A 54583-nucleotide genomic window follows, 5' to 3' on the forward strand; every position below is an offset into this window, starting at 1 on the left:
GCGGTCGGGTGGGGGTGAGGGCCGGTGCGGATGCGCCAAAGGCGCATTTCCAAACGGACTCTGAAGGTTACTGATCCACGATCCGCAGCAGTTTGCGTTCGACGGGCGCCAACACGCCCTGCAATTCCTGGCCACGCTTGAGGATCGCGCCGCTCTCGCCGACCAGCGTCCACATACCCTGCCGGTGTCGCAAGGCCGGCCATTTTTCGATGCGATATTCGGGGCGTTCGGCGGACCGGCGGAACGCGGAGAAGATCGCCGCCTCGCGCCCCAGATCGATGGCGTAATCGCGCCAATGCCCCGCCGAAACCATGCGGCCGTACAAATCCATGATCCGCTGCAATTCCAGACGATCGAAGCCGATCTGCCCGATTTTGCCTCCCGACGATGGAAACGGCGTCACATTGGACATCAGGCCCGGCCGCGCTCCTCGATCCGTGGCGCGCTCGCATCGGCGGTGACGGCGGGCTGGCGCTCGTCCAGCAGTTGCGCCAGCCGCTTGCGCAACTGTTCGACCTCACCCTGAAGCGTTTGCAGCTTCTGCGTTTCGGGATCGTAGCAGTCCGAGCAGGGCGTCCCATAAGGCAAAAATTCGCGTTGATAAGCGGTGACGTCCACCAGCATCTGCCGCGCCGGGATGCCGACCATCGTCGCCCCCTCCGGCACATCCTTGGTCACGACGGCGTTGGCGCCCACCCGCGCCCGCGCGCCGACCTGGATAGGTCCCAGCACCTGCGCGCCCGAACCCACGATCACTCCGTCGGCCAGCGTCGGGTGCCGCTTGCCGGCAATACCGTTGGCGGGATCCGTACCGCCGAGCGTCACATTCTGATAGAGCGTCACATCGTCGCCGATCTCCGCCGTCTCACCAACGACGGTAAAACCGTGATCGATAAAGAAGCGCTTGCCGATCCGCGCGCCGGGGTGAATATCGTTGCCAGTCAGGAAACGCGACAGGTGATTGACCGCGCGGGCCAGGAAGAACAGCCGGGCGCGATAGAGCCGATGCGCAAGTCGATGAAAGACGAGCGACCAGACACCGGGATACAGCAATATCTCGGCGCGGGAGCGAGGCGCGGGATCCCGTGACTTGACGGAGTCCAGATAGGCAATGACATCACGCAGCATAAGCGCCCCTGAAAGAGCTGACCCTCAAAGCGCATAGATAATCCCGTTGCGCCTGATTTTCCAGTCGCGCGGACATTTCAGCTTCATATCGCAAAACAGAAAATTGCAGCGGCATTCGCGCTATACCTATCGCGGCGATAGACAAACAGGATATGACCCGCGGATGATTGATTTTTTTATCGCCCATTTCAACGATATCCTGCCATTCATCCTGATCGGCTTTGGGGCGCAGATCATCGACGGCGCGCTGGGCATGGCCTATGGCGTCATTTCCAGCACGCTGCTGCTGGCGCTCGGCGTGCCGCCCAGCCGGGCGTCAGCCAGCGTCCACGCGGCGGAAACCTTCACCACGGGCGTATCGGCGATCAGCCATATCCTCCATCGCAACGTCGACTGGAAACTTTTCGCCCGCCTCATCATTCCCGGCGTGGTCGGCGGCGTAACCGGCGCCTATTTGCTGACCCACATCGACGGCAGCTTCATCAAGCCGTTCATCCAGGCCTATCTGACGGCAATCGGCCTCTATCTCATCTGGCGCGGCTTTCACTTTCCGCCTCACAAACGAGACCCCAAATGGGTGACGCCGCTCGGACTGTTCGGTGGCTTCCTCGACGCGACCGGCGGGGGTGGCTGGGGTCCCGTGGTCACGTCCAACCTGCTGATTCAAGGGTCCAGTCCGCGCCACACGATCGGCACGGTCAACACCGTCGAATTCATTCTGACGACCTCGATCAGCCTGACCTTCCTGTTCCATCTGGGCTGGGAGACATTCACCACCTATACCGTCGGATTGCTGATCGGCGGTGTGGTTGCCGCGCCGTTCGGGGCGATGCTCGCCCGCCATGTCGCCCCTAAGGTGCTTTTGGTGTCGGTCGGGGTCATCCTGACGCTGACCTCCTTGTTCGGCATTTCCAAATGGTTTGGATTATAGGCTAAACCGCTTATATATGGCTTTCTAATCGAGGAAGCCGATCAATGTCTAGTTACCTGCCCACGCTTAAACAGATGCAATATCTGGTGGCGCTGAAGGAACAGGGCCATTTCGGTAAGGCGGCCGACAGTTGCTACGTCACGCAATCCACCCTGTCGGCCGGCATACGCGAGTTGGAGTCGCTCATCGGCGTTACGCTGGTCGAACGCACCCGGCGCGTTGTCCGCTTCACGGCGCTGGGCGACCGGATCGTGGAAAAGGCGCATCGCGTGCTGCGTGAGGCAGAGGAGCTTGCCGCCATCGCGCAGGCATCGGGCAAGCCGTTGACCGGCGAGTTGCGCATGGGCGTTATCCCCACCATCGCGCCCTTTCTTTTGCCCCGCCTCCTGCCCCGCCTGCGCGCCGATCGGCCCGAACTGAAACTCTATTTGCGGGAAGAGACGACCCAGGCGTCCATCGATTCGCTGCGCCATGGCAATGTTGACTGCGTATTGATGGCGCTGCCCTATCCGACCGGGGAACTGGACAGCGAAATCCTGTTCCGCGACCGGCTGCATGTCGCTTTCCCGCGCGACGATCCGCGCGACCCGCCGGAATGTATCGGGCCGGACATGATCGATGAAAGCAAATTGCTCCTGCTGGAGGATGGTCATTGCCTTAAGGATCACGCGCTCGCCGCCTGTAACCGACCGGAATTGCGCGCCAGCACGACGATGATGGGCACCTCGCTCCACACGCTCGTTCAGATGGTCGATAATGGCCTTGGCCTGACCATGTTGCCGGAAATGGCGATTGCGGGCGGCATCCTCGACCATACCCAGATCACCGCTCGGCCGCTGCGCTCGGACCACGCTTTTCGCGAAATCGCGCTGGTGTGGCGCAAAAACAGCCCACGCGAGAAGGAATTTCATCTGCTCGCCGGCATTTTGCGGGACGCTGCCAAAGGGACGCAGGCCAGGGCCGCTGCGGCCTGACGGTCAGCTGCGCCAGCTCTCCGCCTTCGCCTCATCCTCGGCGCGCGCCTCGACCCAGCGGGGCGACCCGGCCGCAAAATGTTCCTTCTTCCAGAAGGGCGCCTGCGATTTCAGCCAGTCGATCAGGAACGCGCAGCTTTCCAGCGCCGCAGTCCGGTGCCGCGAGGCCGTGCCGACGAATACGATCCGCGCACCCGGCTCCAGCCGCCCATGACGGTGGATTACCCGTACGCCGATCAGGGGCCAGCGACCCATCGCCTCCGCGACGATCCGTTCGACCTGTGCCTGCGTCATGGCGGGATAATGTTCCAGTTCCAGCGCGATCAGCCCGCCCTCGCCCCGCACGATGCCGGTGAAGCTCGCGACGCCACCACCGCCCATCGCCTCCAGCGCCGCCAGTTCCGCGCCGACGTCAAAATTCCCGGCCTGGATCGAAACCGCGCTCATCCGCCGGTGACTGGCGGGAACAGCGCCAGTTCGCGTGCGTCGCCGATGACGCTGTGGAGCGCCACGAATCGCTGGTCGAGCGCCGCGCGCACCTTGTCGGGATCGCCCAGCGCCTGCGCATAGCCCCCGCCACGTGCTGCGAGCGACGCGATGAGATCTGCCACCGTCGCACCTTCGGCCGGTCGCTCGACCGTCTCGCCGTCCGCGCCGATCGCCTCGCGAACCCAGGCGAAATAGAGGATGGAAAGCTTGGCCATGGCTCAGTCCATATGCCTGATGCCGACGCGCAGATAGTCCCATCCGGTCACCAGCGTCAGCATCGCCGCTGCCCATAATGTCCCGATGCCGACAGTCTGCACGAAGGGGAAGCCGGGCACCGCTCCCGCCAGAATGAGCGCGCCCAGCGCAATGATCTGAAACGTCGTCTTCCACTTCGCCAGGCGGGAGACCGGCACGGACACCTGCAATCCGGCCAGAAACTCTCGAAGGCCCGACACGGCGATCTCGCGCAGAAGTATGATCATGGCGGCGACGACATGGATGCCGGCGATATCGCGCGTGGCCGCCAGCATCAGGATGACCGCCCCCACCATGATCTTGTCGGCGATCGGATCGAGGAAAATGCCCAGCTTCGACACCGCGCCCTGGGCCCGCGCAAGATAACCGTCGAAATAATCGGTGATGCCCATCAGGCAATAGAGCGCGAAGGCGAGCGCATAGCCCGTCGTCCAGCGCGCGCCGACTTCGGCGGGCCACAATAAGGCTACGAGCAACGGCACCGTGACGATGCGCGAAAGCGTCAGCAGGTTGGGCAGCGTCAGCATAGCGGCGGACTGCCACAGTCCGTGGACACACACAAGATGCGCGCACTCGGCGGGCAAGCGAGCGTTGGACAGATGCGACAACTGCCGCTAGACCGCGCACCGGCTCCACAGGCAAGAAGACCCATTCGCCCATGCAGGCCTCACTCAGGCTCCTGAATAAACGGCGATTTCTGCCGCTTTTCGTCACCCAGCTCCTTGGCGCGTTCAACGACAATCTGTTCAAGAACGCGATGGTGCTGTTCGTCGTATATCAGGTGTATAATGACGAAAAATCCGAAACATGGTTCAGCGCGCTTGCCACGGGCATCTTCATCATCCCGTTTTTCCTGCTGTCCGCCCTGTCCGGGCAAATGGCGGACCAGCGGGACAAGGCGGTCATCATCCGCTGGGTGAAGGCCGCGGAAATCCTGATCATGACCGTGGGTGCCATCGGCCTGGCCCTTATCTGGAGCGGGGTCGCGATCCACAGCTTCGCTATCCCCCTGCTGTTGGTCGCGCTATTCGCGATGGGGGTGCATTCGACCTTCTTCGGCCCGATCAAATATGCGATCCTGCCCCAGCATCTGCATGACGAGGAAGTGCTGGGTGGCACCGGACTGGTAGAAGCGGGCACTTATATCGCCATCCTTGCGGGCACGATCATCGCTGGCGTCATTCCGGTGCAGATCGCAGCATTCGGCATCATCGTCACGGCCTGCATTGGTTTCATCGCGGGACGCGAAGTGCCGCCCGCGCCTTCGCTGCTCGAACGAACACCGATCGATTTCCACATCATCCGTTCGTCGATCACCCTCGTGCGCGGCACGATGCACATAAGACGCTTGTTTCTCGCGATCATGGCGATCAGCTTCTTCTGGGCGGTCGGCACGATCCTGTTCATCCATTTTCCGCCACTGGTGAAAAATGTGCTGGGCGCGGACAAGTCGGTCGCCAGCCTGTTCCTTGCCATTTTCTCGATCGGCATCGCCATCGGCTCGATTGCCGTCAATCGGCTGCTGTGCGGCCATGTGTCGGCGCGCTACGCTCCGGCGTCGGTCATCGGAATGGGCTTGTGCGTCGTCGCTTTCCACATCGTCTGCGCCATCTGGCCACTCGCACCCAATAGCCGGTTGATGAGCCTGGCGGGGTTTCTCGCCCATCCGCTGGCGATCCCCCTTTCCGCATCCCTGCTGGGCGTCGCGACCTTTGGCGGCATGTTCGTGGTGCCGCTTTACGCCTTCCTCACCACTACCGTCGAAAAATGCGAAGCGGCGCGCACGGTCGCGGCCAACAATATCGTCAATTCCGGCGCGATGGTGATCGGATCGCTGGCAGCGCTCGCGCTGACCGCCGTCGGCCTTTCGGTCGTCAATCAGCTGCTACTGGTTGCCCTGTTATGCCTGCCCTGCGCCTGGCTTGCCTGGCGCCTGCATAAGGCGTGCGACGGGCCGATCGTCAGCCGATAAAGCTGTAGAAGGCCGTGAAAAAAGCCACGAAGCTCAGCATGAACAGTTTCCAGTCGCTGTCATCCGATGCAACGCGCGCCTTTCGGCTGGTCGGAACATCCGATGCCACGGCCAGCACATGACGCGGCAACCGCTGACGAAATGGATGACGGGCTGATTCTGTCGTAAGGACTAGGGGACGAGTGCGCATAGCAGTTTGGTTAACAAATAATTTACCATATTGGCCATGCCCAATCATGGTTAATTTGCAGCCGTCCCGGCGTGGGACAGGCTTGACTGTGTAGTTTGTGTAATACAGCATGGCTGGAACGATGACCGACCCGCAATTCTCCACCGACGCGCCATCCAGTCCCCCGCTCCCTTTCGGCTCTGGCCCGCCCAGCGCCTTTGCGCCGCCGACCCGCTGGAAAAGGGCGTTGCACCTGATCGGATGGAGCGTCGCGGTCGCATTGGCGCTGTTGATGGTGGCCATCGCCTGGCTCGCCGTCACCGCGCCGCTCTCGCGCTCGCTCAAACCGATCGCGCCGCCCAGCATCAGCCTGATGTCCGATGACGGTCATCTGATCGCCCGTCGCGGCGCGATCATCGACAAGCCGGTCGCCATCGCGGACCTGCCGGCGCATGTGCCGCAGGCGTTCATGGCGATCGAGGATCGCCGCTTCTACAGCCATTGGGGCGTCGATCCGCGCGGTATCGCCCGCGCGTTATGGCACAATATCCGCTCCGATGGCGCGTCGCAGGGCGGCAGCACCATCACCCAGCAGCTCGCCAAAGGCGTGTTCCTGTCGTCCGACCGGACGATGGGCCGCAAGGCGCGCGAGGCGCTGATCGCCTTCTGGCTGGAAGCGTGGCTGACCAAGAACCAGATCCTCGAACGTTATCTTTCGAACGTCTATTTCGGCGACAATGTTTATGGGCTGCGCGCGGCGGCCCTGCATTATTTTAACCGCCCGCCCGAACGGTTGACCATCCCGCAGGCGGCGATGCTCGCGGGCCTGCTGAAAGCGCCCTCGCGACTCGCGCCGACCAGCAACCCTTCGGGCGCACGCGCGCGCGCGGCGCTGGTGACGCAGGCGATGGTCGCCGCAGGCTATATCACGCAGGCCCAGCGTAATGCGCTCGTGCCAGCCCGCCTCAACGTCCACGAAACGCCCGACCCGACCAGCGGCACCTATTTCGCCGACTGGGTTCTGCCTCAGGCGCGCGACCGCGCCGGCGCGGTCTATGGCGCGCAGGAGGTCGCAACCACGCTCGACCGCCGCATCCAGCGCCTCGCCGAAAGCGCGATCCGCCGCGCGCCACTGGGCAAGGCGCAGGCCGCCCTCGTCGCGATGAAGCCGGACGGCAGCGTGGTCGCCATGGTCGGCGGCAAGGACTATAGGAAGAGCAGCTTCAATCGCGCGGTGCAGGCCCGGCGTCAGCCCGGCTCCACCTTCAAACTGTTCGTCTATCTCGCCGCCTTCCGCGCCGGCATGACGCCTGACGACATGATCGACGATGTGCCGATCACCACCGGCAGCTATCGCCCTACGAACCATGGCGGCAAATACCGCGGCCGCATCACATTGCGACAGGCATTCGCCGCCTCCAGCAATGTCGCGGCCGTGCGGCTGACGCAGAAGCTCGGTGTTGACGCCGTCATCAAGGTCGCGCGCGACCTGGGCGTCACAGCGCCGCTGACGGAGGATCTGAGCCTCGCGCTCGGCACATCGGAAATCCCGCTGATCGAACTGGCCGAAGCCTATGCGTCGGTCGCGGCGGGCGCCTATCCCGTCGTCGCGCACGGCCTGCCGCCGGAAGAACAGGGCTGGGTCGCCCGCCTGCTCGATCGTCAGCGCCATTTCAACGGAGATCAGCTCGACATGATCCGCGATCTCCTATCGTCCGCCGCCAATCGCGGCACCGGCAGCGCGGCGGCGCTGCGCACCAGCACGTTTGGCAAGACCGGCACGACGCAGGATAGCCGCGACGCCATTTTCGTGGGCTATGCGGGCGGCCTCGTTACCGCGGTATGGATTGGCAATGACGACAACACGCCACTGCCCGGCGGCGCGGCGGGCGGCGGCGTGCCTGCGCGCATCTGGCGCAATTTCATGGCCGGCGCGATCAACGAGCCGGTCGAGCAGGCGCCGGCGGAAACGCAGGACCCCGATCTGGTCAACGCCATCGCCAATGTCGCCGTGGATAGCGGCCTCGGCAATATGTCGGTCGGCGTCGATCAGGGCGGGATGACGGTCAATATCGGCCCGGCGCAGATTCGCCTGCCGACCGATCAGCCGCCCGAAGCGCCCGGCGCACCTCCGCCCCGTATCGCTCCGACCCAGCCCGGCACCGAGCGCGACGAACCTTAGCTATCGACCGTCGCTTGCATCGCCTCGCTATAGCGCGCGCCTTCGATCTCGATCGCCGCAGCCGCGACGCCGATCGCGGTCAGGTCGGCATCGCTCAGCGCGACGTCGGCCGCGCCCAGATTCTCGTCGAGCCGGTGCAGCCTGGTCGTGCCGGGTATCGGCACGATCCAGGGCCGCTGGTGCAGCAGCCAGGCGATGGCGATTTGCGCGATCGTCGCGCCCTTATCCACCGCAGTCCGGGCCAGCAGGTCCACCAGCGCCTGATTGTTGGCCATGGCCTGCGGCGTGAAGCGCGGCAGGCCAGCACGCATGTCGCCTTCCGCGAAAGTCGTTCTATCGCTCATCGCTCCGGTCAGGAAGCCACGCCCCAGCGGGCTGAACGGCACGAAGCCGATGCCGAGTTCGTCGCAAATGTCGAGAATGCCGTTGGTTTCGGGATCGCGCGTCCACAGCGAATATTCGCTCTGGATCGCTGCCACCGGCTGCACCGCATGCGCGCGCCGGACCGTGGCTGCGCCGCACTCCGACAGGCCGAAATGCCGCACCTTCCCCTCCGCGATCAGATCGCGCACCGCGCCTGCCACGTCCTCGATCGGCACGTCGGGATCGACGCGGTGCTGGTACAGCAGATCGATCGTCTCGATATTCAACCGCCGGAGCGAGGCTTCGGCAACCTCGCGGATATGCGCCGGGCGGCTGTCGAGACCCAATGGCTCGCCCTCCTCGATCCGAAAGCCGAATTTCGTTGCGATCGCCACCTTGTCGCGCACCGGCTGCAACGCTTCGCCGACCAGTTCCTCATTGATGAACGGCCCATAGATTTCGGCCGTATCGAAAAAGGTGACGCCCCGGTCCACCGCACCGCGAATCAGGTCGATCCCCGCTGCCTTGTCGGGCGCCACGCCATAGGCTGTGCTCAAACCCATGCAGCCAAGGCCAATGGCCGATACCTCCAGCCCGCCATCGCCCAAAAACCGTTTCTGCATGATCGATCTCCCGAATGAGGAACGGCAGACAGATAGGTGTTCGCTCCGCCCGAAACAGGCCATGATCCGTCTTTACCGGGTCAAAGCGCCTGTCCCGCCGCCCATCCGCTCGCCCAGGCCCATTGAAAATTATAGCCGCCAAGCCAGCCGGTGACATCCACGGCCTCACCAATGGCATAAAGACCGGGCATCCGCGTCGCCTCCATGGTGCGGGAAGAGAGATTGGCCGTCGCGATCCCGCCGACCGTGACCTCCGCCTTGGCATAGCCCTCCGTCCCGTTCGGCGTGAAAGCCCAGTCGCGCAGCCGTGCACCGGCCTGCCGCAACGCCTTGTCCGACAGGTTCGCCAGTTCGCCTTCCAGGCCCAGCCGCTCCAGCAGGGCATCGGCCAGCCGCTCGGGCAGCGCCTGCGCGAGCGTGCGGCGCAGACTTGCCCTAGGGCGCTCGCGCTTCTCGTCCACCAGCCATTCACCGCCCCGGTCCCGCAGGAAATCGACGCCGATTGCGGTCCGATGCTGCCAATAGGACGAAATCTGCAACATGGCCGGACCGGAAAGCCCCCGGTGGGTGAACAGCGCTGCCTCGCGAAACCGCGCTTTGCCCCAGCGCACTTCGACCTCGGCCGATACACCGGATAGAGAAGCGAACAGCGCGTCCTCCGGCCCCAAGGTCAACGGCACCAGCGCCGGGCGCGGCTGCACCACCGACAGGCCAAATTGCCGCGCGACGTCATAGGCAAAACCGCTCGCGCCCAGCTTGGGAATGGACGGCCCGCCGGTCGCCAGCACCAGCGCGGGCGCATGATGTTCGCGCCCGCCGATCGTCACGCGAAACAGGCCATCGCCATGCGCCACATCCCGCACCGGCTGCCCCAGCGCGAAGGTCACGCCAGCACTTGCGCATTCCGCCTCCAGCATCGCCACGATCTGCGCCGCCGAACCATCGCAGAATAGCTGGCCCAGCGTCTTTTCATGCCAGGCGATGCCATGGCTCTCGATCAAAGCCAGGAAATCCTGCGGCGAATAGCGTCCAAGCGCCGATTTCGCGAAATGCGGGTTGGTCGACAAAAATCGGTCGGCAGCGGTGTGGATGTTGGTGAAATTGCAGCGTCCACCGCCGGAAATCAGGATTTTTTTCCCAGATGCGTCGGCATGATCGACCAGCAGCACGCGCCGCCCCCGCGCCCCGGCGGTCGCGGCGCACATCATGCCCGCCGCGCCAGCGCCCAATATGATCGCGTCGAAGCCTGCTTCGGTCATCAGGGCAAGCGCTTGAGGCGCACCAGCGCCTCATCCAGCGCCGACAGGAATCGCGAGCGATCCACTTTAGAAAAGGGCGGTGGCCCGCCGATCGCGTCGCCGCCCGCGCGCAGATCGGCCATGATCGCGCGCGTTGCGATCGCGCCGCCGATCGAACTGGTGGTAAAGGGTTTGCCGTTCGATCCGATCACCACGGCGCCGGCTTTCAGGCATCGGTCGGCCAGCAAGATGTCGGCGGTAATGCAGATGCTGCGTGCATCGGCCCGCTCGGCGATCCAGTCATCCGCCGCGTCGAACCCGTCGCTCACGACCACCCGGTCTATCAACGCATGAGGCGGCACCCGAATCGGGCTGTTGCTGACGATCGTCACCGGCACGCCATGGCGAAAGGCGACCTTGTAGATTTCCTCCTTCACCGGACAGGCGTCGGCGTCGACAAGAATGCGCATAGTCAAAAGGCTCCAACCGGCTCAGGCGCGGCGATAGGCGCGCTGGCATCACCGCACAATGCCACCCCGTCGACCTTTTCCCGATTTCGCGGATCATTGCCTTCTCGCAGCGGCCTTCCTGTCCTACATGGGACGATATGAGCGCCCCCCTCTACAATGTTGATATTCTCCGGCTGGCCGCCAGCATCCCCCATCATCGCCGGCTGCCCGATGCCCAGGCGAGCGTCGAGAAAAGATCGCCCGTCTGCGGATCGCGCGTCATGGCAGATGTGCGGATGGATGGCGGCAAGCTGGCAGATATCGGTCTGGAAGTGCGGGCCTGTGCGCTCGGGCAAGCCTCCGCCGCGCTGATGGCGTCCCACGCCATCGGCCTCAGCGCCGCGGAACTGGCGCTGGCCCGCGACCGGCTTGCCGCCTATCTCAGCGGTGAGGCCGACGATCTCGATTTCTGGCCGGGCCTGGCGGTGCTCGCCCCGGCGCGCGACTATCCGGCGCGCCATGCCTCGATACGCCTGGGTTTCGAAGCGATCGCCGAAGCCGCACGCATGGCCGACGCCTGATGCAGGGCCATCCCCCGATCGCCAGCGCCACCGACATGCTGCTGTCCGAAGGCGTCATCCTGCTCGGTGCGGCCGTGCTGTTCGTCATCATTTTCCGCCGATTCGGTCTTGGCGCGGTGCTGGGCTATCTTGTCGCGGGCGCGCTCGTCGGGCCGCAGGGCCTTGGTCTTGTCGGCGGTGGGCAATCGAAGCTGGCCATTGCCGAAATCGGCATCGTCCTGCTGCTGTTCCTTGTCGGCCTCGAACTCAACCCCGCCCGCCTGTGGCGCCTGAAGCGCGATATCTTCGCGCTGGGCCTCGCTCAGGTGATCCTGTGCGGCCTGGCGCTGACGGGCGTCATCTTCCTGTTCACCGGCTTTACCTGGGGCGCGGCGCTCGCGCTCGGCCTGCCGCTCGCCCTGTCCTCGACTGCGCAGGTGCTGCCGAGCCTCAAGAGCAGCGGGCGCATCAACTCCCCCTTTGGCGAGAAGATCTTTTCGATCCTGCTGTTTCAGGATCTCTCGATCGTTCCGCTCATCACCATCATCGCCGCCCTGTCGCGCAACCCCGCCGATACCGCCGGTCCACCGGGCTTGATGCTGGCGGGCTATACCGTGGCCGCGATCGCCGGGCTGGTGCTGGCCGGGCGCTTCATCCTGCGACCGTTGCTCCAGATGGTCGGCCGCCTTGGCGAGCGCGAACTGTTCGTCACCGTCGGACTGTTCACGGTTCTCGCTGCCGCAGCGCTGATGCACAGCCTCCATTTATCGACCGCGCTCGGGGCGTTCGTGGCGGGCGTGATGCTGGCCGATTCACCCTATCGGCATGAGATTGAAGCCGATGTCGAGCCGTTCCGTTCAATCCTGCTCGGCCTTTTCTTCCTCGCGGTCGGCATGGTGCTCGATTTGCATGCGGTGATGGCGAACCCCCTCTTCGTGGTAGGCATGGCGCTGATGCTGGTCGCGACCAAGGCGGCGCTCATCACCGGCCTCGCCCGCCTGTTCGGCATGGACATGAAGCAGGCGATCGGCGCGGGCCTGTTGCTCAGCCAGGGCGGCGAATTCGGCTTCGTGCTCTTTGCGCAGGCGCAGAACGCCTATCTGATCGCCCCGGAAGCGGCGAGCCTGTTCAGCGCGATCGTCACGCTATCGATGGCAACGACGCCCTTCCTGATGCTGTTCGCACGGCGACTGGAATTCGCGACGCCCAAATCGGGCCGCGACCTGCCCGGCCCTGACGAAGCGCCACCCGCCACTGCGATCATCGTCGGCTATGGCCGCTTTGGCCAGACCGTCGCGCAAATGCTGATGGGCCACGGCTTCGGCGTCATTCTGATCGACAAGAAGCCCGCGCAGATCGAATCATCGAGCCGCTTCGACACGAAAGTCTATTATGGCGACGGCACCCGAATCGACCTGCTCCATCGCGCTGGCGCAGACGAAGCCAGCCTGATCGCGTTCTGCATCGACGATCCCAACCTCGATTCGCACACGCTCCAGCCGATCGCCGAAGCGTTCCCGCAAGCCGCGCTGCTGGTCCGCGTGTTCGATCGCAAGCAGTTGCTCGCGCTGGAGCATATCGACATTGCTGGCACGGTTCGCGAAGTGTTCGAATCGGCTATCTGCATGGGCGTGCAGGCAATGAGCGCGCTCGGCGTTCCGCAGGCCGAAATCGAAGAGGTCGAACGGCAATATCGCGAAAATGATCAGCAGCGGCTCGACCTCCAGATCGAACATGGCAGCTTGCTCGCGGCCAAGGACCTGTTGTTCCTGCCGGGCCGGGGCATGCGGCTGCTGACGAGGGGGGATGGAGAAAAGCCATGATGATGGTCTTTGCCGCATTGTCGGCGGCGCTGGCGATCGGCGCGGGCGCGTTCGGCGCGCATGGCGCTTCCAGCGCGCAGGCGGCGGAATGGCTACGCACGGGCGGCACTTATCAGCTTATCCACACCGTCGCCGCGATCGCGATCCTCGGCATGGGCGCGTCGGCCCGCGCGCCTGCGGCGCTGTTGCTGATCGGCGCGGCGATTTTCGCGGGCACGCTCTATGCGATGGCGTTCGGCGCGCCGCGCTGGCTGGGTGCGGTGACGCCTGTTGGCGGGCTGTTGCTGATCGGCGGCTGGCTGTGGACGGCCTGGATCGCGTGGCGGAGCTGAAACCATCGCCGCTCCCGCCCTTGCCCCGGACGCCCGCCGGGCATAAGTTGACGATCATGGCCAATCACCATCACCATCAGGAGCCGACCGGCATCAAGCTGGCCGACGCGGCCCGCGCCACATTGGAGGCCCGCGCCGAACAATGGACGCCGATGCGCGCCGCCATCTTCGACGCGCTCTCCGCCGAGGAAAAGCCGGCGTCGGCCTATGATATCGCCGACACAGTGTCGCGCCATCGCGGGAAGCGCGTCGCGCCCAACAGTGTGTATCGCATTCTCGACCTGTTCGTGACGAACAATATCGCGATGCGCGTGGAAAGCGCCAACGCCTATATCGCTAACGCTCATCCAGGCTGCCAGCATGACTGCATCTTCCTCGTCTGCCGTCATTGCAAAGCCGCGACGCATGTCGATGACGACAAGGTGACGGGCGATGTCCGCGCCGTCGCCACCCATCAGGGCTTCATCGCGGAACGGCCGGTAATCGAGATAATGGGCATTTGCGCGAAGTGCGCGGCCTGAAGCGGATCAATCCGGCGTTGCGCCCGCCACCGGAACGGCCTAGCGGCTTGCGGAGTCTATGCCTTCGATGAACGATCACCCTTCCACTCCGCTGCTCGACCGGGTCATATGGCCAGCCGATCTGCGCGCCCTGCCCCCTGCCGACCTGCGCCAACTGGCCGACGAACTGCGGCAGGAGGTGATATCGGCTGTCGGCGTCACCGGCGGCCATCTTGGTTCGGGACTCGGCGTGGTCGAACTGACCACCGCGATCCATTATGTTTTCGACACTCCCAACGACAAGCTGGTCTGGGATGTCGGCCATCAATGTTATCCGCACAAAATTCTGACCGGACGACGCGACCGCATCCGCACCCTGCGCATGGGCGGCGGACTCAGCGGCTTCACCAAGCGGGCGGAAAGCGAATATGACCCGTTCGGCGCGGCGCACAGCTCTACCTCGATCAGCGCGGCGCTGGGCTTTGCCGTCGCCAACAAGATGCAGGATCGCCCCGGCAAGGGCATCGCCGTGATCGGTGACGGGGCGATGTCGGCGGGCATGGCCTATGAAGCGATGAACAATGCGCGCGATGCGGGCAACCGGCTCGTCGTCATCCTCAACGATAATGACATGTCGATCGCCCCGCCTGTCGGCGGTCTGTCGGCCTATCTCGCGCGGCTCGTGTCGAGCCGCGAGTTTCTGGGGCTTCGCGATCTCGCCAAGCGACTGGCCCGCAAGCTGCCGCGACCGCTCCACAACGCAGCCCGCAAGACCGACGAGTTCGCGCGCGGCATGGCGATGGGTGGCACCTTGTTCGAGGAGCTGGGCTTCTACTATGTCGGCCCGGTCGACGGCCATAATCTCGACCAGTTGATCCCGGTGCTCGAAAATGTCCGTGACGCCGCGGAGGGACCGTGTCTCGTCCATGTCGTGACGCAAAAGGGCAAGGGCTATGCCCCGGCGGAAGCGGCGGCGGACAAATATCACGGCGTCCAGAAATTTGACGTCATCACCGGAGCGCAGGCTAAAGCTCCACCCGGCCCCCCCAGCTACACGAATGTCTTTGCGCAGGCGCTGATCGCCGAAGCGCAGCGCGATCCAACCGTCTGCGCAATCACGGCAGCGATGCCATCGGGCACGGGTCTCGACAAGTTCGGGCAAGCCTTTCCCGATCGGATCTTCGACGTCGGCATCGCCGAACAACATGCCGTCACCTTCGCCGCCGGTCTGGCGGCGGAAGGGATGCGGCCATTTTGCGCGATCTATTCGACCTTCCTGCAACGCGCCTATGATCAGGTCGTGCATGATGTGGCGATCCAGAATCTGCCGGTCCGCTTCGCGCTCGACCGGGCCGGGCTGGTCGGGGCGGACGGATCGACCCACGCGGGCAGCTTCGACATCGCCTATCTCGCCACCTTGCCCAATTTTGTGGTGATGGCGGCGGCGGACGAGGCTGAACTCGTTCATATGGTCCATACCTGCGCGGTGCATGACAGCGGGCCGATTGCGGTGCGGTATCCGCGCGGCAACGGCACGGGCGTGGATATGCCGACGGTTCCCGAACGGCTGGCGATCGGCAAAGGCCGCCTCGTGCGGGAGGGGCGTCAGGTCGCCATTCTTTCGCTCGGCACCCGGCTTGAAGAAGCGCTCAAGGCCGCCGAACTTCTGGAGGCGAAGGGGCTTTCGACCACGGTTGCGGACTTACGCTTTGCCAAACCGCTGGACGAAGCGCTGATTCGCAAGCTGCTGACGACCCACGAGGTTGCCGTCACGGTCGAGGAAGGTGCGATTGGGGGCCTTGGCGCCCATGTCCTGACATTGGCGAGCGATCTGGGCCTGACAGACGCTGGCCTCAAGATCCGCACCATGCGCCTGCCTGACATTTTTCAGGATCAGGACAAGCCCGAAAAACAATATGCCGACGCCAAGCTGGACGCGGCAGGAATCGTGGAGACGGTGCTGACGGCACTGCGCCACAACAGCGCGGGCGTGAACGAGGCGCGGGCCTGAGCCTTATTTAAGGCATGGCCGAACGTGCGATCGAGCGCTGCGGCTTATCGACGCAGCGCTCTCATTTCATCTTATTGCGAGGTCGAGGCGCGCGCGTCCTGACCGTCGCCTTCGGGCGCGGCGATGATGTCGCGCGTCGTCGCACCCTTGTCCACGACTTCGGTGCCCGGATCGCCCGCCGACGAGCGGATACCGGCAGCCGCGTTGGCGCGGCCCGCGCGGGTCAGCGCATCGCTTTCGGTCCCACTGCGCGGTGCGGGACCACCGAACATCGCGTCCAGCGCAGCCGCCTTCGAATCGACCGTAGCAGCCGAAGGCGTGCCTGGTGCGGGCGGAACCATCGCGAAATCGGGCGGGATCACCAGCGGCGCCTGACGCGACACGGCGAATTCATCCGGCCGATCGCGGTCGAACAGGCCCGACGAGCCGCAGGCGGACAGGGTGGAAACGAGACCGGCGGCGAGGATCAGTTTACGCATTATTATGATGACTCCGTCTTTGCGCTCTTCTCGCGCAGCAGCAGCGCGCGTGCAAGCAGGATCAGCACGCCGATGGTAATGGCGGCGTCGGCGAGATTGAAGATGAGGAACGGCCGCCACTCGCCAAAATGCAGATCGGCATAATCGACCACATAGCCGAGCCGCATCCGGTCCGCGATATTGCCGATCGCCCCGCCCAGGACCAGCCCGAGCGCCGCCACGTCCGGGCGCGCTTTTTCGCGCCACATCCATATGGCGACGAATGTGGCGATGACCACGGTCATCAACACGAGCAGCCAGCGCATGACATTGGTGTCGGCATGGAAAAAGCCCATCGAAACACCACGATTTTCCAGCCAGCGCAGGCGGAAGATCGGGATGATGTCGATCCCGTCCATCCGGCCTTTCAGCGCGAGCGGCCAGGTTACGACATATTTGATTAGCTGATCGAGTAGCAGCGTGACGAGCGCCACGGTCAGGCCGAGCGGGCGATGATTGGCGGGCGACTTCATGCCGACACCACCTCGTCGCAGCGGGCGCAGAGCGTCCCGTCCTCCTCGACCTCGGGCAGCAGACGCCAGCAGCGGCCGCATTTGTGCCACTCGCTTGGCTGGACGATGATGCCGTCGCCGACGCCCATTTCGATGCGGGCGACGATGGCGATTTCGGCGAAGTTCACACCGTCGCTGGGCACCAGTTCGCCCATGGTGACGTCGGCCTCCAGGCTGGAGCGGACGATCTTTTCGCGGCGGAGCGGTTCGATCGCTTCGTTCACCTCTTCACGCTTGGCGCGCAGATTGGCCCATTTGTCGCCGAGATGACGGTCGATCCAGCGGGCGTCAACCTCGGGCCATTCGAGAAAATGCACGCTATCTTCGTTGCTTGGGAAGCGGCTTTGCCAGATTTCCTCAGCGGTGAAGGGGATGATTGGCGCGACATAGCGGATCAGCGCGTGGAACAGCGTATCGAGCAACGTCCGATAGGCGCGGCGCTTGGGATCGGACTTCGCATCGCAATAGAGACAGTCCTTGCGGATGTCGAAGAAGAAGGCGGAGAGGTCGCTGTTGGCGAAGTCGAACAGGGCGCGGGTGTAGCGGCTGAATTCCAGCCAGATCTCGCTATTCGCCGCCTTGTCCACGACGCCGCGCAATTCCGCATCCAGCTCTGCCAGGCGATGGAGCATGTAGCGCTCCAGCTCCGGCATGTCGGCGTAGGACACGGCCTCCTCTTCCGAATAATCGGAAAGAGCACCCAGCATGTAGCGGAAACTGTTGCGTAATTTTCGATAGGCGTCGGAGGAGCCAGCGAGCACTTCCTTGCCGATGCGGACATCATCGAAATAATCGGTGCTGGCGACCCAGACGCGCAGGATATCCGCGCCGCTTTCGCCCATGATCTTGAGCGGGTCGACGACATTGCCGAGCGACTTCGACATTTTGCGGCCGGTGCCATCAAGCGCGAAGCCGTGGGTCAGCACCGCGCCATAGGGCGCGCGGCCGCGCGTGCCGCTCGATTCGAGCAGCGAGGACTGGAACCAGCCGCGATGCTGGTCGGACCCTTCGAGATAGAGATCGGCGCGCACGCCTTCGCCATAGCGCGCCTCGACCACGAAACTGTGGGTCGAGCCGCTGTCGAACCAGACGTCGAGAATGTCGTTCACGACCTCATAGTCGTTCAGGTCGTAATCGGGGCCGAGCAGCGCCTGATGATCCGCGCCGAACCATGCGTCCGCGCCCGCACCCATGAAGGCGGCGATGATGCGGGCATTGACCGCGGGATCAATGAGATAGTCGCCACTCTTGCGATGGACATAGAGCGCGATGGGGACACCCCAGGCGCGCTGGCGCGAGATCACCCAATCAGGGCGGCCCTCCACCATGGCGCGGATGCGATTGGTGGAGCGCTCCGGCACCCAGCGGGTGTGGGCGATGGCGTCGAGCGCGGTTTCGCGCAGCGTCGGACCGTTAGACGAGGCCGGCGGCTCGCTTTGCTCGCTGATTAACCGGCTGTTCGCCGGTTGATCCATCGGGATGAACCATTGCGGGGTGCAGCGGTAGATCAGCGGCGCTTTGGAACGCCAGCTGTGTGGATAGCTGTGCCGCGTGCTTTCATCGTTGCGTGCCGACAGCAAGGCACCGGCCGCGCGCAGATCGTTGCAGATCGGGCCATCGGGCGCGAGCAGCTTCTTGTTGATGACTGACAATTCCTTGTCGGCGGGCCATGCCCAGTCGTCGCGATATTTACCGTCGCCCTCGACTGCGAACACGGGATTGATGCCGTGCGCCTTGCACAGCGCGAAATCGTCCTCGCCATGGTCAGGGGCCATGTGGACGAGGCCGGTACCCGCATCGGTAGTGACGAAATCGCCGGGCAGGAACGGGCGGGGCTTGGCGAAGAAGCCGCCGAGTGCGTGCATCGGGTGGCGGGCGACGGCACCGGCGAGGTCGGAGCCTTTGAAGCGGCCCAATTCAGTAAACCAAGGGTCAGCCGATTTGCCGCAATCCACCAAACTATAAATGCTACTGCGAACAAACCGCTCCTCGAATTCTTCGACAAGAGTTGCTGCTATCAATATTTTCTTCTCGCGAAGATTCTGGATGGTCGGATCGTCATGGCCCGCCAACGTATCCTGCCCTTGAACAACGTCACCAGACACGGCAACCGCCCAGACGTCGAGCAAAACATACTCAACCTCCGGCCCATAAGCGATCGCCTGGTTCACCGGGATCGTCCAGGGCGTCGTCGTCCAGATCACCGCATGCGCGCCGACCAGTTCCGGCGCGTTCGGCGCTTCGACGATCTCGAACGCCACGTCGATCTGCGTGCTCGTCACATCCTCATACTCAACCTCCGCCTCGGCCAGCGCGGTCTTTTCGACCGGGGACCACATGACGGGCTTTGCGCCGCGATAAAGCTGGCCGCTTTCCGCGAATTTCAGCAGTTCGCCGACGATGGTCGCTTCGGCGTCGAACTTCATGGTGAGATAGGGGTCTTTCCAGTCGCCCATCACCCCAAGCCGCTTGAATTGCTCGCGCTGCACATCGACCCATTTGTCGGCATAGGCGCGGCACTGGGCGCGGAATTCGGAAGGCGGAACCTCGTCCTTGTTCAGCTTTTTCTTGCGATATTCCTCCTCGATCTTCCATTCGATCGGCAGGCCGTGACAATCCCAGCCGGGCACATAGGGCGCATCCTTGCCGAGCAGAGACTGGCTGCGGACGATGATGTCCTTGAGCACCTTGTTCATCGCATGGCCCATATGGATGTCGCCATTGGCGTAGGGCGGGCCGTCATGCAGGATGAAACGTTCGCGACCGGCGCGCTTTTCGCGCAGCTTGCCATAGAGATCCATCGCCTCCCACTTCGCCGCGATGGCCGGTTCCTTTTGCGCGAGACCGGCCTTCATCGGGAAGTCGGTGACGGGCAGGAATACGGTGGATTTATAGTCTTTGGCTTCTTGGCTGGGCTGGTCGGTCATGGGGGTCCGATATCAACATATCTCCGTTCGCCCTGCGCGAAGTCGAACGGGTGAGAAAAGTGCCGGTGCATTAGGCGACGTGGGGCGTCCCCGCAAGGATTTGCCGCGCATCGTCGCAGTCGCGGGCGATCTGGGCGGTGAGCGCGTCCAGCCCGTCATATTTCGCTTCGGGCCGCAGGAAGTGGATCAGTTGCACTTCGATGAGCTGATCGTAGAGATTTTCGGCGAAATCGAAGAAATGCGGCTCCAGCAATTCCTTGGGCGGGTCGAAGCTCGGGCGGATGCCGAGATTGGCCGCCCCGTCAAGCTGACGGCCGTCGGGCAGGAGGGCGCGCACCGCGTAAATGCCATAGGCCGGGCGCAGATAGTCGCCCAGGTCGATATTGGCGGTGGGAAAGCCGATGGTCCGGCCGAGTTTGTCGCCGTGCTGGACCGCACCCTGAATGGCGAAGGGCCGGGTCAGCAGGCGCGTGGCAGTCGTGCAGTCCCCCGTGCGCAGAGCGTTCCTGATGCGGCTGGAGGAGATCACCTCCCCCGCCCCGTCCATGACGGGCGCGACCGTTTCGGCGTCCATGCCGAACGCCGCGCCGAGTTCCCCCAGCGCGGCGGTCGATCCGCTGCGCGCCTTGCCAAAGGTGAAATCGCGGCCGGTGACGACGCCCGCCACGCCCATCTCCACCGCCAGCAGCCGAACGAAATCTTCCGGGCTTAATGCGGCGAGATGGTCGTTGAAGCCGAACACCAGCATCGCGTCCGCTCCGGCGGCGGCGAACAGAGCCTGCCGCTGGTCGAGCGTGGTCAGGCGGAAGGGCGGGGTCTCCGGCTGGAAATATTGCATCGGATGGGGATCGAACGTCGCGACGATCGCCGGTCGCCCCTCGGCGCGGGCGCGCGCGATAGCCCGCCCGACGACCGCCTGATGGCCGGCGTGAAAGCCATCGAAATTGCCCAGCGCCATGATGCTCCCGCGCAGATCGGCGGGGATCGGTGCGCCGCTGTCCAGCCGCTGCATGACGCGGCCTATAGGGGCGCGCCGGGGCGGTGGCAATCGGGCGATCCGTTGCGGGTGAAGCGCACGAAACTATAGGCGGGATAGGCGCCGGATGCGGCATGGTCCGCCCGCGTGGCTTCGCGCCAATGCGCGGCATCGGGATAGGCGATGGCGGCGTCGCCCGGTGCGTCGATATGCACTTCGGTCAGTTCAATCGCGTCGGCGAGCGGGAGAAACAGGCGGTGGATGTCCGCGCCGCCGATCACCATGATAATGGGCGCTGCGGCCAGGCGGATCGCTTCGTCCACATCATGCGCGACCTCCGCGCCTGCCGCTGTCCAGCCAAGGTCGCGGGTCAGCACGATATGCCGCCGCTCGGGCAACAGGCCGGGCAGGCTGTCGAAGGTCTTGCGCCCCATAATCATGGGATGGCCGAGGGTCAGCGCCTTGAAATGTTTGAGGTCGGCGGGCAGCCGCCAAGGCAGGCCACCGTCACGGCCGATCACGCCATTATCCGCGCGGGCGAGGATGAGGGTGATTTCTGCGTGGTTCATTTTCCAACCCTCTCGTCATACCCGCGCAGGCGAGGATCCATCTGCGGGCCTGGCACCCGAGACGGACCAGGGAGATGCGCGGGAATGACAATGCATAAAATCACAGCGTCAGCCGGGTGACATGCCCCATCTTGCGCCCGGCGCGGGCCTCATGCTTGCCATAGAGGTGCAGATGGTTCGCCGGGTCGGACAGGATCGCGCGCCACTCGCCCGCCTGATCGCCGATCAGGTTGCGCATCTCCACCCGCCGCGCCGCCAGTGCGGTGTCGCCCAGCGGCAGGCCGCAGATCGCGCGGACATGATTTTCGAACTGGCTCGTCACCGCGCCCTCGATCGTCCAGTGGCCGCTATTATGGACGCGCGGGGCCATTTCGTTGAACACCGGGCCATCGGCGCTGGCGAAAAATTCGCAGGTCAGGACGCCGACATAATCGAGCGCATCGGCGATTTTGCGCGCGAGCGCCCGCGCCTCGCCCACCTGTCCCTCGATCAGCGGCCCTGCGGGCGCGGTCGAGGTGGCGAGGATGCCGTCGACATGCACGTTCGCGGCGGAATCCCAGACGCGCACCTCGCCATCGGCGTCGCGCACGAGGATCACCGAAAATTCCTCGGCGAAGGTCACAAAACCTTCGAGGATCGCGGGCTGACGCTGGATCGCGTTCCATGCGCCCACCGCGTCGCCCGGTTCGGCGAGCCGCGCCTGCCCTTTGCCGTCATAGCCCATGCGCCGGGTCTTGAGGATCGCGCGGCTGCCGATGGCGCCGATCGCCTGCTCAAGCTGATCCAGATCGTCCACCGGGGCGAAGGGCGCGGTCACGCCGCCAAGGTCGGCGACGAAGCTCTTCTCGGCAAGCCGGTCCTGCGCGACCCGCAGCGCCTGCGCGCCTGGCCGGACGAGGCAGTGGCCCGCCAGCAGATCGATCGCCAGCGGATCGACATTTTCGAACTCATAGGTGACGACATCGACGCTCGCGGCGAAGGCGGCGAGCGCGTCCGCATCCTCATAAGCGGCCTGCGTCCAGCGCGGCGACACATCGGCGGCGGGCCCGCTGGCTTCGGGCGCGAAGATATGGGTGCGATAGCCAAGCTGCGCGGCGGCGATGGCGATCATCCGACCAAGCTGGCCGCCGCCCAATATGCCCATCGTGGCGCCCGGCGCGATCATGGTCATTCGGGCGTATCGACCGGGGTTTCGGCGACGTCCGCCGTTTGCTTCGCACGCCAGGCGTCCAGTCGTCCGGCCAGCGCGTCATCGGTGGTGGCGAGGATCGCGGCGGCGAGCAGCGCGGCATTGATCGCGCCGGGCTTGCCGATCGCCAGCGTGCCGACCGGGATACCGCCAGGCATCTGGACGATGGAGAGCAATGAATCCATGCCCTTCAAAGCCTTGGACTCGACCGGCACGCCCAGCACCGGCAGCCGCGTCATCGCCGCCGCCATGCCAGGCAGATGCGCCGCCCCGCCAGCGCCCGCTATGATGATTTTGAGGCCGCGCCCGACCGCGCCCGTCGCATAGTCATACAGCCGCTGCGGCGTGCGATGCGCGGACACGACCTTGCATTCATGCGCCACGCCCAGCGCTTCGAGCGTCTGCGCGGCATGGGCCATCGTCTCCCAGTCGGATCGTGACCCCATGATGATGCCGACGACCGGCTGCGTGCCCCCGCTCATGCGCTCGCTTCCCCCAAAAAACCCGGCCTGATGCCGCCCGGAAAGCACAGCCCCTTAACGGCCGGACGCTTTGGGAGCAATGCCGTTGGCGCTGTGCCGCTTACCGCTCCGACAGATAATAGCGGTCGGTCGCGGTCAGATCGTCGGCCAGGTCATAGACGATCGGCTGGCCGGTCGGGATTTCCAGCTCGGTAATCTCGTCGTCGGGAATGTTCGACAGATGCTTGACCAGCGCGCGCAGCGAATTGCCGTGGGCGGAGATGATGACGCGCTTGCCCGCCTTGAGTTCGGGCGCGATGCGGCTTTCCCAATAGGGCAGGACGCGGGCGATCGTGTCCTTGAGGCTTTCGGTCGACGGGATGGCGATGCCGTCATAGCGGCGGTCCTTGCCCAGGTCGAACTCGCTGCCCGCCTCCAGCACCGGCGGCGGAATGTCGAAGCTGCGCCGCCAGATCTTGACCTGATCGGCGCCATGCTTCGCCGCCGTCTCCGCCTTGTCGAGACCCGTCAGCCCGCCATAATGGCGCTCGTTGAGGCGCCAGTCCTTTTCGACCGGCAGCCACAGCCGCCCCATTTCTTCGAGCGCGAGATTGAGCGTCTTGATCGCGCGGGTCTGGAAGCTGGTGAAGCACTGGTCGAAATCCAGCCCCTTTTGCGCCATCAGCCGCCCGGCGGCGCGCGCTTCCTCCGCGCCCTTTTCGGTCACGTCCACATCCCACCAGCCGGTGAAGCGGTTTTCGAGATTCCATGACGACTGGCCATGGCGGATAAGGACGAGAGTGGGCATCGGGCGCGTCTCCTGCACGATAACTGCGATGGATGCCCCCATAACGCGGGAAATCGGCGGCGCAAGCTTGTGCGCCCACGCCGCCGCCCCACATTGCGGCGGGGGACGCGATGCGATAGCCCTGCGCACGTACATCGGAAGGACTGGCAGTTGGCATTCGTGAAGGGCGCATGGCGCATTTTGGTCGCGATCAAGGACGGACTGGTCCTGCTGTTCCTGCTGCTGTTTTTCGGGCTGCTCTATGCCGCGCTGTCCTTCTCGCCCAAACCCGTCAAGACGGTCAGCGCCGGTGCGTTGCTGCTTGATCTCGACGGGACGATCGTGGAACAGCCCGCCTCGCTCGATCCGATGGCGCTGTTGTCGGGATCGGGACCGCAGACGCAGGAATATCGCCTGTCCGACATCGTCGCCGCGCTCGACGCGGCAAGGGGCGACGCCAAGGTCAAGGCGGTGGTGCTGAACCTTGACGGGTTCATGGGCGGGGGTCAGGTCGCGATCGAGCGGGTCGGCAAAGCGCTGGACGCGGTGCGCGCGGCGAAAAAGCCGGTCTTCGCCTTTTCCACCATCTACAGCGACGACGGCTATCAACTGGCCGCCCATGCGAGCGAAACGTGGCTCGATCCGATGGGGGGCGTCGCCATCGCCGGGCGCGGCGGATCGGCGCTTTATTACAAGGGGCTGATCGACAAGCTGGGCGTCAACACCCATGTCTATCGCGTCGGCACCTATAAAAGCTTCGTCGAACCCTTCATCCGCAGCGATCAATCGCCCGAGGCGAAGCAGGCCAATCAGGCGCTGGCCGGGGCATTGTGGCAGAACTGGCAGGACGATGTGGCCAAGGCCCGTCCGCAGGCGAAGATCGCCGCCTATGCCAATGACCCCGCCGCTGCTGCGCAGGCCAGCGGCGGCAATCTGGCCAAGGCGGCGCTCGACGCCGGGCTGATCGACAGGCTGGGCGACGAAACCGCATTCGGCAAGCGCGTCGCGCAGGTCGCGGGCGAACCGGAAAAGAGCCGGCCGGGCGGGTTCGCGACCATCGATCTTGCCAGCTACGTCAAGGCGCGCCGCCCCGCCGATGACGGCCAGATCGGCATATTGACGGTCGCGGGAGAGATCGTGGACGGCGAAGCCGGGGCGGGCACGGCGGCGGGCGACACGATTTCCGACCTGCTCTACACCGCGCTTGCTGAAAAGGACCTGAAAGCACTGGTGGTGCGGGTCGATTCGCCGGGCGGATCGGTGATGGCGTCGGAAAAGATTCGCGCCGCCATCATGGAAGCCAAGCGGCAGGGACTGCCCATCGTCGTTTCCATGGCCGATGTCGCGGCGAGCGGCGGCTATTGGGTCTCAACCCCCGCCGACATCATCTTTGCGCAGCCCGACACCATCACCGGATCGATCGGCGTGTTCGGCATAGTGCCGAGCTTCGAGGGCACGCTGGCGAAGATGGGCATCACCACCGACGGCGTGCGCACGACGCCTTTGTCCGGTCAGCCTGATCTTGCCGGGGGCACGACGCCGCAGTTCGACCAGATCATGCAACTGGGGGTCGAGGATATCTATCGCCGCTTCACCGGCATCGTCGCGCAGGCACGGCACAAGACGCCGCAGCAGATCGATGCGATCGCGCAGGGCCGGGTATGGGATGGCGGCACCGCGCGACAGATCGGGCTGGTCGATCGCTTCGGCGGGCTGGAGGACGCCATCGCCGAAGCCGCCCGCCGTGCGAAGATCGATCCGGCCAAGGCGCGCGTCTATCGCATCGAAAAAGCGCCCGACAAATTCGCGCAGTTCATTCAGTCGATCGCCGAGCGCGATCAGGATGACGGCGCTGCCCCGCGCGATATGCTCAGCCGTCAGGCGCTGGTTCAGCGGCGCTGGGCGATGCAGGCGGTGGCAGATGTGCGGGCGCTGGTTTCGGGCGCGGGCGTGCGCGCCGATTGCCTGGAATGCCGCAGCTATGGCGCACCCCGCCCGGTGCAGGACGCGCGCGGCCTGTTCGCGACCATCGCGGCACTGTGGCGATAGTCCTGCCCGACTCACCGCGCGAACCGTTGCCCCTATCCTCCTGCCCAGCGTGGGCAGCTATTCCCGCGTGATGTCGCGATAGGTCGGCAGGCCAAGGCCGCGCCGGATCGCGATCGCCCGAAGCAGGAAACCCAGCAGCGCGGCGATCACGCCGGCAACCGGCACATCCATCCCGCCCCAGCGCAGCGCCACGAACAGGCCGGACGCGACCGCCGCCGCCGTCACATACAGTTCGGGCCGCAGCAGGATCGACGGTTCGCCCGCCAGCAGATCGCGCATGATCCCGCCGACGCAGCCGGTGACGACGCCCATCATCGCCGCGACGAAGGGCGGCACGCCGAGCGCCATCGCCTTGGCCGCGCCGAACACCGCGAAGGCGGCCAGCCCGATCGCGTCGAGCCAGTCGAGCGCCTGGTCGCTCCACCAGCTGCGCGGCGTGACCCACACCAGCAGCGCGGCGGCTATGCAGGTGATGGCGGGCACCGGATCATGCACCCAGAACACCGGCGCACCGATCAGCAGATCGCGCACCGTGCCCCCGCCGACGCCCGTCACCATCGCAAAGAAAGCGAAGGTGACGATCGTCTGGCGGAGACGCGCCGCCGCCAGCGCGCCCGACGCCGCGAACACGAAAATGCCGACGATGCTCAAGGTTTCGAGCACCGGCCCAATCGATGTCGCGAGCATGAGCGCTGGCGGCATGAGCGCTGGCGTGGGCAAGTCGCCCATGGCGCTTATTTCGCCAGTTCGGTCTCGATCGCGGCGACCAGCGCTGCGTCGTCGGGCGCAGTGTCGGGCGAAAAGCGCGCGGCGACCGATCCGTCCCTGGCGATCAGGAATTTCTCGAAATTCCACAGCACTTCCGGCTCGGGCGCGGGGGTGATGCCATAGCCGATGAGCTTTTCACGAAATTCCGCGCCATTGCCCTGCGCGGTCGGCACAGCCCCTGTCAGCGCCGCATAAAGCGGATGCTTGTCCGCGCCGGTCACGGTGATCTTTTCGAACATCGGAAACTCGACACCGAAATTGGTGGTGCAGAAGGTCGCGATCTCGTCATTGGAGCCAGGTTCCTGCGCGCCGAAATCATTGGCGGGGAAACCGGCGACGACCAGCCCCTGATCCTTATACGCGCCATAGAGCTTCTCCAGCCCTTCATATTGCGGCGTCAGCCCGCATTTGGACGCGACGTTGACGGCGAGCACGACCTTACCCGCATAGGCGCCCAGCGTCGCATCGTCGCCCTTGATCGTCTTGAGTGGGATCGTTTGAATATCGGTCATGTCAGTCTCCTTGGGGGAACCTCGGTCGGACGCGGACCATGCCATCAGATCGCCGCGCCGAAAAGCTTTCCCGCGCCCGCCGTCGCCAGCATCGCCAGCACGCCCCATAACAGCACCCGACCAACCGATCGCAACACCGGCCCGCCACCGAGCCGCGCACCGAGCCAGCCCAGCAGCGCGAGGCCGAGCAGCGAGACGATGGCGATGCTCGGAAGCGCGCCATCTGCCGGGCCCAACAGAACCGCCAGCAGCGGCAGCAGCGATCCAGCCGAAAAGCTAGCCGCCGAGGCGAGCGCCGCCTGAACCGGCCGGGCCGCGTTTGTTTCGGAAATGCCCAGTTCGTCGCGCGCATGCGCACCGAGCGCGTCGGCCGCCATCAACTCTTCGGCCACCTGTCCCGCCAGCGTCGGCGTCAGGCCGCGCTCGACATAGATGTCGCGCAATTCCTGCCATTCGGCGTCCGGCTGCTGCACCAGCGCCCGCTTTTCCTTGGCCAGATCGGCGCGTTCGGTGTCAGATTGAGCGCTGACCGACACATATTCGCCCGCCGCCATCGACATCGCGCCCGCCACCAGCGCGGCAACCCCCGCCAACAGCAGCGATTCGCGCGTGGCCCCGGACGCCGCGATCCCCGCGAGCAGGCTGGCGGTCGACACGATCCCGTCATTCGCACCCAGCACAACCGCGCGCAGCCAGCCTATGCGGTTGACATAGTGAACGGCGTGATGCGGGGGCATCCCCTGCGCCACGCTCATATCGGCCGTTCCGCCATGGCTTCGCGTCGAGCGGCGACATGCATCGTCAGAAAGCGGCCGTGCCGCTCGACATCGACCAACGCCTGCCCGAAGCCGCGCATGTGCAACATCGCAAAAAGGGCCGAGGCCGGATATTCGTTCATCTGCATCATCGGCTCGTTCGGACTTTTGCCGCGCAGGCTATGCACCAGCCGTTGCAGCCCCGGTACGCGCGTGCGGGCGCGGTAGAACAAGGCCCTGAGCGGAGAATCCCCCCGTCGGATCGCGACATGAATACTGGCGAGTCCGCCCACCGTCACCTTGTCGAGCAAACGTCCGATCAGACGCAAGCCTCGCTCGACCGGAATATGCTGAAATACAATATAGGAGTGAACGAAATCGAAACTGCCCGCCGCGCCGCTCAGCGCATCGTCCGACAGGCGGAAATGGACATTATGCGCGGCCCGCTCCTGTCGCAGCCGCTCGCCTTCCGCCAGCATGGCGGGCGCGATGTCGAGGCCGACCACCTCGTCGAAACGGGTGGCCAGCGGCAGCGCCACACGGCCCACCCCACAGCCGAAATCCATCGCCCGATGGCGCGGGATCGCGCCCAGCATCTGCTCCAACCGCGCAAGCCGAGGGAGGATATAGGCTTCCCCGGTGTGGAAAAAACGATCGAGATCAACCTGTTCGCGGCGGAATTCAGGCACCGCCGCCACGCTAAAATAGGGGTCGGTCTCGCCCCATATGCGCCAGTCCCTGTCGGTATCGGTCATACGTATATGCCATGCCCTCCACGCTGCCTGCCCGCGCGCTGCCAGACGCGCAGCGCAGGGGAAATCGGGTTCAGCCACCCAGCCCTTCGGCCTTTTCGGCGAGGTCCAGCCAGCGCGCTTCGGCGGCGTCCTTCGTCGCGCGCGCCGCCTCGATCGCGCCGGTCAGCGCGTCGAACCGCTTGCGGTCGCGCGCATAGAGAGCGGGGTCGGCGAGCAATGCCTCGTCGCGCGCGATGTCGGCCTCCAGCGCTTCGACCTTGGCGGGCAGCAGATCGAGGTCGCGCTGGTCCTTATAGCTCAATTTGGCGGAGACGGGCTTGGGCGGAGCCGGTGCGGCCGCCGCTTTCTTCTCCGTCTTGGGGGCTTTGCGCGGGTCGCGCTTGGCGATCCAGTCGGCATAGCCGCCGACGATCACATCGACCTTGCCCGATCCGTCGAGACCCAGCGTCACCGTGACCGTGCGGTCGAGGAAATCGCGGTCGTGGCTGACGATCAGCACGGTGCCGTCATAATCGGCGATCACCTCCTGCAACAGATCGAGCGTTTCGAGGTCGAGATCGTTGGTCGGCTCGTCCAGCACCAGCAGGTTGGATTCGCGGGCAAACTCGCGCGCAAACAGAAGTCGCGAGCGCTCGCCGCCCGACAGGGTGCCGACCTTCGCTTCGGCGAGCGAGGGATCGAACAGAAAATCCTTCAGATAGCCGTGGACATGCTTGCGCCCCCCCCTGACGTCGATCCAGTCGCCCCCTTCCGCCAGCACGTCGCGCACGCTCTTGTCGGGCTGCATCAGGCTGCGCTGCTGGTCGATGAAGATCATGTCCAGCGTCCTGGCCTGGGCGATCGCGCCGCTGTCCGGTTCCAGTTCGCCGGTCAGCAGTTTGAGCAGCGTCGTCTTGCCCGCACCATTGCCGCCGACGATGCCGATCCGGTCGCCGCGCTGCACCCGCAGCGAGAAATCGTCGATGATGGTTCGCTGCTTGTCGCCGCTGCCGAACATCTTGGTGACATGCTCGGCCTTGATGACGCTTTTGGTCTTGCTGTCGTCGGCCGCGACCGCAATCTTGGCAGTGCCCTGCGGCCCGACCATCGCGGCGCGCTGTTCGCGCATTTCCCACAGCTTGGCGAGCCGCCCCTGATTGCGCTTGCGCCGCGCGGTGACGCCGCGTTCCAGCCAGTGCGCCTCGATCTTGAGCTTGGCGTCGAGCTTGTCGGCGGCGCGCGCCTCTTCGGCGTAGACCGCCTCCATCCACTGTTCGAAGCCGCCGAAGCCGATCTCGTTGCGCCGCATCGCGCCCCGGTCCAGCCATAGCGTCTGGCGCGTCAGCCGTGTCAGGAAGGCGCGGTCATGGCTGATGACGATGAACGCTCCGGTATAGCGCGCCAGCCAGTTTTCGAGCCAGTCGATCGCGGCGATGTCGAGATGGTTGGTCGGCTCGTCCAGCAGCAGCAGGTCCGGCTCGCTCGCCAGCGCGCGGGCGATGGCGGCGCGGCGGCGCTCGCCTCCGCTCGCGGTCTTCGCCTCGCGCGACAGGTCGATGCCGAGCTGGTCGGCAATCGCCTCGACCTCATGAACCGGCGGCGCATATTCGCCCGCCAGCGCGAAATCATGCAGCGTCGCATAGGCGCTGACATCCGGGTCCTGTTCCAGCAAGATGACGCGCGCGCCGGGCTGCACCGACCGCGTGCCCTCGTCCGGTTCGATGATGCCGCCGAGCAGCTTGAGCAGCGTCGTTTTGCCCGCGCCGTTGCGCCCGATCAGCGCCAGCCGGTCCTTCGCCCCGACATGGATGTCCATGCCCCGGAACAGCCAGTGCGTACCCTGCGAGAGACCGAGATTTTCATAGGAGAGAATAGGAGCCGCCATGGCGGTGCAGCTAGGGCCTCCGCCGTCCGGGGGCAAGGGGGTGCCTGACGGCGGCAGGGCATCTTGCGTGGCGGAGGGAACCACCAACCTGTCTCGTTGCTTTCAACGCGCATCAGCGTCCGTTCATCGCAGGCGTTACAAATATCGGCACCCAAAGAGGAGAGACCCGTCCATGAAATCCGCTATCGCCCTGATGACGCTCGCCGCCGCGCTTCCGGCCGCCGCTTTCGCACAGACCAATGTCACGGTTGCCGAGACCGCGCCGATCCTGACGCTGAACGTCACCGAAAGCGTCGAGGCCACGCCCGACATCGCGACGGTCGGCACCGGCGTCCAGTCACGCGCACCCACCGCCGCGCAGGCGATGACGGATAATGCGGCGAAGATGGACCGGCTGATCGCCGCACTCGCCAAAGCGGGCATCGCCAAGAAGGACATCCAGACGAGCGGCATCAACCTGTCCGCCCAATATGACTACACCAATCGCGACGGCCAGCCCGAAGGACCGCGCTTCATCGGCTATGAAGCGTCCAATCAGGTGACGGTGAAGCTGCGTGACATTCGCCGTGTGGGCACGCTGCTCGATTCGATGGTCGCGGCGGGCGCGACGAACGTCAACGGCCCGACTTTCTCGATCAGCGACCCCGCCCCGATGCTGGCGCAGGCGCGCGGGCAGGCGATCAGGAGCGCCAAGACGCAGGCCGATTATTATGCGCAGGCAACCGGCTATCGATCGGCCCGCCTGATTACGATCGCCGAAAGCAATAGCGGCGGCACCCCTCCGATGCCGATGCTGCAAAGCGCCCGGTTCAAGGCCGACGCCGCGCCGACGCCTGTTGAACCCGGCCAGGTCGCATCGTCGGTGACGCTGACCGTGCAATATGCGCTGGAGAAATAAGGGGAGCCTTGAGACTGTCTGGAATGCGCCTCAGGCGCGTCCGCACCGGCCCGTACCTCCACCCGGCCGCCCACAGAGTGTATTCTGAATGGGAGGTCGGGTGCGGGTATGGGCCGGTGCGGCAACCTGAAATGCGGCGTTCCGCGCATTTCCAAACAGACGACAAGGCGCAAAACCCCTATTCACCGCCTGTTCAATGCCCGTAGCCTATGGCATGCCCATGATGATGTTGCGAAAAAGATTGATCGTCAGACTTGGTGCCATCGCGGCACTGGCCCTGTTGTCCACCGGGTCCAGCGCCAATGACCGGCGGGACGAACAGGATGCCGCGCGCCGCGCCATGCTGGAAGGGCAGGTCATGCCCTTCGCCATGATAAAGCGGCGCGTCGACGGGCAGATGGGCGGCGCGACCTATGTCGGCAGCGAATTCAACCCGTCATCCAACCGCTATCGCCTGAAATATGTGAAGGACGGCAAGGTGGTGTGGGTTGATGCGGACGGCCGGACAGGCGATATCATGGGTATGGCGCGCTGATCGCGTCGATACGAAACAAAGAAACGGAACCCTATGCGGCTGTTGATCGTCGAGGATGAACCCAGCCTGGGCCAGCAGCTCAGGAACACGCTCGAAGGCGCGGGCTACGCGGTGGATCTGGCCACCGATGGCGAGGATGGCCATTTTCTGGGATCGAGCGAAAGCTATGACGCGGTCGTGCTCGATCTCGGTCTCCCCACGATCGACGGCCTGACCGTGCTCGACCGCTGGCGCAAGGAAGGCCGCGCCTTTCCGGTGCTGGTGCTGACGGCGCGGGATAGCTGGTCGGACAAGGTGGCGGGGCTGGACGCCGGGGCGGACGATTATCTCGCCAAGCCGTTTCAGAGCGAGGAACTGATCGCCCGGCTGCGCGCGCTCATCCGCCGCGCATCGGGTAACGCATCGAGCGAACTGATCGCGGGTGACGTGCGGCTCGACACGCGATCGGGCAAGGTGACGCTCAAGGGCGAGCCGGTGAAGCTCACCGCGCAGGAATATAAGCTGCTGTCCTATCTGCTCCACCACAAGGGCAAGGTGGTGAGCCGCACCGAGTTGATCGAACATATTTACGATCAGGATTTCGACCGCGATTCCAACACGATCGAGGTGTTCGTGACGCGCATCCGCAAGAAATTGGGTGCGGATGTCATCACCACCATTCGCGGGCTTGGCTATAGCCTGGATGAGCCGGGTCGCTGATCGCGCCATCCGTCCGTCCGGGTCGGTAATGAAAAGATGACCCCGAACGGATGCAGGAGATGAACGCCTCCGCCCCCACGGTCCATTCCACCGGATCGCTCAGCCGCCGCATGATCGGCGTGGCGGCGCTGTGGATCATATTGCTGCTGGTCGGCGGCGGCATCGCGCTCGACCGCATCCTGTCCGACGCCATCACCCGCAATTTCGACGATGGCATGAATTATGTGCTGACCGCGATGATCTCGTCGGCGGAGATCGGGCCGGACGGCGAAGTGCTGTTCAACCGGCCGCTCGCCGACCAGCGCTTCCTCGAACCCAATAGCGGGCTGTACTACCAGATCAGCGCCAGGGGGCATGAGGACTGGCGGTCACGCTCGCTGTGGGACCGGGCGCTCGCCTTTGACCCCAATCATGCCGACCGGACCGACCATATCTATAACAGCAAGCAATTCCCCGGTGAGGATTTGCGCATCATGGAGCGCACGATCGTGCTGCCGGGCGCGAAAACGAACTGGCTGTTCATGGTGGGGCAGGCGCGCGCCGGGCTGGACGGGCAGATCCGGACGCTGCGCGCCACGCTTTTCAACAGTTTCGCCATCCTCGCGCTCGGCCTCATGGTGCTGGCGACGCTTCAGACGATCTATGGCCTGCGCCCGTTGCGGCGGGTGCGTCAGGAAATCGTGCGGATGCGCGCGGGCGAGAAAAGCCGGGTGACGCAGCCCATGCCGTCCGAAGTGCTGCCCATGGTCGAGGAACTGAACGCCCTGCTCGCCCATAATGAGCGGCAGGCGGAAGAAGCGCGCACCCATGCCGGCAACCTTGCCCATGCGCTCAAGACGCCGCTGACCGTCATCATGAACGCGGCGACCGCGCAGGCCGACGACCTTGGCGAAACCGTGATCCGCGAAGCCACGACCATGCGGCGGCAGGTCGATCATCACCTCGCCCGCGCCCGTGCCGTGGGGCGGCGCGGCGCGGCGCAGAGCCGGGCGGAGGTATGGACGAGCCTTCAGGCGGTCGAGCGGGCGGTGGATCGCCTCTACCCCGATGTTCGCGTCGACATGAGCGGGGACAAGACCGCCATGGTGCGGATCGAACGGCAGGATCTGGACGAAATGCTCGGCAATCTGCTTGAAAACGCCGCAAAATATGGCGGCGGCAGCGTGTTCGCCACGGTCGAGCGCGCCGGCGACATGGTCGACATATTGGTCGAGGATGATGGCGCGGGCATTCCGCCAGCCGACCGGACCCGCATTTTCGATCGCGGCGTGCGGCTCGATTCGGGCAAGCCTGGCACCGGCCTTGGTCTCGCCATCGTGCGCGATGTCGCGGAAATCTACGGCGGCGTCGTGGTGCTGGAGGAAAGTGAGGATCTGGGCGGGCTGCTAGTGCGGCTCAGCCTGCCGGCGGGGTGATGCGGCGGCACCTGTATCTCGGCGCCGGCTGGCTATCGCTTGGCCTGGGCGCGATCGGCGCGGTCCTGCCGCTGCTCCCCACCGTGCCGTTCATGATTTTGGCGGCGTTTTGCTTTGCCCGGTCCAGTCCCCGGCTAGAGGCGAAGCTGCTCGATCATCCACAACTTGGCCCGCATATCCGGCGCTGGCGCGCGCATGGAGCGATCAGCCGGCGGGGCAAGAAAGCGGCGCTCGCCGCCTTCGCATTCAGCATAGCGCTGGCGCTGATCCTTTCGCCCTGGCCCTGGTTTCTCGCACCGATGGCGGCTGCGCTGATCGGCGGCGGATGGATATGGACCCGGCCGGAAAACTGACCCTCAGGTGCTCAGTTCATCGCCAGGATCATGTTGCGGACCTGCGGATAGACCTGCTTTTCCCATTTGCTACCGGAAAATACACCATAATGGCCGACGCCCGGCTGGAGATGGTGACGTTTCAAATGCGGGCGCAGGCCCGAGCAGAGCGCATGCGCTGCCGCCGTCTGGCCCACGGCGCAGACATCGTCCCGCTCCCCTTCCACCGTCAGCAGCGCGGTCTTGTGGATCGCGCCCGGATTGACGATGCGTCCGCGATGTTCCATTTCGCCCCTCGCCAACAGCGCGCGCTGGAACACGCGATCGACGGTTTCCAGATAAAATTCGGCGGTCATGTCGAGCACCGCGAAATATTCCGCGTAGAAATCCTTGATCTGGTTCGCCTCGACCTCGCGGCCGTCCGCCAGCAACTGATAGAGTTCGCGATGCTGCGCGCCGTGCCGTTCCATATTCATGGACATGAACGCGGCGAGTTGCAGAAAGCCCGGATAAACCTGACGCCCGCGCCCCGCATAGCGGAACGGCACCTGTGTAATCAGCGTCTTTTCAAACCAGTCGATCGGCTTTTCATTGGCCAGTTCGTTGACCACGGTCGGCGCGGCGCGGGTGTCGATCGGCCCGCCCATCAACGTCATCGAACGCGGCGTCGCCGGGTCCTTGTCCTCCGACATCAGCGCGACGGCGGCCAGTGCAGGCACGCAGGGCTGGCACACCGAAAGGATATGCGCGCCCGGCCCAAGTTCCTGCAGGAAGTGGATCGTGTAATCGACATAATCCTCAAAGCCGAAACGCCCGGCGCTCAATGATACGTCGCGCGCATTCTTCCAGTCGGTGATGTAAACGTCATGGTCGCGCAGCATGGTCGCGACGGTACTGCGCAGCAGCGTGGAGAAATGGCCCGACATCGGCGCCACGATCAACACGCGGGGCTGCGCCGTTTCGACATCATCCTTCGCGAAATGCAGCAGGTCGCCGAACGGCAGGTTCAGCAGCACCTCTTCCCGCACCGCGACAAGCGCATTGCCGCTGCGGACCTGGCCGATATTATAGGCGGGGCGGCTGTGGGTCAGCTTCGCGCCCTGAAAAACATCCATCAGCGCGAACATCCGGCGCGGCATCGCCCAGTCCGCAGCCGAGCCGATGCTGTCCCGGACGCCAAGCGCGACCTGGGCTGCAAAACGCGCGGGGGCCAGCATGTCGCTGAACGCCTGATATCCGCTGTAGAGCATTCGCATAATGTCAAACGACCTTTTTTCCAGCCTAGTTACCGATTCGGTCTTGTGTCAACGCTATACATGGTTTCCATGTTGCACTGCATCATGAATAAAAAAATGGATTCGGAAAGGGAACAATTGCCATGGCGATCGCGGAACTGACCCTTGCGAGCAAAAATTATTCCTCCTGGTCGCTGCGCGGCTGGCTGCTGTGCCGGCTCGCAGGCCTGAAGGTGGTGGAAAAGACGATCGCGCTCGACGATCCCGAAAACCGCGCCGAGCTGCTGCTGCTATCGCCGTCGGTGCTGGTGCCGCGCCTGACCCATGAAGGCGCGAGCGTGTGGGATACGCTCGCCATCGCCGAATATCTGCATGAGCTATATCCCAATGTCGGCATGTTTCCCGCCGACCGCATCACGCGTGCGCATTGCCGGTCGGTGTCGGGGGAAATTCATTCGGGCTTTTCGAACCTGCGCTCCGCGCTGCCGATGAACCTCAAGATACGGCATGATAAATTCCCGATCTTTTCCGGCGCGAAGGCGGATATCGAGCGGATCGAGACGATCTGGACCGAATGTCTCGACAGCTATGGCGGTCCCTGGCTGTTCGGCAAGGAACCGACTGTCGCCGACGCCATGTTCGCGCCGGTCGCGCAACGCTTCCTCACATATGCCGTCAAGCTTTCGCCCAAGGCCGCGGCCTATTGCGAAACGATCAATAGCTGGGACCTGATGCGCGAATGGATCGAGGACGCCCGCGCCGAACCAGACGACATGGAAGAGCTTGAGATAGAGTTCTGAGCGGGCTTCAGATTTCCAGCGCCGCCAGCCATTCGGCCACCATGGCGCGCCCGGCCGCCACCGCGCCCGGACCGTGCGCATCATGGTCCTGGCGCAGGGCGATGCCGCACTGCCGGGCGACATCGAGATCGGCCCAGAAATGGCTCAGCCAGTCGTCGAAGCGCGGGTCCTCCCCCATTTCCGCATGGAACTGCAAGGCCAGAAGATTGGAGCCGCGCCGAAAGGCCTGATGGGCGTAGAGATCGGTCGAGGCCAGCAGTTCGACGCCTTGGGGCAGGTCGAACGTATCACTGTGCCAATGTAATAGCGGTACATTCTGAATATGGCGCAGCGGCGACATAGCGCCCGCTTCGTTCAGCGCGACCGGCGCGAATCCCAGTTCCATATGGCCGCCGGGATAGACCGGCGCGCCAAGTGCCGCCGCGATCATCTGGCTGCCGAGGCATACGCCGAGCGTCGGCCGGTTCTGTTCCAGCCGGGCGGCGAGCTTGTCGATCTGCATCGGAATCCACGGATGCGCGTCCTGCTCATACACCCCCATCGGCCCGCCCATCATGATAAGCAGATCGGGCGATCGCAGGTCGATGTCGGTAAAGGCGGGGTCGCATACGTCGATCCGCTCGATCGCATAGCCTGCCGCTTCGATGGGCTGGAGATAGCCTGCCGCGCCCTCGCGCGGGACATGTCGAACGATGAGTGCCTTTTTCATTGTCGCGCCGATGTTAGGAGATCGCACATCGGCCCGCCAGCCCCGCCCTTCTTGACCGGCTGAAATTTTCCCTATCGGCGGTTGGCGGGATCAGCCTTCATCCGCCACAGCGCCCATAGGCCGATCGCGCACCAGACGATGTTGAGCGCCATCGACGGAATTGCGCCATGCCACCAGGTATTGAGGATGAAAAAGGCCGCGCCCAGAGCGTTCATCCATTGAAAGACCGCGGAATGGGCCGACACCTGGCCGATCGAGACCAGCAGATAGGCCCCCAGCACCAGCGCCGCGCCGACCCAGCCGACAATCTCGACGACCAGAGCCAATGTTTCGGTCCCTGCTGGCATATCCTCTCCTGTCCAGACCATCCTTTCATCACAGCCGCGCGCAAAAGCAAAGAGGCTCCCCCCTTTCGGAGAGAGCCTCTTTCACTTTGCCTTCAGCGTGGCAGCGGATCAGGCCGCCAGCTTGCGCAGCACATATTGCAAGATGCCGCCGTTGAGGAAATATTCCAGCTCGTTGATCGTGTCGATCCGGCAGAGCGCGGTGAAGGTGAAGGTCGAGCCGTCGGCGCGCTTGACGATCACGTCCACATCCTGACGCGGCTTGAGGCCCGCGACATTCTGGATGGTGAAGGTCTCGTCGCCGGTGAAGCCGAACGTGTCCTTGCTCTCGCCATTCTTGAACTGGAGCGGCAGCACGCCCATGCCGACCAGGTTCGAGCGGTGGATGCGCTCGAAGCTTTCGACGATGACCGAACGGACGCCCAGCAGGTTGGTGCCCTTCGCCGCCCAGTCGCGTGACGATCCGGTGCCATATTCCTTGCCGCCGATGACGACCAGCGGCGTGCCGTCGGCCTTGTGCTTCATCGCCGCGTCGTAGATCGGCAGCACTTCGCCTTCGTAACGGGTCATGCCGCCCTCGACGCCATCCAGCATCAGATTCTTGATGCGGATATTGGCGAAGGTGCCGCGCATCATGACCTCATGATGGCCGCGACGCGCGCCATAGCTGTTATAATCGGCCTGCGCGACCTGATGCTCCGACAGCCACTTGCCTGCGGGGCTGGACGCCTTGATCGAGCCGGCCGGCGAGATGTGGTCGGTGGTGATGGAGTCGCCGAAGATCGCCAGCGGCTTGGCTTCGATGATGTCGTGCACCGGCGCGGGGGTCATGGACAGACCCTCGAAATAGGGCGGGTTGGCGACATAGGTCGAACCCGCGCGCCAGCTATAGGTGTCCGAACCCGCCACATCGATCGCCTGCCAATGGGCGTCGCCCTTGTAGACATCGGCATAGCGCGCCTGGAACATGGGGCGATCCATGCAGCCCGCCATGGTCAGGGCGACCTCGTCGTTGGTCGGCCAGATGTCCTTGAGGTAAACATCGTTACCGGCCGTGCTGACGCCGATCGGGGTGGTGATGAAATCCTCGATCACCGTGCCCTTGAGCGCATAGGCGACGACCAGCGGCGGTGAGGCGAGGAAGTTGGCGCGCACGTCCGGCGACACGCGGCCTTCGAAATTGCGGTTGCCCGAGATCACGGCGGCGGCGACGAGGCCGTTTTCGTTGATCGCCTTGCTGATCGGTTCGGCCAGCGGGCCGGAGTTGCCGATGCAGGTGGTGCAGCCATAGCCGACGAGATTGAAGCCGACGGCGTCCAGATGCTCCTGAAGGCCGGCCTTGTTCAAATAGTCGGTGACGACCTGGCTGCCGGGAGCGAGGCTGGTCTTGACCCATGGCTTGGGCTTGAGGCCCAGCTCATTCGCTTTCTTGGCGACGAGACCGGCGGCGACCAGAACGCCGGGGTTCGACGTGTTAGTGCAACTGGTGATCGCGGCGATGGTGACGTCGCCGTCGCCAATGTCGAAATCCTTGCCCTCGACCGGAACGCGCTGCTGCGCCTTCTTGTAGGTGTTGGCCATGTCGGCATTGAACACATCATCGACGTCCGGCAGCGCGACGCGATCCTGCGGACGCTTGGGACCGGCGAGGCTGGGGACGACCGAGCCAAGGTCCAGTTCCAGCGTGTCGGTGAATACCGGCTCAACCGACGGATCGATCCAAAAGCCCTGCTCCTTGGCATAGGCTTCGACCAGCGCGATATTCTCTTCGCTGCGGCCGGTCAGGTGCATGTAATCCAGCGTCTTTTCATCGATGCCGAAGAAGCCGCAGGTCGCGCCATATTCGGGCGCCATATTGGCGAGCGTCGCGCGATCGGCGAGCGTCAGCGACGCAAGGCCGGGGCCGAAATATTCGACGAAACGGCCGACGACGCCCTTCTTGCGCAGCATCGCGGTGGCGGTGAGGACAAGGTCGGTGGCGGTCACGCCTTCCATAAGCGTACCGGTCAGCTTGAAGCCGACGACTTCGGGGATGAGCATCGAGACCGGCTGGCCGAGCATCGCGGCTTCCGCCTCGATCCCGCCAACGCCCCAGCCCAGAACGCCCAGGCCGTTGATCATCGTGGTGTGGCTGTCGGTGCCGACGCAGGTGTCGGGATAGGCGACGGTGACGCCATCGGGGCCTTCGCTCGACCATACCGCCTGCGCGATATTTTCAAGGTTCACCTGATGGCAGATGCCGGTGCCGGGCGGGACGGCATAGAAGTTCGCGAGGCTCTTGCTGCCCCATTTCAAGAAATCGTAGCGCTCGAAATTGCGCTGATATTCGATTTCCACATTCTGTTCGAACGCCTTGGGCGTGCCGAATTCATCGACCATGACCGAATGGTCGATCACGAGATGGACGGGAACCTGCGGGTTGATCTTGGCGGCGTCGGCGCCGAGCGCGTTCATCGCGTCGCGCATCGCGGCAAGATCGACGACGCAGGGAACGCCGGTGAAATCCTGAAGCAAAACGCGAGCGGGGCGATACTGGATTTCGCGCTCGGCCTTGCCCTTGTCATTCTGCCAGTCGATGATCGCCTGGATATCGTCGGTGGTGACGGTGACGCCATCTTCGAACCGGAGCAGGTTTTCGAGCAGCACCTTCATCGAGAAGGGGAGCCTGGAGACATCGCCCAGCTTCGCCGCCGCTTTCTTCAGGGAATAATAGGCAATGTCCTTGCCCCCGACAGCCAATGTGTCGCGCGTGCCCAGAGTGTCCTGTCCGATGGCGGTCATAAGTCGTGCGTCTCCTCGCATAGTCCCGGATCGCGGGCGATAAGGAGCCGACATTCCACCAGTATCTCGCCCGATCATCCCTGACTGTGGCAAGGTGGAGGGATGCGCCCCAACCGACGGTCGAAGCGGGTGTGTCCCGATGTTGCAGCGCCATAGCGACTGCGACCGGGGAGTCAAATGCGCGCGCGCATTTTCCGCCAGGACGGCGCAAGACGCATCGGGATATAATGGCCCGGCGCGGCGTTATGACGGCACAGAACATATAATAGCAAGGATGAGACGATGCGCCCCCATTCCCACTCCGCGTCAGGCCGGTCCTACGATCCCGCACTGCGCGGCTACATCATCCATTACCATGCTGGCGAACCCAATCATTGCCCCGGCTGCGGCCGCAGTCAGTGGGTTGTCGGCCGCATCATGGCGGAATGCGCCTATTGCGAGACCGCGCTGCCGCTCGACCACGCGAGCAATCAGGGCCTGATAGCGCGCTTCGTGCAGACGCACGGGCCGGTCAGCGAGATCGATCCGGCTCGTCTGCCCGTCGCCTGACGCCGACTATAGTCAGGCCGGGGCTACGCCTTCGACCTCAACGATGTCGTCGCCGGCATAATAGCCCCTGATGCGCACCCGTTTTTCGACATGATCTACGGGGACGCGCAACAGGATGAGACGAAATGTGCCGCCAAGGTCGCGCCGGAGCAGGAAGCCGGCGCCGTCGCGCACCAGCCTGCCTGTTTCATCCACTCCGGCGCCCACCCCTAACATGATGTCAGTCTATCGCGTTTTTGATTCCCTTGCCAGCCAGCAGGCCAAGGACGAGGAAGATCGCGAACAGCGCGATGGCGACGATGAACAGGATCTTGGCGATCCCGACGAACGTCCCGGCCGCACCACCGAAGCCCAATATGGCGAGCACGGCGGCGATGACGAGGGAAATGATGGCGAGGCGGATCATCGAAATAGCCTTTCAATAGAGCATATATCCTTGAAACGGCCGGTGGCGGACGGGGTTCCGCATCGGCGGCGCTGGCGTTTGCGGGCATGACATGGCATGCTGCGACGGCACCATAATGAGTTTCCCTGTGCCCTCATCCTTCCTGTCACGCCGCGCCATGCTGCGCGCCGCCGCTGGCATCGGCGGCTCCAATTTGTTCTGGAATTGCGCGCCGGGCTGGGCGCGCAGCGGTTCGCATGGACTGGCCACGACCGGCGGCGACGTGGTTTCGGGCGAGGATATCGCGCTGACCATCGGCCGCCGCAGCTTTGCGCTTGGCGCACAGCGCGGCCATGCGGTGACGGTGAACGGCGCCTTGCCCGGCCCGCTGATCCGGCTGCGCGAGGGGCAGAATGTGCGGCTGGCCGTGACCAACAGTCTGAACGAGGACAGCTCGATCCACTGGCATGGCCTGCTGGTGCCGTTCCAATATGATGGCGTGCCCGGCGTCAGCTTTCCGGGCATCGCGGCGGGCGAGACCTTCACCTACGCCTTCCCGGTCAGGCAGGCCGGGACCTACTGGTATCACAGCCATTCGAACATGCAGGAGGCGATGGGCCTATATGGCGCGATCGTCATCGATCCGGCAGGCGGCGACCGGGTGCGGGCGGATCGCGAGCATATCGTGGTGCTGTCGGACTGGAGCTTCACCCATCCGCATATGTTGCTGCGGCGGCTCAAGCAGATGGGGGGCAATTATAACCGGCAGCGCCAGACGGTCGCCGGGTTGCTCGCCGGGCGCGATCAGCCGCTGGCCAAGCGGCTCGACTGGGCCAGGATGCGGATGGACCCGACCGATATTTCGGATGTGACCGGCGCGGCCTATCAGTATCTCGTCAACGGCCATGACAGCGCGAGCAACTGGACGGGCCTGTTCACGCCGGGCGAGCGGGTGCGGCTGCGCATCGTCAACGCATCGGCGATGACCAATTTCAACATCCGCCTGCCGGGGCTGGCGATGACGGTCGTGCAGGCGGACGGGCAGGATGTCGTGCCGGTCGAAACCGACGAATTGCAGATCGCGATCGCGGAAACCTATGATGTCGTGGTCCAGCCGCCGGAGGCGCGCGCTTATGCGTTCGTCGCGGAGGCGATCGATCGGTCCGGCCAGTGCCGCGCGACGCTGGCCCCGGCGATGGGCATGGCGGCCGCGATCCCGCCGCGCCGCCCCCGGCCGCTGCTGACGATGCGCGATATGGGCATGGACCATGGCGCCATGGCAGGGGGCGCGGCGATGGATCATATGGCGATGGGCCATGATGCGGCCCCTGCCCCGGCGACTGCGCATGGCGCGATGAAGATGCGCGATCCGGCATCCGCGCCGGACGTGCCGCTCGGCCCCGGCGTGGCGAGCCTGTCACCCATGCCCGCCGATCGCACCGGCGATCGGCCCACCGGGCTGGAGGATGTGCCGCATCGCGTACTGACCTATCGCGACCTGCGCGCGGCTGTGCCCAATCCCGATATGCGCGCCCCCGGCCGCTCGATCACGCTGCATCTGACCGCGAACATGGAACGCTATATGTGGTCGTTCGACGGGGTGAAATATAGCGACGGCGTCGATCCGATCCCCTTTCGCCTCGGCGAGCGGGTGCGCGTCACGCTGGTCAACGACACGATGATGCCGCATCCGATCCATCTGCACGGCCATTTCTTCGACCTGGTGACGGGCGCGGACGATGATGGCGCCAAACCGCGCAAGCATACGGTCAACGTCCTGCCGGGCGGCCGGCTGAGCTTCGACCTGACCGCCGATGCGCCGGGCGACTGGGCGTTCCACTGTCACATGCTGCTGCATATGCATGCGGGGATGTTCCGGGTCGTCACCGTGCGGGCGGACCCGGCATGAGGGTGCTGTTCGTCCCGCTGGCGCTGATGCTGGGCCTCGCGCCCGCCGTGGCGCAGGACCATAGCGGGCACGACATGGCGGACATGCCGGGGATGACGATGGACGCGCCCGCTCCGCCGCCGCAGTCCCACGGCCATGAGGGCCATGGCGCGCCTGTCACACCCCCTGCCCCGCCAGCCGATCACGCGGCAGACGCTCTGTTCGATCGCGACGCGATGGCGCATGCGCGCGGGATGCTGGTGCGGGAAAATGGCGGCATGGCGCATAATATGGTGCTGGTCGACCTGCTCGAAGCGCGGTTGCAGCGCGGCCGCAACGGCTATCGCTGGGAGGGCGAGGCGTGGATCGGCGGCGATATCGACCGGCTGACGATCAAGACGCAGGGCGAAGGGACGCGCGGTCGGATCGACCATGCCGAAGCGCAGGCGCTGTGGTCGCACGCGATCGACCCGTGGTTCAACTTCCAGCTCGGCTTGCGACAGGATATCCGCCCGGCCCCGGCGCGCAGCTATGCGAGCGTCGGCATCGAGGGGCTGGCGCCCTATTGGTTCAAGGTCGCCGCCGCGCTGTTCCTGTCCGACAAGGGCAGGCTGACGGCGCGGGTCGAGGCGAGCCACGACATCCGCCTGACCCAGCGCCTGCTGCTGACGCCACGGGCGGAGGTCAATCTGGCGACCCGCGACAGCGTGCTGCGCGAGGCGGAACTGGGCGCGCGGCTCGGCTATATGATCGAGCCGCGCTTCACGCCCTATGTGGGAGTCGAATGGAGCGGGGTGCGGGGACCGGAAGCGATGGCGGCGGATGATCGCAATGTAACCCGGTTCGTCACGGGGCTGCGCTTCTGGTTCTAGGTCAGATCCAGCCTTCCAGCACCTGATTGGGCGGGCGGTGGCCATCCGACCATGTGCGGATATTGGCGATGACGCGCGCGCCGGTGGCGTCGCGCCCCTCGACCGTCGCCGACCCCATATGCGGCAGCAGCACGACATTGGACAGCGCCAGCAGCCGCTGGTCGATCGCCGGCTCGTGGGTATAGACGTCCAGCCCCGCGCCGCCGATCCGACCTTCTTCGAGCGCGGCGATCAGCGCCGCCTCGTCGGTGATCTCGGCGCGCGAGGTGTTGATGAGATAGGCGTCGGGGCGCATCAGCGCGATCCGGCGCGCGTCGATCATCCCCCGGCTGTCGGCGTTGAGCGGGCAGTTGATCGACAGGACGTCGCATTCGCCCAGCAGCGAATCGAGATCGGGATACCAGACCGCATCCAGCTCCTGCTCCACCTCGAACGGCAGGCGGTGGCGGTTGTGATAGGCAATGGTCAGGCCAAAGGCGCGGGCGCGGCGCGCCACCGCCCGGCCGATGCGGCCCATGCCGACGATCCCCAGCCTTTTGCCGCCGATGCGATGGCCGAGCATGCCCGATGGACTCCAGCCGCTCCAGGCGCCGCTGCGCACCAGCTTTTCGCCTTCCGCGAGACGGCGGGGTACCGACAGGATCAGCGCCATCGTCATGTCGGCGGTATCTTCGGTCAGGACGCCGGGCGTGTTGGTGACGATGATCCGCTTTTCGCGCGCGGCGGCGAGATCGATATGATCGACCCCGCTGCCGAAACTGGCGATCAGTTGCAACCGTTCGGGCGCGGCGGCGATCAGCGCGGCGTCGATCTGATCGCCGATGGAGGGTACCAGCACGTCGCATTGCGCCATCGCGCGCGCCAGCGCCGCACGATCCATCGGCACGTCGCCGACGTTGAAACTCATGTCGAACAGCTCCGCCATGCGCGCCTCCACATTGGGCGGCAGACGACGGGTCACGATGACCCGCGGCGTGGCGGGGCGCGGTTTCTTGGCCATGTCTGGCCGCTATGCCCCGTCAGGCTGCGGGTCAAGCGCTTATCCCCGGATTTGCACGCTCGCTTATAACTCAACGGTTGTCGGTCGGGCCTGCTGGCGGCTAAGAGAGAGCCGGGGCGCGGACAGGAACTTGATTTGCATATGAAGCGATATCTGCTGGGCGCCTCTATCGCCGCCGTCAGTCTGTCGGGTGCCGTACAGGCGGTCGCCGCTCCGGCCCGCCCGGTGCCCTATTGGGCGTCGATTTCGGAGAATGAGGCGCGGATGCGCGTCGGACCCAGCCTCGATTACCCGTCCAACTGGATTTACCGCCGCCGCGATCTGCCGCTGAAGGTGGTTCAGGTGCTGGGCCTGTGGCGCAAGGTGGAGGATAGCGAAGGTGCGCAGGGCTGGATGCATGTCCGCCTGCTCAGCGACGCCAAAACGGGGGTCGTGACCGCGCCGGTGGCTCCCTTGCGCGAATCCCCCAATGAAGGGTCGCGCGCGCTGTTCCGCGCCGAAAAGGGCGTGGTCGGACGGCTTTCGTCCTGCGCCGGTGGATGGTGCGCATTCGACGTGCGCGGACAGCGCGGCTATATCAGGACCAGCGACATGTGGGGCGGCGTGCAGTAGGAAATGGCCAAATTAAAAATGGGCCTGCTTGCAGTAGCGCTGTTGTCGGCTAGCGCTGCGCATGGAGTTGAGCCGAGCCGCATCATTGACGGAGCATGGTATGACGGTGGTGGAAGTGAGGTTGTTCTAACGGGCGACTCTTTCCGGAAGGATCCAATAGCTCCCGGAACTCGGCATTTGGGCGACTTGGTTAAGCTGTTTGCGGACGCCTGCCTCAATGTCCCGATAGGGACCGCCGCCGCTAAGCCGGCGATAGAAAAGCGGCGCGATTGGCAATTCCGGTATATCGATGCTGACGCTGGGACAAGGCCAGGTGCACGCCTTGATGGATGGCAAGCGTCAGACGTAACTGTCAGTTCACATTGGGACACGTGGCCGCTCGCGGAATGTAACGTCCTTGCCGCGCGATCTTTTCAGGAAGAGGCGGACGCCGTTGGTGCGCTGATTACTGCTTCGCTGTCGATCGAGCCTGTAAAGCGGGGCAATGTACGCCGGGCTGACGGAGGAAAAGTTCAAGGGACGACATGGCGGTGGGACGTGAATGGGCCGGGAGGTGCAGCCCGTCATATCTACGCCTCGATCGTAAAACAAACTGATCGCTATTTTCTGCATCTTGGCGTCACCGAGTTACGACCGCGCGCGCAATAGCCGGTTTGCGCGGCCCGTGCGGCTTGCCCTGCCCTGCCCGGTCGCCTAAGGGCTTGGGCCATGTCCGAAACGACCGCCGCGCCCAATCCGCCCGATCTTGCCGGTCGCGCGCTGTTTCCGCACCGGCATCTCCTGTCGATCGCCGACCTCAAGCCCTGGGAAATCCGGTTCCTGCTCGACGAGGCGGAACAATGGGTGCGCGCCAATCGGGGCGTCGCGCACAAGCATGACGACCGGCTCGCCGGCATGACCCAGATCAACGCCTTCTTCGAAAATTCGACACGGACCCTGCTGTCCTTCGAGATTGCGGGGAAAAGGCTGGGCGCGGACGTCGTCAACATGGTGGCGGCGACGTCGAGCGTGAAGAAGGGCGAAACGCTGATCGACACGGCGATGACGCTCAACGCCATGTATGCCGATGTCATCGTCATCCGCCATGCGAGTTCGGGCGCGGTGCGGCTGATCGCGGACAAGGTCGATTGCCCGGTGCTGAATGCGGGCGACGGGTGGCACCAGCATCCGACGCAGGCGCTGCTCGACGCGCTGACCATCCGGCGGCGCAAGGGGAGCTTCGAGGGGCTGGTAGTGGCCATTTGCGGCGATGTGCTGCACAGCCGGGTCGCGCGCTCCAACATGCTGTGCCTCGCGGCGCTGGGCGCGCAGGTGCGGGCGGTCGCGCCGCCGACCCTGATGCCGCCCGAGGTCGAAATGCTGGGCGCGACGCCCTTTACCCGCATGGACGCGGGTCTCGACGGGGCGGATGTGGTGATGATGCTGCGGTTGCAGAATGAGCGGATGGACGGGGCGTTCATCCCCTCGCCGCGCGAATATCATATGCTCTACGGCCTGACGCCCGAGCGGCTGGCGCTGGCCAAGCCCGACGCGCTGGTCATGCATCCCGGCCCCATGAACCGGGGCGTCGAAATTTCGAGCAGCGTCGCCGACCATCCCGAACGCTCCGCCATCACCGAGCAGGTGGAGATGGGCGTCGCGATCCGCATGGCGTGTCTGGATGTGCTCACGCGCGGGGCAAGGGGTATCGAGGGATGGGCTTGACCATCCCGACCATCAAGGAGCGAGGGATGGGCATGACCTCTTCGTCATTCCCGCAAAGGCGGGAATCGATGCCTTCGCTTTGCGCCGGGCTACAGGGTCGGAGGATTGTGTCTTGACGAGTCTCGCTATCGTCAACGGCCGGCTGGCCGACCCGGCAGGGGATCAGCTGGCGGACGGCGTCATCCTGATCGAGGGCGACCGCATCGTCGCCGCGGGCGATATCGCCGTTCCCGAGAACGCCGAACGCATCGACGCGCGCGGACTCGTCGTCGCGCCGGGGCTGGTCGATCTGGGCGTGTTCGCGACCGACAAGCCCGCTTTTCATTTTGGCGGGATCACGCGCGCGGCGCTGATGCCCGACCAGTCCTCCCCGCTCGACGACGCCGGTCTCATCCGGCAGGCGACACGGGCGGGCAAGCCGGACTTCTGGGTCCATCCGATCGCGGCGGCGACGCGCGGCCTCAAGGGGCTGGAGCTGGCCGAAATCGGCATGATGCAGGCGGCGGGCGCGAAGGCGGTCGGCACCGGGCGGCAATGGATCGCCGATTCGGGCGTGATGCTGCGGGTGCTGGCCTATGCGTCCGGCCTTGGCCTGACGGTGATCGCTCATGCCGAAGATGGCGGTCTGACCGCGAGGGCGGTGGCGACATCGGGCGAGACCGCGACCCGGCTCGGCCTGCCCCACGCGCCCGCCTGCGCCGAAGCGATGGCGATCGCGCGCGACATCATGCTGGTGCGACAGACCGGCGCGGCGCTGCATTTCCGGCTGGTCACGACGCAGGCGGGCTTCGATCTGGTGCGCGCCGCCAAGGCGGAGGGGCTGAACGTGACCTGCGGGGTCAGCCCGGCCTATCTGTTCCTGTCGGACAATGCCGTCACCGATTTCCGCACCTTCGCTCGCCTGTCGCCGCCGCTGCGGTCGGAGGATGACCGCAAGGCGGCGATCGCGGCGGTTGCCGATGGCACGGTGGACGTCATCACATCCAGCCATGATCCGCGCGGACCGGAGGACAAGCGCCTGCCCTTCGCCGACGCCGCGCCGGGCATGGCGGGCGCGGAAACGCTGCTGGCGCTCTCGCTCAATCTCGTGCGCGACGGCCATGTGTCGCTCAACCGGCTGATGACGCTGCTCAGCGCCAATCCGGCCCGCATCCTGGGGGTGCAGGCGGGGAGCTTTTCGCCGGGGAGCGCCGCCGATCTCATCTTCATCGATCCCGACGCGCCGTGGATCGTGGATTCGGGCAAGATGGCGGCGCAGGCGGGCAATACCCCGTTCGACCGCGTGCCCGTGCAGGGCCGCGCCCGCCGGATCATGAAGGGCGGCGTCTTTCTCTAAAACCCCTATCGGCCCTCGACCGGGGGAACTCCCGACCGCCTTCGCGCGCTTGCTGGCGGCTGCCTGCGAACAACCGGGCGAACAGGGGACATGATGACAGAGATGGTCGCGCACGAAGTCCATGCCGATGCGCCATGGAAGATCCCGCCGCGCGCGTGGTGGGAAATCGCCAAGCGCGTCTGGGCGGCGATAGCGACCAATCATCTGTCACTGCTCGCGGCGGGCGTCGCCTATTACGCCTTTCTCAGCATCGCGCCTCTGCTGGCCGCCGTCGTGCTGACCTATGGGCTGATCGGCGATCCGGCGCTGGTCGCGGAACATATGCGATCGATCATCACGGTCGTGCCCGCCGACGCCGCCAAGCTCATCAACGACCAGTTGATGGCCATCGTCACCACGACCAAGCCTGCGGTCGGCTTTGGCCTGCTGCTCGCGCTCGCTCTCGCCGTCTATGGCGCGACGCGCGCCGCCTCGGCCATCATCGAGGCGCTCAACATCGTCTATGAGGAGAAGGAGGCGCGCGGTTTCTTCGCCTTTTACCGGGTGTCGATGGGGATCACCTTTTCCGCTGTGCTGGTCGTGGTGAGCGGCGTCGTCACCGCTTCGGTCATCGGGTTTTTGCAGGACATGGTCAGCGGCTGGGGCGCCGCCGCGATCTTTTCCGTCAAGCTGCTGACGTGGATCGCCGCCGCCGCGCTCGCGAGCCTGGTGTTCGCGCTCGTCTACCGCTTCGGGCCGCATCGCCGCCGGGCGCGGTGGCGGTGGCTGACCACCGGGTCGATCACCGCGACCCTGTTCTGGGTGGCGACAACGCTGGCGGTATCGCTCTATGTCGCGAAATTCGGCAATTATAACGAGACATACGGGTCGCTGGGCGCGGTCGTGGTGCTGCAATTATGGCTCTATGTGTCGGCCTTCGTGGTTCTGCTCGGCGCGCAGATCAATCAGGAGGCGGAGCGGCAGACGAGCGCCGATACGCAAGTGGAAGAACCCGCGCCGCAATGAGGTTTATTGCCTTGCCCTCCCCCGCTGGCCACGCTAAAGCGCCCTCCTTCGCCGGCACAGGAGTGTAGCTCAGCTGGTAGAGCGTCGGTCTCCAAAACCGAATGTCCTCGGTTCGAATCCGGGCACTCCTGCCAAAGCCTTTTAGCGGCATCCCTTGTCTATCGCGGGGTTTGCCGCTAGATGCGCCGTCGAATTGTGTCGCGAAGCTATGCGGCCGCACCCCCGGACGCCGAACAGGGCGGGATCGGGAGGGCGGCGTATTGCCTCGCGCTTTGGTGTTGGTTTCGAAGGTGAACGGGCAGCTGCATGGCCAAGACTTCTCCCGGTGAGTTCGTCAATCAGGTCAAGACCGAAGCGTCGAAGATCGTCTGGCCCACCGGCCGCGAGACGATGATGACGGCGGTCATGGTCGTCATCATGACGACGACGCTGGGGCTGTTCTTCTTTGGCATCGACACCTTCTTCGGTGCGATCGTGCGCTGGCTGCTGGCGTTCGCCGCCGGGCAGGCCTGAACGATATGACCGGATATTTTGGGAGTTTGACACGGTAACATGGCGCGCTGGTACATCATCCACGCCTATTCGGGCTTCGAAAACAAGGTCAAGGAATCGATCCTGTCCGAAGCCGAGCGCATGGGCCTCACCCAGCTGGTCGAACAGGTGGAAGTCCCCACCGAGACCGTGACAGAGGTCAAGCGCGGCAAGAAGGTGCAGGTCGAGCGCAAGTTCATGCCGGGCTACGTCCTCGCCAAGCTGGCGATGAACGACGATGTCTATCACCTCGTCAAGAACACGCCCAAGGTCACGGGTTTCTTAGGGTCGATGGGCAAGCCGCAGGCGATCAGCGAGACCGAGGCCGCCCGCTATTTCGGCGCCCGCAAGGAAGCCGAAGCCGCGCCCAAGCACAAGGTCAGCGTCGATTACGAGATCGGCGACGCGGTCAAGGTGCTGGACGGTCCCTTCGCCAGCTTCAACGGCACGGTCGAGGAACTGGATTTCGAAAAGAACCGGGTCAAGGTGTCGGTGTCGATCTTTGGTCGCGCCACCCCGGTCGAACTGGATTTCGAACAGGTCGAACTGTCCAAGTAAGTAAGTTCGGCGGAATAAGAATTTCCGGGCGACCGGAAATAAGCGCGGGAGGCGTTCTACGGAGCGCCGCTTGAACCGCTAAACTTGAACCGGGTGTGTCCTTTACCGGCGCGCCCAGCAACAGAGTGAGTGACAATGGCCAAGAAGATTACGGGCTATATCAAGCTCCAGGTGCCCGCTGGAGATGCCAAGCCTGCCCCGCCGATCGGCCCAGCACTGGGTCAGCGCGGCGTGAACATCATGGAATTCTGCAAGGCGTTCAACGCGCAGACGGCGAACATGGACAAGGGCACGCCCCTGCCCACGATCATCACCGTCTATGCCGACCGCAGCTTCACCTTCACGATGAAGCAGCCGCCCGCGACCTTCCTCATCAAGAAGGCGATCAATCTGAAGTCGGGTTCCAAGGAACCGGGCAAGGTCGTCGCCGGCAAGATCACCCGCACCCAGCTCGCCGAAATCGCGCAGGCCAAGATGGTCGATCTGAACGCGAACGACATCGACGCTGCAACGAAGATCATCGAAGGCTCCGCTCGCGCGATGGGCCTCGACGTGGTGGAGGGCTAAGATCATGGCAAAGCTGACCAAGAAGGCGAAGGCACTCGCCACCACGATCGATCGTGAAAAGCTGCACGGCGTCGATGAGGCGCTGGGCCTGATCAAGACCCACGCGACCGCCAAGTTCGACGAAAGCGTCGAGATCGCGATCAACCTGGGCGTCGATCCGCGTCACGCCGACCAGATGGTCCGTGGCGTCGTCACCCTGCCCGCAGGCACCGGCAAGGACGTCCGCGTCGCCGTGTTCGCCCGTGGCGACAAGGCCGAAGCGGCGACCGCCGCCGGCGCCGACATCGTGGGTGCGGAAGACCTGCTGGAGAGCATCCAGGCCGGCAATATCGACTTCCAGCGCGTCATCGCCACGCCCGACATGATGGGTCTGGTCGGTCGTCTCGGCAAGGTGCTGGGTCCCAAGGGCCTGATGCCGAACCCGAAGCTTGGCACCGTGACGCCGAACGTCGCCGAAGCCGTGAAGGCCGCCAAGGGTGGCCAGATCGAATTCCGCGTCGAAAAGGCGGGCATCATCCATGCCGGCCTTGGCAAGTCGAGCTTCACCGCCGAAGATCTGCGCAAGAATTTCGACGCCTTCGTCGATGCGATCGTCAAGGCGAAGCCGACCGGATCGAAGGGCAAATATGTCCGCAAGATCGCCCTGTCGTCGTCGATGGGTCCGGGCGTGAAGGTCGATGTGGCGGAAGTCGCCAACGTCTGATTTCTGCGCTATAAGGTAACAAGGAGCCTCCTTCCTCGGGAACGCGGGAAGGAGGCTTTCTTGTTTGGGGACATGGCAGATCCTGCCTCTCCCGCTAACTATCCTCCTGCGAAAACAGGAGTTCAGGATTGGGGTGCGTGACCTTGCCCCCAGGCTCCGGCGTTCGCAGGAGCACAGACAGGTCTCTTGGTATCCGTCGGACGAAGGCGGGTCGCTTTTATCCGATGGAAAACACACTAATGGCATTCGAAAACCTCCCTCCCCTCCTCGCCGAGGCGCTGAGCAAAAAGGGCTATGAAGCCCTGACCGAAGTGCAGGCTTCCGTCATCGAACCCGAAGCGGTCGGCCGCGACATGATCGTGTCGGCGCAGACCGGATCGGGCAAGACCGTCGCCTTCGGCCTCGCCATGGCGGGCGAACTGCTGAACGAGGAAGGCCGCCTGCCCCCGCCCGCCTGGCCGCTGGCGCTGGTGATCGCGCCGACGCGCGAACTGGCGCTACAGGTCAGCCGCGAGCTGGAATGGCTCTATGCCGGTGCGCGCGCGCGGATCGCGACCTGCGTCGGCGGCATGGACGCCGCGCGGGAGCGCAAGGCGCTGGCGCAGGGCGCGCATATCGTCGTGGGCACGCCGGGCCGTCTGCGCGACCATCTGGAACGCGGCGCGCTCGACCTGTCGGCGCTCAGGACCGCCGTACTCGACGAGGCCGATGAGATGCTCGACATGGGCTTCCGCGAGGACCTTGAAGGCATTCTCGACGCGACGCCCGAAAGCCGCCGCACGCTGTTGTTCTCCGCGACCATGCCCAAGCCGATCGTGGCGCTGGCCCGCCGCTATCAGAAGAACGCGTTCCAGATCGCATCGGCCTCCGCCGACCGCGGCCATGGCGATATCAGCTACCAGGCGATGACCGTCGCGCCGTCCGAAATTGAAAATGCCGTCGTGAACCTGCTGCGGTTCCACGAAGCGGAAACGGCGATCCTGTTTTGCGCGACCCGCGACAATGTGCGCCATCTGCACGCCAGCCTGACCGAACGCGGCTTTGCGGCGGTCGCGCTTTCAGGCGAGCATAGCCAGAACGAGCGCAATCATGCTTTGCAGGCCCTGCGCGACAAGCGCGCGCGGGTATGCGTCGCCACCGATGTCGCCGCACGCGGCATCGATCTGCCCACGCTGACGCTGGTCGTCCATGTCGAAATTCCCCGCGACGCCGAAACGATGCAGCATCGGTCCGGCCGCACGGGCCGCGCGGGCAAGAAGGGCACCGCCGTCCTGATCGTCCCCTATCCGCGCCGTCGCCGGGTCGAAGGGATGCTACGCGGCGCGAAGATCCCCGTCGAGTGGGTGCCGGTGCCGAGCCGCGAAGCGATCGCGGCGCAGGATGCCGAGCGGCTGCGCGCGCAGTTGCTGGCGCCGATGGAGCTGGAAGAAGCCGACTGGACGCTGGGCGCCGAATTGCTGGCCGCCAAGAGCGCCAAGGAAATCGCCGCCATGCTCGTGCGTAGCGCACGGGCGGCCATGCCCGCGCCCGAAGAAATGCTGGACGCCAGCGAAGCGCCGCCGCGCCGCGAAGGGCCACGTCCGGGCTTTGAGGATACCCAATGGTTCCGCATGGACATTGGTCGCCGCCAAAATGCCGATCCGCGCTGGATATTGCCGCTGATCTGCCGTCGCGGCCATGTGTCGCGCGGCGATATCGGCGCGATCCGGATCACGGCGAGCGAAACGATGTTCGAAATTCCCAAGGCGATCGCGTCGCGCTTCATCGCGGCGGTCAAGCGTTCGGGCGAGGCGGGTGACGAGGGCGCCGATGTGGCGTTCGAGCCGGTCGAGGGTGCGCCGCGCGAGGAAGCGCGGGAACATCGCAAGCAATTGCGCCCGGCCAATGGCGACCGGCCCAACCGCAGCGGCCCGCCGTCGCACAAGCCACGCGCCTTCAAGGGCGGCGCTGCGCGCAAGGGGCCGCCGCGCGGCCGGGGCTGATCGGCAAAGCTTGACCCGTCCGGTTCGCGCCGGACGGGTCGGAGCGGCCTATATTACCGCACACCGCACAGCGTCAGCATGCGCCCGGCCAGTTCGCGCTCGCCCATCACCACATGGGGAACGCCCAGCCCGTCCAGATACTCCACTTCCGCGTCGCTATGGGCGCGGGCGATGGTCTGAAGATTGGGGTTCAGCGAGCGCGCATGTTCGTGGATCGCGCCGCCCTCGAACCCTTCGGGAACGGCGATGAGCAGATGGCGCGCCTCGGCTATACCGGCGGCGCGCAGATGCCGGTCCTCCAGCGCATTGCCCCGGACCAGCGGGACGCCCGCCTGCCGGGCTTCCTCGGCCTTTTCCGCATCATCCTCGACCACCACGAAATGCACCTTCTGCTGCGCCAGCCGGTCGGCGATCAGCTTGCCGACGCGGCCATAGCCCACCAGCACGACATGGCCGATCGCCGGACGCGCGGCGGCAATGCGCGCATTTTCCTCGTCCCGCT

57 protein-coding genes, 1 tRNA gene and 2 pseudogenes (1 of these 60 cut by a window edge) are annotated in these 54583 nt (G+C 64.8%); 29 read left to right on the top strand and 31 right to left on the bottom strand.

Annotation, left to right across the window (positions count from 1 at the left end; genetic code table 11):
• Positions 1-67: 67 nt before the first annotated feature.
• Both ACODSN_RS10785 and epsC read right to left on the bottom strand, forming a co-directional pair.
• A complete protein-coding gene (locus ACODSN_RS10785) occupies positions 68-412 on the bottom strand; it encodes a DUF2794 domain-containing protein (protein ID WP_489055271.1) in 345 nt (114 codons plus the stop codon).
• Positions 412-1128 (bottom strand): serine O-acetyltransferase EpsC, encoded by a 717-nt coding sequence (epsC, locus tag ACODSN_RS10790; RefSeq protein WP_489055273.1) that lies wholly within the window; start codon positions 1126-1128, stop codon positions 412-414. The genes ACODSN_RS10785 and epsC overlap by 1 nt, the downstream gene beginning before the upstream one ends.
• A gap of 163 nt (positions 1129-1291) precedes the next feature.
• Between epsC and ACODSN_RS10795 the strand changes: the two genes are divergently transcribed.
• Both ACODSN_RS10795 and ACODSN_RS10800 read left to right on the top strand, forming a co-directional pair.
• Positions 1292-2059, top strand: a complete 768-nt coding sequence (locus ACODSN_RS10795) for a sulfite exporter TauE/SafE family protein (RefSeq protein WP_489055275.1) — start codon at positions 1292-1294, stop codon at positions 2057-2059.
• Between the two features lie 44 nt (positions 2060-2103).
• Complete coding sequence (locus ACODSN_RS10800) at positions 2104-3033, top strand: hydrogen peroxide-inducible genes activator (RefSeq protein WP_489055277.1); 930 nt, start codon at positions 2104-2106, stop codon at positions 3031-3033.
• Positions 3034-3036: 3 nt separating this feature from the next.
• Here ACODSN_RS10800 and ACODSN_RS10805 read toward each other — a convergent pair whose 3' ends face one another.
• The 3 genes from ACODSN_RS10805 to pgsA are packed head-to-tail and all read right to left on the bottom strand — an operon-like array spanning position 3037 to position 4304.
• Positions 3037-3480: a molybdenum cofactor biosynthesis protein MoaE gene (locus ACODSN_RS10805; protein WP_489055279.1), complete on the bottom strand. Its 444-nt coding sequence runs from the start codon at positions 3478-3480 to the stop codon at positions 3037-3039.
• Complete coding sequence (moaD, locus tag ACODSN_RS10810; protein WP_489055281.1) at positions 3477-3737, bottom strand: molybdopterin converting factor subunit 1; 261 nt, start codon at positions 3735-3737, stop codon at positions 3477-3479. The genes ACODSN_RS10805 and moaD overlap by 4 nt, the downstream gene beginning before the upstream one ends.
• 3 nt (positions 3738-3740) lie before the next feature.
• On the bottom strand, positions 3741-4304 hold the full coding sequence (pgsA, locus tag ACODSN_RS10815; protein WP_489055283.1) for a CDP-diacylglycerol--glycerol-3-phosphate 3-phosphatidyltransferase: 564 nt from the start codon (positions 4302-4304) through the stop codon (positions 3741-3743).
• 131 nt (positions 4305-4435) lie between these two features.
• Between pgsA and ACODSN_RS10820 the strand changes: the two genes are divergently transcribed.
• Positions 4436-5749: an MFS transporter gene (locus ACODSN_RS10820; RefSeq protein ID WP_489055284.1), complete on the top strand. Its 1314-nt coding sequence runs from the start codon at positions 4436-4438 to the stop codon at positions 5747-5749.
• Here ACODSN_RS10820 and ACODSN_RS10825 read toward each other — a convergent pair.
• Positions 5739-5939 carry a hypothetical protein gene (locus ACODSN_RS10825; RefSeq protein WP_489055480.1) on the bottom strand — a complete coding sequence of 67 codons (201 nt, stop codon included), beginning with the start codon at positions 5937-5939 and terminating at the stop codon, positions 5739-5741. The genes ACODSN_RS10820 and ACODSN_RS10825 overlap by 11 nt on opposite strands.
• Positions 5940-6048: 109 nt before the next feature.
• Here ACODSN_RS10825 and ACODSN_RS10830 point away from each other — a divergent pair, with 109 nt between their 5' ends.
• A complete protein-coding gene (locus ACODSN_RS10830) occupies positions 6049-8100 on the top strand; it encodes a transglycosylase domain-containing protein (RefSeq protein WP_489055286.1) in 2052 nt (683 codons plus the stop codon).
• On the opposite strand, the gene ACODSN_RS10835 is transcribed toward ACODSN_RS10830, so the two are convergent.
• From ACODSN_RS10835 to ACODSN_RS10845, 3 genes are all read right to left on the bottom strand, one after another.
• Positions 8097-9086 carry an aldo/keto reductase gene (locus tag ACODSN_RS10835; protein WP_489055288.1) on the bottom strand — a complete coding sequence of 330 codons (990 nt, stop codon included), beginning with the start codon at positions 9084-9086 and terminating at the stop codon, positions 8097-8099. The two genes, ACODSN_RS10830 and ACODSN_RS10835, sit on opposite strands and share 4 nt — an antisense overlap.
• A gap of 80 nt (positions 9087-9166) precedes the next feature.
• Positions 9167-10345 carry a BaiN/RdsA family NAD(P)/FAD-dependent oxidoreductase gene (locus ACODSN_RS10840; protein ID WP_489055290.1) on the bottom strand — a complete coding sequence of 393 codons (1179 nt, stop codon included), beginning with the start codon at positions 10343-10345 and terminating at the stop codon, positions 9167-9169.
• Positions 10345-10794 carry a YaiI/YqxD family protein gene (locus tag ACODSN_RS10845; RefSeq protein ID WP_489055292.1) on the bottom strand — a complete coding sequence of 150 codons (450 nt, stop codon included), beginning with the start codon at positions 10792-10794 and terminating at the stop codon, positions 10345-10347. The genes ACODSN_RS10840 and ACODSN_RS10845 overlap by 1 nt, the downstream gene beginning before the upstream one ends.
• A gap of 137 nt (positions 10795-10931) precedes the next feature.
• On the opposite strand from ACODSN_RS10845, the gene ACODSN_RS10850 reads away from it, so the two are divergent.
• From ACODSN_RS10850 to dxs, 5 genes are read left to right on the top strand one after another with little or no spacing between them, the layout of a single operon-like run.
• A complete protein-coding gene (locus ACODSN_RS10850; protein WP_489055293.1) occupies positions 10932-11354 on the top strand; it encodes an iron-sulfur cluster assembly scaffold protein in 423 nt (140 codons plus the stop codon).
• Positions 11354-13156: a cation:proton antiporter domain-containing protein gene (locus ACODSN_RS10855; protein ID WP_489055295.1), complete on the top strand. Its 1803-nt coding sequence runs from the start codon at positions 11354-11356 to the stop codon at positions 13154-13156. The genes ACODSN_RS10850 and ACODSN_RS10855 overlap by 1 nt, the downstream gene beginning before the upstream one ends.
• The gene (locus tag ACODSN_RS10860) at positions 13153-13488 is read left to right on the top strand and encodes a DUF423 domain-containing protein (RefSeq protein ID WP_489055297.1); all 336 of its coding nucleotides are present in this window, start codon (positions 13153-13155) and stop codon (positions 13486-13488) included. Before ACODSN_RS10855 ends, ACODSN_RS10860 begins: the two co-directional genes overlap by 4 nt.
• Positions 13489-13544: 56 nt before the next feature.
• Positions 13545-14009 carry a Fur family transcriptional regulator gene (locus ACODSN_RS10865; protein WP_489055482.1) on the top strand — a complete coding sequence of 155 codons (465 nt, stop codon included), beginning with the start codon at positions 13545-13547 and terminating at the stop codon, positions 14007-14009.
• A gap of 58 nt (positions 14010-14067) precedes the next feature.
• Positions 14068-15999 (top strand): 1-deoxy-D-xylulose-5-phosphate synthase, encoded by a 1932-nt coding sequence (dxs, locus tag ACODSN_RS10870; RefSeq protein ID WP_489055299.1) that lies wholly within the window; start codon positions 14068-14070, stop codon positions 15997-15999.
• Positions 16000-16070: 71 nt separating this feature from the next.
• On the opposite strand, the gene ACODSN_RS10875 is transcribed toward dxs, so the two are convergent.
• The 8 genes from ACODSN_RS10875 to gpmA form a co-directional block, all read right to left on the bottom strand.
• On the bottom strand, positions 16071-16478 hold the full coding sequence (locus ACODSN_RS10875) for a DUF3035 domain-containing protein (protein WP_489055301.1): 408 nt from the start codon (positions 16476-16478) through the stop codon (positions 16071-16073).
• A gap of 2 nt (positions 16479-16480) precedes the next feature.
• The gene (gene lspA / locus ACODSN_RS10880) at positions 16481-16990 is read right to left on the bottom strand and encodes a signal peptidase II (protein WP_489055303.1); all 510 of its coding nucleotides are present in this window, start codon (positions 16988-16990) and stop codon (positions 16481-16483) included.
• Complete coding sequence (ileS, locus tag ACODSN_RS10885) at positions 16987-19956, bottom strand: isoleucine--tRNA ligase (protein ID WP_489055304.1); 2970 nt, start codon at positions 19954-19956, stop codon at positions 16987-16989. Before ileS ends, lspA begins: the two co-directional genes overlap by 4 nt.
• 70 nt (positions 19957-20026) lie before the next feature.
• Positions 20027-20968: a bifunctional riboflavin kinase/FAD synthetase gene (locus tag ACODSN_RS10890; protein WP_489055306.1), complete on the bottom strand. Its 942-nt coding sequence runs from the start codon at positions 20966-20968 to the stop codon at positions 20027-20029.
• Between the two features lie 8 nt (positions 20969-20976).
• Positions 20977-21501 carry a dihydrofolate reductase gene (locus ACODSN_RS10895; protein WP_489055308.1) on the bottom strand — a complete coding sequence of 175 codons (525 nt, stop codon included), beginning with the start codon at positions 21499-21501 and terminating at the stop codon, positions 20977-20979.
• Between the two features lie 100 nt (positions 21502-21601).
• Positions 21602-22672: a 5-(carboxyamino)imidazole ribonucleotide synthase gene (locus ACODSN_RS10900; RefSeq protein WP_489055310.1), complete on the bottom strand. Its 1071-nt coding sequence runs from the start codon at positions 22670-22672 to the stop codon at positions 21602-21604.
• Positions 22669-23172 carry a 5-(carboxyamino)imidazole ribonucleotide mutase gene (gene purE, locus ACODSN_RS10905; RefSeq protein WP_489055311.1) on the bottom strand — a complete coding sequence of 168 codons (504 nt, stop codon included), beginning with the start codon at positions 23170-23172 and terminating at the stop codon, positions 22669-22671. The genes ACODSN_RS10900 and purE overlap by 4 nt, the downstream gene beginning before the upstream one ends.
• A gap of 100 nt (positions 23173-23272) precedes the next feature.
• A complete protein-coding gene (gene gpmA / locus ACODSN_RS10910; RefSeq protein WP_489055313.1) occupies positions 23273-23959 on the bottom strand; it encodes a 2,3-diphosphoglycerate-dependent phosphoglycerate mutase in 687 nt (228 codons plus the stop codon).
• Between gpmA and sppA the strand changes: the two are divergent.
• Positions 23933-25717 (top strand): annotated as a pseudogene (gene sppA / locus ACODSN_RS10915) (signal peptide peptidase SppA); the annotation flags it as partial. The gene gpmA and the pseudogene sppA sit on opposite strands and share 27 nt — an antisense overlap.
• On the opposite strand, the pseudogene ACODSN_RS10920 reads toward sppA, so the two are convergent.
• The 6 genes and pseudogenes from ACODSN_RS10920 to ACODSN_RS10945 form a co-directional block, all read right to left on the bottom strand.
• Positions 25706-26002: pseudogene (locus ACODSN_RS10920) on the bottom strand (hypothetical protein); the annotation flags it as partial. The pseudogenes sppA and ACODSN_RS10920 overlap by 12 nt on opposite strands.
• Positions 26003-26044: 42 nt before the next feature.
• Positions 26045-26716, bottom strand: a complete 672-nt coding sequence (locus ACODSN_RS10925) for a trimeric intracellular cation channel family protein (protein WP_489055315.1) — start codon at positions 26714-26716, stop codon at positions 26045-26047.
• Between the two features lie 5 nt (positions 26717-26721).
• Complete coding sequence (locus ACODSN_RS10930; RefSeq protein ID WP_489055317.1) at positions 26722-27267, bottom strand: glutathione peroxidase; 546 nt, start codon at positions 27265-27267, stop codon at positions 26722-26724.
• Positions 27268-27311: 44 nt separating this feature from the next.
• The gene (locus ACODSN_RS10935; protein ID WP_489055319.1) at positions 27312-28022 is read right to left on the bottom strand and encodes a VIT1/CCC1 transporter family protein; all 711 of its coding nucleotides are present in this window, start codon (positions 28020-28022) and stop codon (positions 27312-27314) included.
• Positions 28019-28777, bottom strand: coding sequence for a class I SAM-dependent methyltransferase (locus tag ACODSN_RS10940; protein WP_489055320.1), 759 nt, complete (start codon positions 28775-28777; stop codon positions 28019-28021). The genes ACODSN_RS10935 and ACODSN_RS10940 overlap by 4 nt, the downstream gene beginning before the upstream one ends.
• Positions 28778-28847: 70 nt before the next feature.
• A complete protein-coding gene (locus ACODSN_RS10945; RefSeq protein ID WP_489055322.1) occupies positions 28848-30641 on the bottom strand; it encodes an ABC-F family ATP-binding cassette domain-containing protein in 1794 nt (597 codons plus the stop codon).
• Between the two features lie 172 nt (positions 30642-30813).
• Between ACODSN_RS10945 and ACODSN_RS10950 the strand changes: the two genes are divergently transcribed.
• The 5 genes from ACODSN_RS10950 to ACODSN_RS10970 all read left to right on the top strand — a co-directional run bounded on the left by ACODSN_RS10950 (position 30814) and on the right by ACODSN_RS10970 (position 34541).
• Entirely contained in the window at positions 30814-31539 is a 726-nt protein-coding gene (locus ACODSN_RS10950) for an SIMPL domain-containing protein (RefSeq protein WP_489055324.1), read from the top strand.
• 196 nt (positions 31540-31735) lie between these two features.
• Positions 31736-32074 (top strand): hypothetical protein, encoded by a 339-nt coding sequence (locus ACODSN_RS10955; RefSeq protein ID WP_489055326.1) that lies wholly within the window; start codon positions 31736-31738, stop codon positions 32072-32074.
• A gap of 33 nt (positions 32075-32107) precedes the next feature.
• Positions 32108-32773: a response regulator transcription factor gene (locus tag ACODSN_RS10960; protein ID WP_489055328.1), complete on the top strand. Its 666-nt coding sequence runs from the start codon at positions 32108-32110 to the stop codon at positions 32771-32773.
• Between the two features lie 110 nt (positions 32774-32883).
• On the top strand, positions 32884-34188 hold the full coding sequence (locus tag ACODSN_RS10965) for a sensor histidine kinase (RefSeq protein ID WP_489055483.1): 1305 nt from the start codon (positions 32884-32886) through the stop codon (positions 34186-34188).
• Positions 34188-34541, top strand: a complete 354-nt coding sequence (locus tag ACODSN_RS10970; protein WP_489055330.1) for a YbaN family protein — start codon at positions 34188-34190, stop codon at positions 34539-34541. Before ACODSN_RS10965 ends, ACODSN_RS10970 begins: the two co-directional genes overlap by 1 nt.
• Before the next feature lie 11 nt (positions 34542-34552).
• Here the strand turns inward: ACODSN_RS10970 and ACODSN_RS10975 are convergent, their stop codons facing one another.
• Positions 34553-35776: a polyhydroxyalkanoate depolymerase gene (locus ACODSN_RS10975; RefSeq protein WP_489055332.1), complete on the bottom strand. Its 1224-nt coding sequence runs from the start codon at positions 35774-35776 to the stop codon at positions 34553-34555.
• A gap of 122 nt (positions 35777-35898) precedes the next feature.
• Here ACODSN_RS10975 and ACODSN_RS10980 point away from each other — a divergent pair, with 122 nt between their 5' ends.
• Positions 35899-36555: a glutathione S-transferase gene (locus ACODSN_RS10980; protein ID WP_489055334.1), complete on the top strand. Its 657-nt coding sequence runs from the start codon at positions 35899-35901 to the stop codon at positions 36553-36555.
• A 7-nt stretch (positions 36556-36562) separates the two neighbouring features.
• On the opposite strand, the gene ACODSN_RS10985 is transcribed toward ACODSN_RS10980, so the two are convergent.
• The 3 genes from ACODSN_RS10985 to acnA form a co-directional block, all read right to left on the bottom strand.
• On the bottom strand, positions 36563-37264 hold the full coding sequence (locus tag ACODSN_RS10985; RefSeq protein ID WP_489055336.1) for a glutamine amidotransferase: 702 nt from the start codon (positions 37262-37264) through the stop codon (positions 36563-36565).
• Between the two features lie 71 nt (positions 37265-37335).
• Positions 37336-37611: a CBU_0592 family membrane protein gene (locus tag ACODSN_RS10990; RefSeq protein ID WP_489055338.1), complete on the bottom strand. Its 276-nt coding sequence runs from the start codon at positions 37609-37611 to the stop codon at positions 37336-37338.
• 108 nt (positions 37612-37719) lie between these two features.
• The gene (gene acnA, locus ACODSN_RS10995; protein WP_489055340.1) at positions 37720-40389 is read right to left on the bottom strand and encodes an aconitate hydratase AcnA; all 2670 of its coding nucleotides are present in this window, start codon (positions 40387-40389) and stop codon (positions 37720-37722) included.
• A 282-nt stretch (positions 40390-40671) separates the two neighbouring features.
• Between acnA and ACODSN_RS11000 the strand changes: the two genes are divergently transcribed.
• Positions 40672-40938 (top strand): hypothetical protein, encoded by a 267-nt coding sequence (locus ACODSN_RS11000; protein WP_489055342.1) that lies wholly within the window; start codon positions 40672-40674, stop codon positions 40936-40938.
• 12 nt (positions 40939-40950) lie between these two features.
• Here ACODSN_RS11000 and ACODSN_RS11005 read toward each other — a convergent pair whose 3' ends face one another.
• Positions 40951-41154, bottom strand: coding sequence for a DUF5818 domain-containing protein (locus ACODSN_RS11005; protein ID WP_489055344.1), 204 nt, complete (start codon positions 41152-41154; stop codon positions 40951-40953).
• Positions 41155-41158: 4 nt separating this feature from the next.
• Entirely contained in the window at positions 41159-41344 is a 186-nt protein-coding gene (locus ACODSN_RS11010; protein ID WP_242127810.1) for a DUF1328 domain-containing protein, read from the bottom strand.
• A 115-nt stretch (positions 41345-41459) separates the two neighbouring features.
• Between ACODSN_RS11010 and ACODSN_RS11015 the strand changes: the two genes are divergently transcribed.
• Both ACODSN_RS11015 and ACODSN_RS11020 read left to right on the top strand, forming a co-directional pair.
• A complete protein-coding gene (locus ACODSN_RS11015; protein ID WP_489055346.1) occupies positions 41460-43232 on the top strand; it encodes a copper resistance system multicopper oxidase in 1773 nt (590 codons plus the stop codon).
• Entirely contained in the window at positions 43229-44083 is an 855-nt protein-coding gene (locus ACODSN_RS11020) for a copper resistance protein B (protein ID WP_489055348.1), read from the top strand. Before ACODSN_RS11015 ends, ACODSN_RS11020 begins: the two co-directional genes overlap by 4 nt.
• 1 nt (position 44084) lies before the next feature.
• On the opposite strand, the gene ACODSN_RS11025 is transcribed toward ACODSN_RS11020, so the two are convergent.
• The gene (locus ACODSN_RS11025; RefSeq protein ID WP_489055350.1) at positions 44085-45083 is read right to left on the bottom strand and encodes a 2-hydroxyacid dehydrogenase; all 999 of its coding nucleotides are present in this window, start codon (positions 45081-45083) and stop codon (positions 44085-44087) included.
• Positions 45084-45224: 141 nt separating this feature from the next.
• Here ACODSN_RS11025 and ACODSN_RS11030 point away from each other — a divergent pair, with 141 nt between their 5' ends.
• From ACODSN_RS11030 to ACODSN_RS11075, 10 genes are all read left to right on the top strand, one after another.
• Complete coding sequence (locus ACODSN_RS11030; protein ID WP_489055352.1) at positions 45225-45695, top strand: SH3 domain-containing protein; 471 nt, start codon at positions 45225-45227, stop codon at positions 45693-45695.
• Positions 45696-46403: 708 nt separating this feature from the next.
• The gene (locus ACODSN_RS11035) at positions 46404-47399 is read left to right on the top strand and encodes an aspartate carbamoyltransferase catalytic subunit (protein WP_489055354.1); all 996 of its coding nucleotides are present in this window, start codon (positions 46404-46406) and stop codon (positions 47397-47399) included.
• Between the two features lie 112 nt (positions 47400-47511).
• Positions 47512-48735, top strand: coding sequence for a dihydroorotase (locus ACODSN_RS11040; RefSeq protein ID WP_489055356.1), 1224 nt, complete (start codon positions 47512-47514; stop codon positions 48733-48735).
• A gap of 93 nt (positions 48736-48828) precedes the next feature.
• Positions 48829-49740, top strand: coding sequence for a YihY/virulence factor BrkB family protein (locus ACODSN_RS11045; protein WP_489055485.1), 912 nt, complete (start codon positions 48829-48831; stop codon positions 49738-49740).
• 58 nt (positions 49741-49798) lie between these two features.
• A tRNA-Trp gene (locus tag ACODSN_RS11050) sits at positions 49799-49874 on the top strand.
• A 172-nt stretch (positions 49875-50046) separates the two neighbouring features.
• Positions 50047-50253, top strand: coding sequence for a preprotein translocase subunit SecE (secE, locus tag ACODSN_RS11055; protein WP_489055358.1), 207 nt, complete (start codon positions 50047-50049; stop codon positions 50251-50253).
• Between the two features lie 39 nt (positions 50254-50292).
• Positions 50293-50829 (top strand): transcription termination/antitermination protein NusG, encoded by a 537-nt coding sequence (gene nusG / locus ACODSN_RS11060; protein ID WP_340231730.1) that lies wholly within the window; start codon positions 50293-50295, stop codon positions 50827-50829.
• Positions 50830-50964: 135 nt separating this feature from the next.
• Complete coding sequence (gene rplK / locus ACODSN_RS11065; protein WP_489055360.1) at positions 50965-51396, top strand: 50S ribosomal protein L11; 432 nt, start codon at positions 50965-50967, stop codon at positions 51394-51396.
• Between the two features lie 4 nt (positions 51397-51400).
• Positions 51401-52099: a 50S ribosomal protein L1 gene (rplA, locus tag ACODSN_RS11070; RefSeq protein ID WP_489055362.1), complete on the top strand. Its 699-nt coding sequence runs from the start codon at positions 51401-51403 to the stop codon at positions 52097-52099.
• Positions 52100-52338: 239 nt separating this feature from the next.
• Complete coding sequence (locus ACODSN_RS11075) at positions 52339-54081, top strand: DEAD/DEAH box helicase (protein ID WP_489055364.1); 1743 nt, start codon at positions 52339-52341, stop codon at positions 54079-54081.
• Positions 54082-54134: 53 nt separating this feature from the next.
• On the opposite strand, the gene ybaL is transcribed toward ACODSN_RS11075, so the two are convergent.
• Positions 54135-54583, bottom strand: the 3' portion of a protein-coding gene (ybaL, locus tag ACODSN_RS11080; RefSeq protein WP_489055366.1) for a YbaL family putative K(+) efflux transporter. It continues 1189 nt past the right edge of the window; 449 of the gene's 1638 nt are visible here — the last part of the coding sequence; its start codon lies beyond the right edge, outside the window; its stop codon occupies positions 54135-54137.

The organism is Sphingobium sp. FG11 (genome assembly GCF_057809915.1).

Bases quoted from the DNA above. Each gene is read 5' to 3' on its own strand.
- ACODSN_RS10785 (WP_489055271.1), bottom strand. From the start codon at position 412: ATGTCCAATGTGACGCCGTTTCCATCGTCGGGAGGCAAAATCGGGCAG.
- epsC (WP_489055273.1), bottom strand. From the start codon at position 1,128: ATGCTGCGTGATGTCATTGCCTATCTGGACTCCGTCAAGTCACGGGAT.
- ACODSN_RS10795 (WP_489055275.1), top strand. From the start codon at position 1,292: ATGATTGATTTTTTTATCGCCCATTTCAACGATATCCTGCCATTCATC.
- ACODSN_RS10800 (WP_489055277.1), top strand. From the start codon at position 2,104: ATGTCTAGTTACCTGCCCACGCTTAAACAGATGCAATATCTGGTGGCG.
- ACODSN_RS10805 (WP_489055279.1), bottom strand. From the start codon at position 3,480: ATGAGCGCGGTTTCGATCCAGGCCGGGAATTTTGACGTCGGCGCGGAA.
- moaD (WP_489055281.1), bottom strand. From the start codon at position 3,737: ATGGCCAAGCTTTCCATCCTCTATTTCGCCTGGGTTCGCGAGGCGATC.
- pgsA (WP_489055283.1), bottom strand. From the start codon at position 4,304: ATGCTGACGCTGCCCAACCTGCTGACGCTTTCGCGCATCGTCACGGTG.
- ACODSN_RS10820 (WP_489055284.1), top strand. From the start codon at position 4,436: ATGCAGGCCTCACTCAGGCTCCTGAATAAACGGCGATTTCTGCCGCTT.
- ACODSN_RS10825 (WP_489055480.1), bottom strand. From the start codon at position 5,939: ATGCGCACTCGTCCCCTAGTCCTTACGACAGAATCAGCCCGTCATCCA.
- ACODSN_RS10830 (WP_489055286.1), top strand. From the start codon at position 6,049: ATGGCTGGAACGATGACCGACCCGCAATTCTCCACCGACGCGCCATCC.
- ACODSN_RS10835 (WP_489055288.1), bottom strand. From the start codon at position 9,086: ATGCAGAAACGGTTTTTGGGCGATGGCGGGCTGGAGGTATCGGCCATT.
- ACODSN_RS10840 (WP_489055290.1), bottom strand. From the start codon at position 10,345: ATGACCGAAGCAGGCTTCGACGCGATCATATTGGGCGCTGGCGCGGCG.
- ACODSN_RS10845 (WP_489055292.1), bottom strand. From the start codon at position 10,794: ATGCGCATTCTTGTCGACGCCGACGCCTGTCCGGTGAAGGAGGAAATC.
- ACODSN_RS10850 (WP_489055293.1), top strand. From the start codon at position 10,932: ATGAGCGCCCCCCTCTACAATGTTGATATTCTCCGGCTGGCCGCCAGC.
- ACODSN_RS10855 (WP_489055295.1), top strand. From the start codon at position 11,354: ATGCAGGGCCATCCCCCGATCGCCAGCGCCACCGACATGCTGCTGTCC.
- ACODSN_RS10860 (WP_489055297.1), top strand. From the start codon at position 13,153: ATGATGATGGTCTTTGCCGCATTGTCGGCGGCGCTGGCGATCGGCGCG.
- ACODSN_RS10865 (WP_489055482.1), top strand. From the start codon at position 13,545: ATGGCCAATCACCATCACCATCAGGAGCCGACCGGCATCAAGCTGGCC.
- dxs (WP_489055299.1), top strand. From the start codon at position 14,068: ATGCCTTCGATGAACGATCACCCTTCCACTCCGCTGCTCGACCGGGTC.
- ACODSN_RS10875 (WP_489055301.1), bottom strand. From the start codon at position 16,478: ATGCGTAAACTGATCCTCGCCGCCGGTCTCGTTTCCACCCTGTCCGCC.
- lspA (WP_489055303.1), bottom strand. From the start codon at position 16,990: ATGAAGTCGCCCGCCAATCATCGCCCGCTCGGCCTGACCGTGGCGCTC.
- ileS (WP_489055304.1), bottom strand. From the start codon at position 19,956: ATGACCGACCAGCCCAGCCAAGAAGCCAAAGACTATAAATCCACCGTA.
- ACODSN_RS10890 (WP_489055306.1), bottom strand. From the start codon at position 20,968: ATGCAGCGGCTGGACAGCGGCGCACCGATCCCCGCCGATCTGCGCGGG.
- ACODSN_RS10895 (WP_489055308.1), bottom strand. From the start codon at position 21,501: ATGAACCACGCAGAAATCACCCTCATCCTCGCCCGCGCGGATAATGGC.
- ACODSN_RS10900 (WP_489055310.1), bottom strand. From the start codon at position 22,672: ATGACCATGATCGCGCCGGGCGCCACGATGGGCATATTGGGCGGCGGC.
- purE (WP_489055311.1), bottom strand. From the start codon at position 23,172: ATGAGCGGGGGCACGCAGCCGGTCGTCGGCATCATCATGGGGTCACGA.
- gpmA (WP_489055313.1), bottom strand. From the start codon at position 23,959: ATGCCCACTCTCGTCCTTATCCGCCATGGCCAGTCGTCATGGAATCTC.
- ACODSN_RS10925 (WP_489055315.1), bottom strand. From the start codon at position 26,716: ATGGGCGACTTGCCCACGCCAGCGCTCATGCCGCCAGCGCTCATGCTC.
- ACODSN_RS10930 (WP_489055317.1), bottom strand. From the start codon at position 27,267: ATGACCGATATTCAAACGATCCCACTCAAGACGATCAAGGGCGACGAT.
- ACODSN_RS10935 (WP_489055319.1), bottom strand. From the start codon at position 28,022: ATGAGCGTGGCGCAGGGGATGCCCCCGCATCACGCCGTTCACTATGTC.
- ACODSN_RS10940 (WP_489055320.1), bottom strand. From the start codon at position 28,777: ATGACCGATACCGACAGGGACTGGCGCATATGGGGCGAGACCGACCCC.
- ACODSN_RS10945 (WP_489055322.1), bottom strand. From the start codon at position 30,641: ATGGCGGCTCCTATTCTCTCCTATGAAAATCTCGGTCTCTCGCAGGGT.
- ACODSN_RS10950 (WP_489055324.1), top strand. From the start codon at position 30,814: ATGAAATCCGCTATCGCCCTGATGACGCTCGCCGCCGCGCTTCCGGCC.
- ACODSN_RS10955 (WP_489055326.1), top strand. From the start codon at position 31,736: ATGCCCGTAGCCTATGGCATGCCCATGATGATGTTGCGAAAAAGATTG.
- ACODSN_RS10960 (WP_489055328.1), top strand. From the start codon at position 32,108: ATGCGGCTGTTGATCGTCGAGGATGAACCCAGCCTGGGCCAGCAGCTC.
- ACODSN_RS10965 (WP_489055483.1), top strand. From the start codon at position 32,884: ATGATCGGCGTGGCGGCGCTGTGGATCATATTGCTGCTGGTCGGCGGC.
- ACODSN_RS10970 (WP_489055330.1), top strand. From the start codon at position 34,188: ATGCGGCGGCACCTGTATCTCGGCGCCGGCTGGCTATCGCTTGGCCTG.
- ACODSN_RS10975 (WP_489055332.1), bottom strand. From the start codon at position 35,776: ATGCGAATGCTCTACAGCGGATATCAGGCGTTCAGCGACATGCTGGCC.
- ACODSN_RS10980 (WP_489055334.1), top strand. From the start codon at position 35,899: ATGGCGATCGCGGAACTGACCCTTGCGAGCAAAAATTATTCCTCCTGG.
- ACODSN_RS10985 (WP_489055336.1), bottom strand. From the start codon at position 37,264: ATGAAAAAGGCACTCATCGTTCGACATGTCCCGCGCGAGGGCGCGGCA.
- ACODSN_RS10990 (WP_489055338.1), bottom strand. From the start codon at position 37,611: ATGCCAGCAGGGACCGAAACATTGGCTCTGGTCGTCGAGATTGTCGGC.
- acnA (WP_489055340.1), bottom strand. From the start codon at position 40,389: ATGACCGCCATCGGACAGGACACTCTGGGCACGCGCGACACATTGGCT.
- ACODSN_RS11000 (WP_489055342.1), top strand. From the start codon at position 40,672: ATGCGCCCCCATTCCCACTCCGCGTCAGGCCGGTCCTACGATCCCGCA.
- ACODSN_RS11005 (WP_489055344.1), bottom strand. From the start codon at position 41,154: ATGTTAGGGGTGGGCGCCGGAGTGGATGAAACAGGCAGGCTGGTGCGC.
- ACODSN_RS11010 (WP_242127810.1), bottom strand. From the start codon at position 41,344: ATGATCCGCCTCGCCATCATTTCCCTCGTCATCGCCGCCGTGCTCGCC.
- ACODSN_RS11015 (WP_489055346.1), top strand. From the start codon at position 41,460: ATGAGTTTCCCTGTGCCCTCATCCTTCCTGTCACGCCGCGCCATGCTG.
- ACODSN_RS11020 (WP_489055348.1), top strand. From the start codon at position 43,229: ATGAGGGTGCTGTTCGTCCCGCTGGCGCTGATGCTGGGCCTCGCGCCC.
- ACODSN_RS11025 (WP_489055350.1), bottom strand. From the start codon at position 45,083: ATGGCCAAGAAACCGCGCCCCGCCACGCCGCGGGTCATCGTGACCCGT.
- ACODSN_RS11030 (WP_489055352.1), top strand. From the start codon at position 45,225: ATGAAGCGATATCTGCTGGGCGCCTCTATCGCCGCCGTCAGTCTGTCG.
- ACODSN_RS11035 (WP_489055354.1), top strand. From the start codon at position 46,404: ATGTCCGAAACGACCGCCGCGCCCAATCCGCCCGATCTTGCCGGTCGC.
- ACODSN_RS11045 (WP_489055485.1), top strand. From the start codon at position 48,829: ATGACAGAGATGGTCGCGCACGAAGTCCATGCCGATGCGCCATGGAAG.
- secE (WP_489055358.1), top strand. From the start codon at position 50,047: ATGGCCAAGACTTCTCCCGGTGAGTTCGTCAATCAGGTCAAGACCGAA.
- nusG (WP_340231730.1), top strand. From the start codon at position 50,293: ATGGCGCGCTGGTACATCATCCACGCCTATTCGGGCTTCGAAAACAAG.
- rplK (WP_489055360.1), top strand. From the start codon at position 50,965: ATGGCCAAGAAGATTACGGGCTATATCAAGCTCCAGGTGCCCGCTGGA.
- rplA (WP_489055362.1), top strand. From the start codon at position 51,401: ATGGCAAAGCTGACCAAGAAGGCGAAGGCACTCGCCACCACGATCGAT.
- ACODSN_RS11075 (WP_489055364.1), top strand. From the start codon at position 52,339: ATGGCATTCGAAAACCTCCCTCCCCTCCTCGCCGAGGCGCTGAGCAAA.